The organism is Mycoplasma sp. 1199 (genome assembly GCF_034863365.1).
Classification (GTDB): domain Bacteria; phylum Bacillota_I; class Bacilli_A; order Mycoplasmatales; family Metamycoplasmataceae; genus Mycoplasmopsis.
Genome location: NZ_JAYFFA010000001.1, coordinates 1 through 57671, shown reverse-complemented (window position 1 = coordinate 57671; position 57671 = coordinate 1). Strand labels below are relative to the sequence as shown.

The window sequence follows — 57671 nt, the reverse complement described above, 5'->3', positions numbered from 1 at the left end:
AATCTCAACTTTTTGTTGAGTTGCAACTGTTTCCTTACCAGTTAGTCTATTAAGATCAAAATGTAAGTCGAACATTTCTTGAATTGTTTTGATTTTTTCAATAGCCGGCTTAAAATCAATGATTCTAGTAAATTTATTTCTATCCTCAGCTCCTAAAACAATGTTTTCAAGGTTTGTATATACATCAACAAGTTTAAAGTGTTGGTGCACCATACCAATACCTAATCTATTAGCATCATTAGGACCTTTGATTAAAACTTCTTTTTCATTTACTTTGATAATTCCTTCATCAGGTTCATACAACCCGAATAATATAGACATTAAAGTACTTTTTCCGGCACCATTTTCACCAATTAAAGCGTGAACTGTGCCTTTTTCTACTTTAAAGCTAATATTCTGGTTAGCCTTAATAGAACCGAAAGATTTAGAAATATTATCAAACTCTATTGCATAAAAGTTTTGTTTCATATCTTTCCTTGTGTTTTTAATATATTAAAAAAAATAAATAATAGAATTTAAGGTCTATTATTTACATTTTAATTATATATTTTTTATTGTTCTTTTTTTTAAAATATTCCCGTTTTTAAAAATATTTCTTTCTCTCAAAGAAAATAAGAAAATACACACCAAAACTGGTGTGTATATGGTTATAAATGAACTTATTAAACTATTTGTTCATTTCAGCTGCAAGTGCTTGAACTAAAGCTTTAAGAGCCATATCATCAGAATCTGTTGAATTTAATTTGTATGAAGAGATAAAGTTAATATCTTCATTTGATAATGCTCTAAATTCAGTTTCAGATTTAGCTAATAATTCATTTAATTTAGCTCTTTTAGCTTCATCTTTTAATGTACTTTTTGCATAACCAACTCATCCTTGTTTGAAATCACCTTTAATATTAAATGATTTAGTTGGTTCTTTAGCTGTAAATAATCCTTTTGTATCAATTCCATATGTAATGTAAATGATTGTGTCATAAACAGCTTGTGAAATATTCTTTGTGATTGATGTATAGAATTTTCCTGCAAAGTTTTTAGAAATTTTTGATTGGTCTGTATCAACACCAATTACATCAATTCCCTCTAATTCAGAACTGCTCTTAATTTTACCTAACGTTAAAGTTGTGGCTGGACCAGCAACTGGTAAAATAACTGTTGGTTTTGTTGCTAATGATTTTTCGATTACGTTCTTCATGGCATCATTTGGTTCGAAACCTGTAGCAAGGTCAATCGCTGTTTGTGTTGCTCTAACTTTTTTATCTGCTTCTGAAACTGTTGAATTATATTTAACAATTCCTCTGTAGTAACCTTTAATAAAGTCAACAACACCATCAAATTCTCCACCACCAAATGAAGTTGTATTTCTTTTGTGCGCGAATGAGTCATCAGTTGAGATAAATTCTGCAACAGCTTTACCTACGATGTATGCTGATTCAGCAACTTTGAATTCTAATCCATAGAAGTCGGCAAATCCATCTAAATTATCAGGATTAATTGTAAAGTCAACTCCGATAACTTTAACTTTCTTTGCAATCATTTCAGCTTTGTGTGATTTAATGAATGCTTCAATTTTTTCTTTGTGTGTGAAACCTGATAAAATTCAAATATCATATTTACCTAATAGTGAACTATATGCACTTTCATATTTTCCTGTTTCTGGTTCCATTTTACTTCCAGCTGAAGCTGCACCAGTAAGTTCTCTAACTTGATATTCATATTTTAATAAACCTTCGTATGAAGATTGGTTAAATGATTTGTCAGTTACATGTCCAGCATCAGTAACAACGATAGCTCTTAAAGCTGGTTTTGCAGGATCTTCTACAACTTCTTTTGTAACTCTGTCATTTAATTTAACCTCTGTGATGAATGATCAATCTTTTTGTCCACAAGAGATAGCAGCAACTGGTGCTATAGCTGTTGTGATTCCTGCAACAGCTAATAATAATGATTTAATTTTTTTCATTTTTGTCCTTTTGTTTAAATAATTATTTAAAGAAAATGAGGATACTATAAAGATATCCTCATTAATATTATAAAACTTTTATTTATCAAAGTTATTTTTTAATTTTTAAAAAAGTGTTAGCTGATTTGTTTCATTTAGTTCATCAAGAACCTTGAATTCTTCATTCAATATCTTGTAAAGAGTTTGATTCACTCTTCCTCGTTTTCTAAAGTCTTCTTTTGAAACAAATTCACTTTCATTTCTAGCATTAACAATTTCAGTTGCTACAGCTTCACCAAGTCCACCTACAACTGTAAATGGAGGTATAAGAGCATTATGTTCATAATCTATAACTCATTCAGTTGCTAATGATTTAGTTAAGCTGATGTTTGAAATACTTAATCCACGTGCATACATTTCTCTTGCGAGTTCTAAGGTTTGTAATAACTGATCGTCTTTAACTTTTCTGTCATTCATTAAGGTTATTTCCTTAATTTTTTTATTAATTTTTTCAATCTTAAAGTCGTTCATCATTACATGTAAATCGAATTCAGTTGCTCTAGTTGTGAAAAATGTTGCGTAGTATTCTAAAGGCTTATAAAGTTTAAATCAAGCAATTCTTCAAGCCATAAGAACATAAGCAGTAGCGTGAGCTTTAGGGAACATATATTTAATTTTTTGCATTGAATCAATGTATCAAGATGGGACATTGTTTTTCTTTAATATTGCAACTTGTTCTTCCGTTACACCTTTACCTTTACGTACTTGTTCCATAACCTTGAAAGCTAATTTAGACTCAATATTTTTCTTCATTAAGTATTCCATCATATCATCACGACAGGAAATAACATCTTTTAATGATAATCCCATATCTTTAATAAGCGATTGAGCATTTCCTGTTCAAACATCAGTCCCATGAGAAAGACCTGAAATTGAAATTAAGTCAGCAAATGATTCAGGCTGTGCTTCAATCAACATCTTTCTAACAAACGATGTACCAAATTCAGGGATACCTAAAGCACCTGTTGGTTCACCGCCAATTTGTTCAGGTGTGATATTTAATTCTTTAGTAGTTGAGAAAAGCGACATAACTCTTTTATCTTTTTTAGGTATGTCTTTTTTAACATCTAAACCAGTTAATTTTTCTAGCATTCTAATTGCCATTGGGTCAATGTGTCCAAGTAAGTCTAACTTAAGAACATTGTCGTGGATAGCTCTATAATCGAAGTGAGTTGTTTTTCAATCGATTGAAGTATCATCAGCAGGATAGTTGACAGGTGTAAAATCTTCAACATCAAATTCTTTAGGAATAATTAAAATACCTCCAGGGTGTTGTCCTGTTGTACGCTTAATGTCTTCAAGTTTTGAAGATAAATAATCAACAAAAGCATTTGAATAACCCAAGTTATATTCTTCGTTGGCTTTTTTAACATAACCAAAGGCAGTTTTGCTTTGAATTGTAGAAATAGTTCCAGCTCTTAGAGTATGACTGTCACCAAAAAGTTTCTTAACTTCGTTATGAATAATTGGTTGGAAGTCACCAGCAAAGTTTAAGTCTATGTCCGGAACCTTATCAGCATCAAATCCTAAGAATGTTTCGAAAGGAATGGTGTGTCCATCTTTATTCATAAGTGTTCCACATTTATCACAATTTTTATCATCTAAGTCAAATCCTGAAGTTATATTAGAATCTTCATTTAAAACAAAGTTTTTACAATTTGAACAAATGTAGTGAGCTGGTAATGGATTAACTTCTGTGATACCTGCAAATGTAGCAACTAAAGATGAACCAACACTTCCACGACTACCTACAAGATATCCACTTTCCAATGATTTTTTAACCAAGATATGCGAAATTCAGTAAATAACATCAAATCCATATTTAAGAATAGGTGTGATTTCCTTTTGAAGTCTTTCTTCAATCATTTGAGGAAGTACTTCTCCATACCTTTCATGCGCTGTTTTATAAACTAATTCTTTTAATTTAACTGCTGAATCATCAAATTTAGGTGTATAAAGTTTGTCGTGAACAATTTTAATTTCTGGATCAATTAAATTAGAAATCTTGTTTGTATTCACTATAACTAAATCATTAATTAATTGCTCATCATTTAGGAATTTAAATGACTCAAGCATTTGATCAGTTGTATAAAACTCTAAATCAGGCAATAAGAAGTTTCTTCCTTCAAATTCAACTTTTCTATGGTCAAATAAGAAGTGTGAAGAGTTACCAATACCTTTTGAATAAACAAGGCATCTGAAGACTTCCTTATCTAATTTATTTTTATATCTAACATCCCCAATTGCAACAGGAATTCTGTTAAGCTTATTCGCTCAATTAATCATTCTTTTAATACCATCATAAATTTCTTCTTGAGTAAATTTTTCCTGTGGTTCTAAGTAATGTTTTAGTGCATTAGGATGTGGTATTTCAATGTAATCAGCAAATTCCGCTGACTTTTGAATTTCAATATCTGATGAATAAAAAATATTGTCTATAAATCTACTTTTAAGTCCACCTGACCCTATTAAAATGTTTTCAGTCTTCTTAATGTCCTCCATAAATAATTTAGGAGACTTAAAGAATCTTTCAGTTAATGATAGTGTGATTAATTTAGAAATTTCTTTAATTCCTTGTTGGTTTTTAGCAAGAACAGAAATTTGATTTGATCTAACATGTGAGTAAACATTTGGTTCATAAGTATTGTTTAAATCATCAAATGTTAAAATACCTTTCTCTTTTAACATTTGAATTGACTTAATTCAAGCACTAGCAAGAACACCAGCATCGTAGTCAGCACGGTGAGCTACTGCCGAATCATAACTAACTTGTAAATATGAACAGTAGTTCCCTAACGTATGTGAACGTTTTTCAGGGAATAGCAATCTTGAAATGTTAAGTGTATCGACAAAGAATGTGTTTGGAACTTTTTTCCCTTGCTCAATGAACTTTTGGATAATAAAGTTAAAGTCGAAGTTAGCATTATGAGCTACACAAACTTTATTATTTAATAAATCATAAATTTTGTCAAGAGCTTCATTTAACTCGATCCCCTCTTCATCTAACATTTTTTGTGTAATGTTAGTTAAGCTCATTGTTTTAGCACTAAGAGGTTTTTGTGCCTTAATAAAGAACTGTAAGTCTTTATGATTAAAAGCATTATGCTCTTTAACAATTTGAGCACCAAATTCAATTAATTCTCCTGTTTGCGCTGATAAGTGTGTTGTTTCAATATCAAGCACAACAAATTCAGCTTGCTCTAAAACTGCATTTTTATCGGGTGAATAATTTAACAAGAAATTATGGTTTTTTGAAATAACATCAAAACTAACTCCATAAATCGGTTTAATACCAGCTTTTTTAGCAGCTTTCTCGAAAGTTGGATAACTTTGCACACCATTTGAATCAACTATAGCAACAGCTGAATGCCCATATTGTTTAACTATGGAAACAATATCTTCAGCATTTAAAAGTCCATCCATAGTTGACATTTTTGTTCTTGTGCTAAGCTCAACTCTTTTTTCATAAGCCAAATCTTCTTGTTCTTCTGTAAGTGGATCAACTTTGCTAAAAGAGTTAACTGTGATTTGTTTATTGTACTTGTCTACACCATTGTAAGTTGAACCATATGGATTAGAAACTCTACCCATAGCTTCAACTGTATCTCCAATTTTTGGAACATAAACATCTTTATTATTTTCTCTCTCAAAGAAAACTGTACTAATAGCATCATTATAATCAGTAATTGAAATGTTATGAATTTTTAACCCTTTGTTAGTGTCTCTAACATCAGTTTTATAAACATAACCAGTTACAGAAACATTTGTAGTTTCATCTTCATAAGGAAGTTCGTGAACTTCCTGAATTGTGTATTTTGTATAACTAGATGGTGAACGCCTTCTTCCTCAACTTCCTTTATCATAGCTAATTGAACCTTTTTTAGATGAAGTTGAAGTTGTCTCATGATCGCTAAATTGATTTTTGATTTTGTCATAATTTTGAAGGATGTTATTGTTGATTTGTTCTTTTAAATCAAATGTATTGACTTTAACATTCAATTCAAATGCATCAAAACCAAAAAGTTCTTTCATATACTTATTAACTACCTTAAGTTCTTCTTGAAATTCAGGAGTATTTTGATAATCAAAAATATGTGCTAAATATTTTCCTGTTTGTTCATCATAATTAACATTTTGAAATCTTAATGCTCTTGCAATTCCACTATTATCTAGAAGAGTTTTCTTAACTACATATTCCAAATAATTAAGAACTAATGGACTTGATAAATATTCATTATTATCGTATTTAAATTTGAAATTAACTCTTTCTTTTATAGCTGCAACTGTTAAAGTTCTTAAATCTTCAAGCGATGGAATTGTTAAAAGAGTTAAAGTAACCTCTAATCTTTCTTCATTTGTATTTGAATTTTTAACAATTTTAATGCTGTTGCTATCTATTTTAGCATCCGAAAATGATGCGATATAAGGTAAATTTAATTTGTTAGCTAGTAAATTAAATTTTTGATTTTTGTATCCTTCCATTACTTCACCACCTTGTATAAGTCATAAAATATTATTATATTTGATATATAGTATTTTTTATTAACTATCTTTTAAAAATTTAAATATTGAAAGAAAAAATAATGACCTATAAAACTAATGAAAGACCTCATAAAATGCAGTTTTATTAGCATATTACTCTTTATATTTCAAATTATAGTTTTAATACAATTAGCAAATTGAATTATGGTAAAAAAGTCGTGAATTTCAAAATCTGATAAGAAAAGTAGACAGTTTTGACCACTATCTACTTTTCTTATCTTAGTTTTAAAAATTAGTAATTTAATAAACTCTTATAATTGCTAATATAACAATTTATTCTGTTAAGCGAAACTTCTACCCCCTATCTCCTAAAAGTATTAGTTGATTTCTTATATTCATATTCTTTAACTGTTTCTTTTAATTTCACAATTAAACCTGTATCATCAAATGGTTTTGTTTCTTGAGCATTCACTCAAAGAATTGTTAAGTAATAAACTAATATTTTTTGTTGAATTAAATATTCTTCTCAATATGTATCATAAACATTTAAGAAAAACTCTTCTTGCTCCTTATTTAAGTATGAACCACAAATAAAGTAAGCTAAATCAAAATGCTTATCACCCATTGAAGCATACTCTCAATCGATAAAGTAAACTTTGTCGTTTAAATCTAGGAGAATATTGTTTAAGTATAAATCATTATGTAATGGTCTATTTGATTCAGAGTTTTTTAATATTAAATTAATTCTCTTATAGTAATCATTAAGAACGTCAATTTTAATTCCTCTTTCATTGAGAATTCTTCTATACTCTTTGACTCTTGAAGCTACGTTTGTTTTAGGAAATTGTAACTTTGAATCATGTAATGTCTTAAAATTATTCGCAATTTGAGTCAAAACGTCTTCTGTAAACACCAATTGTTTTGTTTGAATATACTCTCATTCAACAGAATTTTCTGTTTCATTAATTAAACGAGGTACAAAATCAAATTTCTCAAGTAATGCGTAATCTAACTTATGATTGAATTTATTAAAAACTTTTTCTTGATAGATTGAATTTTCAGTCATATATGTCTTATTTGTGTGTCCAATATTTATCGGTTTTTTCATATGTACCTCCATAATTTTATTTTTTAAAAGTATATAATTAAGAATTATAAAATGAAATTAATAACTATGAAAAAATTATCAAAATATATTGTTATGGATTTGGGTAACACATTCATCAAAATAGTTAATTACAAAGTCGACTTAAGGACAAATGAAATTAAACAAGGTAAGGCAAAAATTATTGACTACTTGGCTTTTACCGAAGAGCTTGCTAAGATACTTAAAGATCTTGAGGACACGAGAATCCTTGTAGCTGCAACTAATACAGATGAGGATTTATGTAAAACCATTATCTTCGTCATGGCAAGTAAGTTGAATTTTATGTCTAATGATTTAGTTTACTTAAACGATGATAAAAAAGTAATTATTAAAAGGATGTCTCACTTAATTGATAAAAATATAAAACACAAAGGTTCTATTGGTTTTGATATCTTATCAGCATTACTTATAAACTCAATTAAATATAAAAAAGATTCAATTAACTTATTAGGAACATATTGAGTTAATTTAAAAATGGAAAACTTAATTCTTAAAAGTGTTTCAATAGCTAGAATAGTGAACTTTTTTGATATGCCATTTGTAGCTCCTGAAATAATTGAAAGTGAATTAAGAGTACCTAAAACTAAAGTAGGAACAACTACAAAAACAGCTATCTTAAATGGTTTAAGCTCTTTATTATCAGGTTATGTATATTCATTTGATAAACCAGAAAACTCAATAATTTCTGGTGGTTGATCTAGATATTTTGATAAAAGTTTATTTAATATTGAAAAATTCATTGTACCTGAAGGGTACTTGCATATGTATCTTCAATTTCTTCAAGAAGTTGAAGATTAAGAAAGGAAATAATGAAAAAAGAAGAACAAAAATCTTTTTGAATAAATAGAGTTATTCCTGCTCTAATTATCGGACTTGTTCTAGTTATATTTTTAACAGTATCAAAATACTCATTTGATTTTAATTTATATAAAAACTTTAATGATGGAGTATTTTGGTTTTTAAGAACATTGTCTATTTTGATTTTTGCAGGATTTGCTTTTTGGATTTATTATGAACTATCAAAAGCATATCTACAAAATCATAAAATATTTAGATGAGTTTTACCTGCTATAGCAGTTGGGTTGCTCTTTGCTTATCCAAACTTCCTTAAATTCTTAACAACTCGGATAACACCTTTAGAAAGTAGTTTGGTTAATAAAAATATATTAGAAATTGGTTTAGTCTTTACTGATGCTACTTATGGTGCTTTTAGTTTCTTTGATGCAATATGACCTTTAACAATTACATTAATTTTTGTATTAATTAGATTTTTAACTGTTAAAAATATTAATCTCAAATATTTAGCAATTAAAGCTTTATCATTCTTTTTCATCTTTTCATTCTTAACATACTTCTTAAAATCATTTATGGTATTGCTTGCGCAAACTTACGCAATTGAAGTTATTTTATTAATTGTATTCATTGCAATGTCTTGCGACATTGGAGGATACTTCGGTGGAAGATTTTTAGGACACAAGTTTTTCAAACAAAAACTTGCTCCAGCTATTAGTCCTAAAAAGACAATTGAAGGCGCTATTGTCGGAATTATTGTTGCAATCGCAGTTACATTAGCATATATGGGAATAGCTTATGGAATAGCATCAGACAAAAATCAAACATTAATGCACATAATGATGACACCATGAAATAATGCTGCTAACAGCTTAAATATGATGTTTGTGTATTTATTGTTATTTATCTTCCTTGCTCCTATGTTTGCAATTTGTGGAGACTTAGCATTTTCACTCATAAAAAGAAGAAATGAAATTAAAGATTTCTCAAACTTATTAAGAGAGCACGGTGGTATTTTAGATAGATTAGATTCAATCTCTTTTGTATTTATTTTATTTATCACACTATCAATGTTTGCGATAATATAACAAATGCAACTACAGCTACCGCATGGATGTTAAAACTAGATGAGTTTCTCGACTCATCTTTTTTTCTATTTAAGTTCATTACGCTTTCGAATAATTTATTAAAATATTATTTATAAGCAGTATTTTAATTATCTTGAATCACTTTTATGCTTATATTTTAGGAGAAAATATGACAAATAATTCAGTGGCGGTTGTTAATATGATGGAAATAATTAAGCAAAAATCTTCCACTCCTCACACTCAATATGTAATTCCAATTTTTCAAAGAAAATATACCTGAACTAAGAAACCAGCAGTAGAAGCATATATTAAGGATATTATCGACATCTTTAATAGTAACGATCCTGATTATCAACATTTCATTGGTTTCTTTTTCTATTATTTAGACAAGAATGCTGATTTTAATCCTCTTAGTGATAACAACGGTGCATTTAAAATGTACGTTGTCGATGGACAACAGAGATTAGTTACAACATTTCTAATAATTCTCGCTTTAAGAGATATTTTAAGTAGTGTTTCCTATTCTGAAAAATTTACCGAAGTTATTGAAGCACTTAATAATAATTTTCTATACTTTGAAGATAACAAAAAAGAGAAGCAATGCAGATTATATCCATTAGTTGATGATAATGACGCATTTAAGAAAATTCTTGAAGGTGAAATTAATTCAAAAGAAGATATCAATTTATTGAATACATCAAATGTCTATTCTTCATATAAATACATTAAAGAAGAATTGGAACATCTATTAAAAAATGAAGGAAAAATTCAACTTGAAACAGTTGATAAATTTTTAAACTCACTAAGTAAATTAATTATTATCTCAGTCAAAATCGAAGATAATGACAACCCACAAAAAATATTCCAAAGCATCAACTCAACCGGAGTTAAATTAACTCAAGCTGATCTTATTAGAAATTACATATTAATGTCTGCGAAAACTGATAGAGAGCAAAAAGATTTATACGATAAGTATTGAGTAAAAATTGAGAAAAACTTAAATAATGATTCTAAAATAATGGAACATTTCTTTTTCATTTATTTACAAATCAAAAAATTGGAAATTGTTAACTTTACAAAGATTTATGATAATTTCAAACATTACTGCGAGAAGAATTATCAAAATGAATATGGTACGCTCAAACTAAGTGAAATTCTTAGTGATGTTCTTGAATACTCAGAACAATATAAATACATAAAGTTAATTGATAATAAAGAAATATCGTCTAAAACAATATTTAAGAATAAAAACTAATAAGAGAAATGGTTTTAAGTAAAAACTTAAATACAGACGCTGCATTACCTTTAATTGTCAAAATGAGTAAACTTCTTCACGAGAAAATTATTAAAGAAGATTTATTCCTTGAAATACTGAAAGGTATAAATATTTATTTTGTACGTCGTGCAATATTAAATCCTGAGTTTCTAAGTTAAAAAGGGTTAAAAAACGAAAACACCTATAAATAAGGCGTTTTCGTTTTTTCGTATTTTTAATTACAATGATAGATTTTCTATAACAAATGAAAAATCTTTATATATTTTGTTTAATTCGTAATGATTTGGATCTAAATTATTAATGATTTCAACAACAACTTTACCATTTACAGTTTTAGTTGTTATTGTTATAAGTTTTAAGGCATCTATAAACATATTCATAGTTACTTTTTGAATTTCACCATTATCTTCATAGAACTTTTTAAGTTTGTAAATCGAGTATTTTAAGACAATCAACGCTAAGAAACACAAGAAAACATGTGCTTGAATGTGAGAATCTTTATGAACAAACATCGGCCTAACTTCAAGCGAAGATTTCAATGTTCTAAAACCTTCTTCAATTTTTCATTGTTGTTTGTAAAATTCATTAGCTCTTTGCGCTGTTAAATCTGGTATGTTGGTTTCAATCATATAGAAACCATCTTGATCAGCTATTTTTTTAATTTTAGAGTAATTTAATTTGGCAATTGTTTTGCCTTCAACATCCATATATTTTTTCTTATATTCTGGAACAAGATCGCTTAAGCAAATTACATTATTTATTGATTTTTTCTCATATTTTGATATCGAAAAAGCTCTTTTTATTCTGTCAAGCTTTTCTTTTGCTGGGCTAAAGTAAACTATTTGTTTTCTAAGAGTTTGATTAAATCTTTTCTTTTTTCTATTGTTTGCTCAAACAGATTCCACAAATCTGCTTTTTGAAAACATTTCATGTTCCAACATATAATCTTTATCTTCAATGATGAATTTTTTGTCTGCTTCGCTAAGGTTATCAATACGTTTTTGAACGATGTATTTATATCCTTTCTGTTCTAAAAATCTTAAGTTAGCATTTTGACTAATTCCTCTGTCGGCAATAATTGACACGTCTTTAATTTTGTAAATTCTTTCCATTTCAATTAAAAACTTAATTAAAGTTTGTGAATCGGCAGTATTTCCTTCAAAAATTTTGTAATGAAAAGGTATTCCATTATTATCCGTTGCCATCGCAATTACAATTTGATCTTCATCATGCTTACCATCTTTTGAAAAACCTTTTTGTCTCACGCCTTTTCTTGAAAAACTTTCAAAATAAACAGTTGTATTGTCAAAGTGCAATTGTTTACTGTTTCTATTAGTTAATTCTTGTAATTTATTGTAAAGATTGAACAAAATAGTTTCTTTATTTGTTAAAAAAGTATCAAAATAGTTATAAATTGATGATTTTTTAATTTCAACATTGTGTGAAAAATCATTTTTGTTTTTATATTGACAAATGTAACTTCTCGGGAAAATAATTCTGGTTCCAATGATAAATTCAAGAACTTCTTCTAATGATTTGTGTTTGCTTTTTGGCAATGAACTGAATAAGTCGAGTTCTTTGATAATTTTGTAAATTAAATCAATTCCAACATTTTTAACATTGGTTTCAACAGATGTTGGCTCTAACAATTCAAAAAATTTGCTCTTTGCTTCAACTTTGTTGTTTGTAAATGGAACTAATTTTGCGATTACCTTTAAATCATCAATGTTTTGCAAAGAATATTTATCTTTGATTTCGTCTCAATAGCCTAGACCAACTAAATCACCAATTCCTTTACCATAACCCTTTGAAATTCCAATTGCTAAATAGATACCTTTTGGATTGTTTCTTTTATATAAAATGTAATTACTCATACCTTAATTATACACCATTATCATTGTAATCATTGTAAAAAATAAAAATTTTCTGATTTTTTACTTATATACTAAGTATATAAGTAGAGTTTAAAAATTATAAAAAATGAGCTTCCAACTTGGAAACTCAGGAAGATTTATTCCTTGAAATACTGAAAGGTATAAATATTTATTTTGTACGTCGTGCAATATTAAATCTTGGTAGTCAGAGTATTAATAAAGTATTTATTAATCTACTAGTACTGTTAGAATCTAAGAATTGAAAGGATGAAAGTAGCGTTATAAATACCTTCAGAAGTTCACTTGTTAATGATAATAACGGGAAAACCACACGTATGCCTACTGACAAGGAACTTGAAGATTATATGTTAGAAGCAAATATGTATCAACGTGCACGTTTACTAAAAAATATATACATACATATCCAATTCAATGACACATTCACATATAAAGACGTTGAACCAAAAGAGTGAAGCATAGAACATTTAATGCCTCAAGATGGTGCAAAATGAATTGGTGAAAACGGCATTACAAAAGATAATCACCAAACACATAAGCATAGAATAGGTAATTTAGCTTTATTCAAGAAAGAGGAAAACTCATATCTAAGTAATTTACCTTTCGAAGAGAAGAAAGCTAAAATTAATAAATTCATCCATTGGGCTATGAAAACCGATATTCTAAAATATGAATATTGAAATACACAGACTATTGAAGAACGTTCTAAAAAAATAACTAATGAAATACTTAAGAAAACTTTCAAATATTTCGAAGCTGATGACACAAAATATAAAGTTTTCAAAATTCATATCGCAAACTCTAAAGGTGAGAAAATTGCTCAAGCAGAACTTTATGAAAAAGATGGTTCTGTAAAAATCTTTGCAGGTTCAAGAATTATTAAAAATCCTAAAAAAGAAAAATATTATGAGAAATCAATTAAGGGAACTTTGGATATTTTATTAGCTCAAAATGTTCTTCAAGAGACTGATGAAGGATATATTTTTATTGAGGACTATTCAGTAACCCCGAGAACAGGTGGAAAAGTTACAAGTTTAAGTGCGACAGCTAATGTTATAACCTGAGATAACTATAATGGTAAAGAAATTTGATTAGATGAAAATGGTGAAAAAATTAAGAATAATGTAGATTTTAAAGCAACAAAATTTGGTAGTTCTAAAATCAACTAATCTAAATATAAGAAAAACATTGCATTCACATGTAAATAAGACAAGTTTTATAGGTAATTTATAGAAAAAGCTCAAAGCATCTCAACATTGTTGAGGTGTTTTTCAATTTAACATAGTTCGAAAACTTTTTACCCTGATATCATCAAATGTAATCTTGGATAGCGTTTTAATTACCCAGTTACTCGCAAAATTCTTTCTTTTATCGTAAACAAAAAGTAGACATTTTTTATTTTCTATCTACTTTTCTTATCCTATTTTATTAAATGCGATAATCTCTTTTCGATGTTTAAAATGCTTAAAGATTAATTGCATCATTTTACTTTGAATTTCATATGAAAAATTAATCTTCCTAAATTAGAAAACTCATAAATTATCAAGTTTTTTAATAGTAGGGAGCTTATACAACTTATTAATTCTGGTATATGAAACTATAGCAATTACTCCACAAACTATAACTATTACTGAATATGTAATGTAAGTTCATAAGTATCCAGCTAAATTGTTAATTGCTGTAAGTGCAATTATTAACAATGAAGACATAATAATTCTAAACACTATTGATAACCCATTTTGTAAATGGAACTTCTCTTTTTCAAATAATTGATATGACTTACTATAAAATCCTGGTAAGAACATACTAAATACCAATTGTTGAAGTGCGTTAATCGAAAAATAACTAATTAAAATAAACTGTTTATTTGAAATGAATGAAAGTGACATTCAAATGATGCTCAAAGCAAACATCCCGAAAATTATTCATCTAAGATCAATTTTTACTTTGTATTTATTTAATAAGAAAACAACAATTACACCAGCTAGACTTAATAGAGCTAAAACAATTGTGAAATAGAAACTTCAATCCTCATATTTATAATCACCAACTCATTTGAAAAATTGAATAACTCCTGATTGTTTAGGAAATAAGAATATTCCAATTGCTAAGGATGAAGATAATATGAATATTCATGAAAATAACTTAAATTTAGAACTTAAAATCTTATGTGATTTATCATTTGCTTTTGCTTTATCCACAAAAACAGTCATTTCTGATTTAGATTTTAAACTTCAATAAAGTAAACCTGATAATATGTAAGTTAGCATATTAAAAATAACTAAAGAATAAAAAGGTAAATACTTATAAAGCAGAAGTGACAATATTGGAGATAAAACTAATCCAATTGATATGGCAAATGAGTTACCAATGTTGAATTTATTTAACTCATTTTTATCTTTTGCTAAAAAGTAAAGAACATTCTTAAGGTGTATAAATCTATAGGAATGGACAGTTCCTAAAAGTGTACTTGTCACAATTAAAATAATTGAAAACGTATGTGTAGATAAATTATTAATAAATGCAAAATAAGTTCCTAAAGGTATTATCAACAATATTGAACTAGCAATATCACAAATAAGAAGAGCGACTCTATCAGGTAGTAACTTAACAAGTTTTGATGAGATTGCATAAATAATTAATGATGGTAATTGTACTAATAAGTACAACAATGTAACTAATCAGAAATCACCAGTTATTTTGTAAATATATAAACTAGAAGCTAATTTAAATGCTTCTGACCCGATTGATGATAATGAAATACTACTTATATATTTTCATAAGTTAGCATTTAAGCTTCTGAATAGCGACATAATACCCCTCATTAATGTATGGTATTTAATTATACATTCATTTATGCATTAGAGATGAAAAAAGGAATCTTATATCTGATATACAAAGAAATTTAAGCTCAAAAAAAGCTAAATGAAAACTAAAACCATTTTAGTTGCATTTCTATAGTAAGCATCAAAAATTAAGTTGAATATTTTTCCATAATTTATTTTATTTTACTTAAAAAGAATATAATAAAAGTAAGGAGATATATTATGAAAAATACAAAATTAATTTTAAGCATCTTCACTATAGGAAGTTTAAAACCAAAAAACGCAAGAAAACAACCAAGACTGTTTAAATATAAAGGTAAATTATATACTGGTGAAGAAATTAATAATTTAATCTTAAAGAAAGAAGGTTTACAATAATGTTAAGAAAAAACTGGTTAAAATTTTCAACTTTAAGTGCATATTTAATTTTCTTATTTTCTATTGTGGTTGCTTTACCTATTTATGCTGTAGATTTATATAAAACTAGTTTACCACATTTACCAGAAGGAATACATAAAACTTATTCTGATGGAGCTTATCTGGATTTCGCAGGTGACTATCTCTTCACATATTTTATATGTATATTTATAATAATACATAATGTTATTTACTTAAGAAAAGTTAACAAAAATAATTGATTCACAAGTTTCTTCCCTTTCTTATGTGAAAATATAAAGATTCAATATTCATTTGCATATAAAATGAAACTTATTACATTTATATGCACATATATAATTGTTGTTCCAATTATTATAACTGGTTTAGTTTTTCAATTTATATTCAATTCCTTTGGACTTAACGCATATATTTCTATGCCTCTCATTGCTTTAGTTGCTTACATAATATTATCAATAATAATTTTCTTCTTCATTTGCATTTTACTCTTTCAAGATGGAAAAAAATTATATTTAACAAAAAACAAAGAAGCAACTACTAAATAAGTATGGCTTCTGTTAATTAATAATCGAACTCTAAAGAAAGAAGGTTTAATAAAATCATGTTAAGAAAAAACTGATTAAAATTTTCAACTTTAAGTGTATATTTAATTTTCTTATTTTCTCTTGTGGTTGTTTTACCTATTTATGCTGTAGACATATATTCAATAGAATGATCAGATGTACCGGGTCTCGCGATAGATGTACCTCCTTATATCCCTGAATCCATTGGAGATGGAGCTTATCTGATGTTTCTCCAAGACTATTTAATCACATATTTTATCTGTATATTTATAATAATACATAATGTTATTTACCTAAGAAGAGCAAACAAGAATAGTTGATTCACAAGTTTCTTCCCTTTCTTATGTGAAAATATTAAGATTCAATATTCATTTGCATATAAAATGAAACTTATTACATTTATATGCACATATATAATTGTTGTTCCTATTTTTATAACAGGTATAGTTTTTCAATTTATATCAAATTCTCTTGGATATTTTTTACTTCGTCGTATTTCCACACCTATTATTTCTTGAACTACTTCTACAATATTATCGCTAGCAATTTTATTCTTCATTTGCATTTTAGTCTTTCAAGATGGTAAAAAGTTATATTTAACAAATAAAAAGGCTTTTACTAAATAAAGCTGTTTAACAAACACGTATAATCAATTAATAATTTAATCCTAAAGAAAGGAACTTTAAAATAATGTTAAGAAAAAACTGGTTAAAATTTTCAACTTTAAGTGCATATTTAATTTTCTTATTTTCTCTTGTTATAGCCTTACCGATTTATGCTGTAGATTTATCTTCTGTAAGATTGTCAAATGTACCAGGTCTTGCAATAGAAGTACCTGATTATATTCCTAAATGCATTGGAGACGGTGCTTACCTAATTTTTGCAGCACACTATATCATCACATATTTTATCTGTATATTTTTAATAATGCATAATGTTACTTACTTAAGAAGAGTTAATAAAAATAGTTGATTTACGAGTTTATTTCCATTCTTATGTGAAAATATAAAGATTGAATATTCATTTGCATATAAAATGAAACTTATTACATTTATATGCACATATATCATTCTTGTTCCAATTTTTATAACAGGTATAGTTTTTCAATTTATATTCATTTCTGTCGGATATCCAAAGAGAATTTATATTTCTATACCTCTAATTAGTTTTACTGCTTGCACAATATTATCACTAATAATTTTCTTCTTCATTTCCATTTTAGTCTTTCAAGATGGTAAAAAGTTATATTTAGCAAGCAAACAAAATAAGAGTGCTGATAAATCTTTTACTTATTGAATTAAGTAAAATAATATATTCTTCAATCTTAAAAATTAGTACAAAAAAATACAAATATCCTAGTTAGCAAGTGATATTTGTATTTTTATATAAATTTTTTTGAGGTTTTATTATTTAGATGAATCAAGAGCTAATTGTGTCAATGTTTTTACCATTACACCTGTAGGTCTTGAAGCAATATCAGCTGTTCCTGCGACATCTAAGTGAATGTATTCAACATCTTCTGTAAATTCTTTTAAGAACATAGCAGCTGATGATGAACCTCCACCAATACCGCTTAAGTCAGTATTTTTAAGGTCGGCAACTACTGAGTTTCTAATTTCTTTAGCAAAAGCTTCATCAAGAGGCATTCTTCATACTAATTCGTTTTGTTCTTTAGCAGCTTTTAATAATTCTTCTCAAGCAACATCTGTAGTAGCTCATGCACCTGTGTATGTTTGTCCTAATGCTACTAAAATAGCACCTGTTAATGTAGCAACATCAACTAATCTTGTAGCTTTTAAGTTTCTTACAGCATATGTCAATCCATCTGCCATAACTAATCTACCCTCAGCATCTGTGTTGTTAATTTCAACTGTTTTACCATTCATTGATGTTCAAACTGAATCAGGTAATGAAGCATCTCCATTAACTCTGTTGTCTGTAATACACATAATTGCAGCAACATTTGTTTTTGGTTTTAATTGAGCAATTGCTTTAAGAGCTGAAGCAACAAACACAGAACCTGACATGTCAAATTTCATACCTAACATGTTTCTACCTGTTTTAATATTGTATCCACCTGAGTCAAATGTAATTCCTTTACCTACATAAACTGTTTTTTCGTTTGATTCAGGGTTTCCGTTGTATTCAATAACAACAACTCTTGGTTCAAACATACTTCCACGGTTAACTGAAAGTAAAAGTCCCATTTTTTGCTCTTCAATTTGTTTTTTGTTAAGAACTGTAACTTTTAAGTTTGAGTATTGTTCTAAGTCTTTTCTAACAACTTCTGCTAATCATTCTGAGTTACAAATGTTTGGTGGTGTCACTTGTAAGTTTCTTGCGAAGTTAACAGCTTCTGATAATACAACTGCTTGTTTTAATGCATCTGCATATTCATTTTCATCTTTAACTGATAATAATGAAATTGCAAATTTCTCATCTTTTTTAGCTGTTTTAGCTGAATATAAATCAGCATTTACATAGTTGTAAGCTTCAACAAAAGCTTTAACAACTTGTGATAATGTAACTTTTTCTGTTACAAATGAATCTAAATCAACTTGGACATCTCTACCTTGATTTGTAAAAAAACCTTTTGCAAATTTAGCTACTGACTCAAAAGATAATTTATTTTTTTCTCCCATAAATACAAGGGCTTCATTTTTATCAAAGTATTCTGTTACAACATTATTTTTTTGAATTAATGTTGATGGTAAGTTTTCATCATTTTTATAAACTGCTTTTAAAAGCATTGAGTTCTTTCTAACTTTATCAACTGTTTTAATCATAATTTCCTTTCATACAAATATAAGTGAGTTATTTAATATTTTATAAATATTAAAGTTTCTAAATAAGTAAGTAAATTATATTACTTATTTTCATTTAATAACGCATATTCAACTAATGTTGCAACTAATGCACCTTGTGGTTCACCTTGAACATCTGCAGTACCAGCAACATCACAGTGAATGAAATCAATATCTTTAGTGAATTCTTTTAAGAACATTGCTGCTTGTGATGAATCTGGTCTAACTTTTGAACTTCAGTTAGCTAAGTCAGCAACTTTTGAACCCTTGTTACCTTTATTATAATCTTCGTGTAAAGGCATTCTTCAAACTTTTTCGTTTGCTTCTTTAGAAGCTGCTAAAAAGTCATCTCATTTTGAATCATTTGTTGATCAGATTCCTGTGAAAGTATTTCCTAATGCAGTTAACATTGAACCTGTTAATGTTGCAACATCAATGATTGTTGTTGGTTTTAATTTGTCAGCTGCATAGAAAATTCCATCAGCTAAAACTAATCTTCCTTCAGCATCTGTGTCAACTACTTCAACTCATTTACCTGACATAGATTGGTAAACATTTTCCGGTAATGAAGCATCATTGTTAATTCTGTTATCTGTAATACACATAACAGCAGAAACATTAACATTGGTTTTTAATTGAGCTAAAGCTTTAACTGCATAAGCTGCAATTACTGAACCTGACATATCATATTTCATACCTTCCATATGATATCCTTTTGTATTAACTCCACCTGTGTCAAATGTGATACCTTTCCCAACTATAGAAATGTGTTCTTTTGATTTTTTGTTACCTTTATAAGATACAACTACAACTCTTGGTTCATGAACACTTCCTTTATTAACAGACAATAAAAGACCCATATTTAATTGTTCAATTTCTTTTTTAGTTAAAACTGTTAATTCAAGACCTTCAATACCTGAAAAATCATTTGTAATCTCACTAGCTAACATTTCTGAGTTTAAGAAGTTTTCTGGTTTAATTTGAAGATTTCTAACATCATTAATTGCTTTTGCAACTACTTCAATTTTCTTAACTAATTTTGTTGAAACATTTTCGTTTCTCGCATACACATAGATGTTTTTGAATTTTTCTTTATCTTCTTCAATAGATTTTTTGAATAATTTAACCTGTCCAAATAATAATTTTGAATAAATAATTCTAAATGTTTTTAGCATATCATTATTTAAAACAAATGATTCGACATCAACTTGATAATCTCTATTAACTGATGTTGCTAAATTCTCAAATAAAGCTGCTAATTCATCAAATGATTGATGTTTTTTATCAATGTAAATGTATGAAACATTTTCGCTTAAGTTATCTGTAATTTTTCCGTTTTTAGTAGCTACATAAGAAGGAAAATCTTTATTTTCATAAGCTGCTTTTAAAACTAAAACATCTTTTTTAAGTTCTTTAATTACTTTAATCATTTTTTTATTTCTCCTTACTTTGATTATCTTTTAAATATAAGTTAATTACTGTTGAAGCTGATTGCCTGTAAGCTTTTTTAAGTGGTCCAGCTCCTAATTTTGTTCCACCAAAATATCTAACAACTGCAACTAAAACATTTTGCGCTTTTGTTAGTCTGATTAATTCAAACATAGGCTTACCAGCTGTTCCACTAGGTTCTTTATCATCTGAAAATCCACCTGTTTCAGCACCATTTGAATTTAATAAATAAGCATAACAAATATGTCTTGCATCTTTATATTGTTCTTTAAGATCCTTTAGAATTTGGTTAACTTCTTCTTTTGAAGAAACTGGATATAAATAACCAATAAATTCTGATTTTTTGATAATTAACTCGTTCTTATACATAAATTAAATTAATTATAATTTAATTTAATAAACTAACTAAAATTAATTGCTAAATTAAAACCTAACTACTAGAGTTAGGTAAAAAAATTATTTGTTAGCTTTTTCAACTGCTTGAACAAAATCTTGATTTGATGAATCACTTACATTTTGTAATGCAGCTAAAACTTCTTTTTTATTTTTTCTATCTAAATCAGGAATAATAACTTCTAAATGTAATCTTAAATCACCTTCCATACCTCTGAAGTGAACTCCTTTTTTAGGAACCTTAATCACTTTTGAGTTTGTATAGCTTTTCTTCATTTTAATTTTTACATTTCCTCAAGGAGTTGGGACGTCAACTGTGTTTTCTAAGATAATATCAATGAATGAAACTGGAAAGTCCATTTCAATATCCATGCCATCTCTTTCATAATATTTATGAGGTAGCACGTTAACTGTAATGTATAAGTCTCCTGGTGTTCCACCGTTTTTACCTAAACCACCATATCCAGCAACTTTTAATCTTGTTCCTGAAACTGTCCCTTCCTCTATTTTAATAGAAACAGTTTTTTGGATAGCTGAGTAACCTTCGACACGACACTTCTTACATTTTGAAACAACAACCTTACCTTTTCCATGACATGTTTCACAAACAACCTGCTGAACTTGTTGACCAAAGAAACTATTAACAACTCTTCTTTTGTGTCCTACTCCATTACATGAACTACATGTTTGTAAATCATTTGGATTTTCTGCTCCAGTCCCTGTACAGAACATACACATTTCTCATTTATCTAATTTTTCTTTAATTGTTTTTCCTTTAAGAGCATCCATAAATGAAATGTTTATATTAGTTCTATAATCATCCCCTCTTTGTTGGTATGAACCTTGAGAACTTCTTTGTCTTCTTCCTCCAAATCCACCGAAAATGTTCTCAAAAATATCTTGGAAATCTTCAGAAAAGCCTTGTGCACCACCGAATCCACCACCATAGTAGTTTCCACCCCCTGGGTTTGCTCCTGCTCTTCCATTAGCGGCATCGTGTCCGTATTGGTCATAAACTTTTCTTTTCTCAGAGTCTGAAAGAATTGAATAAGCTTCATTTAATTCTTTCATTTTTTCATCAGAAGTTCCATCTTTCAATTTATCTGGATGATATTTTTTAGCTAAACTTCTGTAAGCTGTTTTAATTTCTTGTTCAGTAGCTGTTTTTGAAACACCTAAAATTTCATAATAATCTCTTTTACTCATAGTTTTATTATTTTAGCATAAAACTCAGTTATTTGCTAATATTTAAATGATTAATTATTTGCTTCTTATATTCAATAAAAATAAACTTGTTGATTTCACTGTTTACATCATTGACATAGGCGTAAAAGTCGTGAAATGAATATCATATAGCTTGTAAAACTGAAACATCAAGTCTTTGGGTAATATCGTGATTTTGACAAATAAAACCTAAATTAAAATCAAAAGAAATAAAGTCCTTAATTCTTCCACATCTTTTGCAAGAATTAAATGATAAATCAATACCAAAGTATAGTAATGAGTGTGCATAAAAGTATGTTGAAACTTTAGCTCAAGGTGCATTATTGAAACTATCAAAATGTCTATTGTATTCAGCAAATAAATGATTTCTAGTTCTTATATTTTGGAATAAAAAGTTCAAACTATTAAATAGCTTAATATTATTTAAATTAGTAACATCAAGTAATTTTATTGTGCTTGATTTTTTTAATCTTCCATACTTATTTTGTGTTCTTGAAGCAAAATATTCAATTTCAACAATTGAACCAACTATTAAGTTACTTCTATTTTTTGAATGTGCATTATTTAGACCTCTAGCAACTAAATCTAATCTCCCAAAAGCAGTAAAAAAACTGACAATATGCTCATTGTCTGATATTTCGTGTAAGTTTAAAACTATTGCGTTTTTGATTGTTTCAGCCATAATTTCACCACTTATTAGAGTGTATAAATATTATATATTTATAAAAATAAATTAGGGTAAAATATATATACTTTATCAAAACACGGAGGTTTTGGATGGATACATTGCAAATTAAACAAATGTTCATTGATTCAATTTCTAAAGTTCCAGGCGTAAGATTCTTACACGAACCAACTTTGGATATCAATTGTGAACCTGACACAATTGTCAGATTAAATCCTGAAGAATATTTTGAAAACATTGAGGTTTTATTAACTGAAAATTCACGTGTTGAAATTAAAGCAGCAATTACTGTTTTTGATGGGACACCAATTAAATTCATCATTTCACAAATTTACAAAATTATGGAAATGAAATTAAAATCTAAAAAATTTAAATTCAATAAACTAATTATCATTGTCAAGGGAGTAACCAATGAGTAAAAGTAAGAAAGTAGATAAAAGAAATATCCTGAATGGTTCCGAGTTAGCTAAAGCTTTTTTATCAGGAGCTAAAGCATTAGTTAATGCAAAAAACAAAATCGATGCGTTAAATGTGTTTCCTGTTCCTGATGGAGATACTGGAACAAATATGTCTTCAACAATAGCGGCTGCTATACCTGATTTAGAAAAAGCTCAAAATGAACCAGTATATGCTATTACTAAAAAAGTTTCAACAAATATGATTTATGAAGCTAGAGGAAACTCTGGTGTTATCCTTTCACAAATTTTCAAAGGATTTGCTTTAGGTACAGATGGTAAAGTTGAATTAAATACTCAAGATTTAATCCAAGCTTTTGAGAAAGCAACTGAAATTGCTTACAAATCAGTTTTTAAACCTGTTGAGGGAACAATTCTTACAGTTATTAGAGAAACAACTGAAAATCTTAAAAAAGAATTCGAGGGTAAAGACATTCACTATTCAGTATTCTTCGAAGAAGTTGTTTCATTTGCACGGAAAAGTTGTGATGAAACACCTAACAAACTTAAGAACTTAAGAGAAGTTGGAGTTACTGATAGTGGTGGTGAAGGTCTTTACACAATTTTCTGAGGAATGAATGAAGCTCTTCACGATAGACCAGTTGAACTTAAAGATAATTCAGATGAAGTTACAAACTTTATTGGTGATAGCGAAGTTTATGAAGGAGAATTTGGTTACTGTACAGAAGTTCTTATCGATTTAACTGAACCTGCTAAATTCAAGAAAGCAAACTTTGTTGCAAAACTTGAAAAATTGGCTAACTCACTTGTTGTTGTTTCTGACGACAATATCCTTAAAGTTCACGGACACACAGTTAAACCTGGTGATATGTTAAACTTTGCTCAACAATATGGTGAATTTATCAAAATAAAATCAGAAAATATGACGCTTCAAGCTAACTATTCAAAAGCTAATGCCGAAAAACTTAAAGAGTCACAATTACAACATAGTGAAGAAAGTAGAACACCTTGTGGAATTATCTCATGCAATTTAGGTTCAGGTATAGTCGCAAGAATGAAAGATTTAGGTTGTGACTTTGTTGTCGAAAGTGGACAAACACAAAACCCATCAGCTCAAGACTTGATAAATGCAGTTAATAATGTAAATTCAGATTCAGTATTTATTCTTACAAACAATTCAAACATCATACTTGTTGCACAACAAGTAGCGCAAGTTACCCAAGACAAAAACGTTATTATTATTCCTACAAAAACACAAATCCAAGGAATAACAGCTATGCTTAATTTCAACCACGAATCTTCAGTTGAAGAGAATGTTGAAATGATGAATGACGCAATTGCTAATGTAACTACTGGTGAAATTACAAAAGCAATTAGAAACACAAAATTAAATGGTGTTCAAATTAAAGATGGTGATTATTTATCTATCATCAATGGAAAAATCACTGCAAGTTCATCAAAACTTTTAGATGCTGCTAAAAAAATAGTTAAAAAAGCAATTACAGAAGACAAAGAATTAGTCACAATTTACTATGGCGATGAAAGCTCACTTGATGAAGCTGAAGAAATTCTTAACTTCATTGAATCAAACTATGATATTGAAGTTGAAATTATTGAAGGTAATCAACCTACATATCAATTCATCATTGGAGTTGAATAATGAAAGACTATAAATTCAAAATTGCTTTTGACATAAATGGAAATGATAATGGTCCAAGTGCAGCAGTTGAAGCTGCTAGCAAATTTGCTCTTCAATTCCCTGATACACAAATTCAATTAATTGGTGACATTTCAAATATTGATAAAACAAAACTTCCTGAAAATATCTTACTTATTAAAAACAAAAATGTTCCTAGCGAACCTAAGAACATTAGAAAATCAATGAACGAAGATACATCAATGAATCTTGCAATTAGTAAAGTTATAAACAATGAAGCTAATGCAGTTTTATCAAGTGGAGATAGTGGAGTTTATATATCAACATTAACACTTAAATTAAAAAGATTACAAAACATTTCTAGGCCGGCATTTATGCCAGTTGCTACATCTATTTTAGGTAACAAATTGCTATTTTTAGATGTAGGTGCTAATTTAGAAACAAAAGCACAATATTTAGTTGAATGAGCTATGCTTGCTTCATTATTCTATAAAACAATGTTTAAAGTAGCAAAACCTAGAGTTTCACTTATTAACATTGGAACTGAAGATTACAAAGGTCCTACATCAACTAAACAAGCTCACGAATATTTGAAAACATTAAATGATATTAACTATGTTGGATTTGTTGAATCAAGAGAATTATTTAATGGAAACATTGATGTAGCTGTTGTAGATGGTTATGCAGGTAACACAATGCTTAAAAGTTATGAAGGAGCAATTGGTGCATTTTCAAAAGCACTTAAAGGTCAAATATTAACTAAATTAAAATACAAAATTGGTTATTTACTTTTAAAAGGTGCATTTAAAAATGTTGGTAAATCACTTGACTACCGTTCAGTTGGTTCTGCTTGAGTACTTGGTGTTAATGGACTAGCAATTAAAGCTCACGGTTCATCTGATGCAAAAGCTTACTACAATGCATTATTATCAATTCAAGAAGCTCTTGAAAATAACTTATTAGAAAAATTGCAAACATTATCAGATTCAATTAAAGTTGATAATTTAGAAAGTGAAGAATAATATGGTTAATTCACTTAAAAGCTTTTTTGAAATAAATAATATTCAACCAATTAGAACAGACTATTATCTATTAGCAATTACACATTCATCTTTTAATAGAGATAAAGATGACAATTATGAAAGACTTGAATTTTTAGGAGACTCACTTCTACAATTTGTTAGTTCAAACTACATATTCAGAAAGTATCCTGAATTATCACAAGGTCATGCAACCAGATTAAGATCAACTGCAGTTAGAACGGAGGCGCTTGCTAAAATATCTAACGAATTAGGTCTTTTAAAAATCTTAAGAACTGGACCTGGAAAAATGCGTGAATCAGTGATTAATTCACCAAAAGTTCAAGCAGACGTATTCGAAGCAATGATAGCGGCTATATTTTTAGATCAAGGATTTGAAAAAGCTTCACAATTCATAATCAAACATATATCCCCTATCATTGACTCGGTACACAATGACGAAAATAAAGATCCTAAAGGACAACTACAAGAATACTTTCAAAGTATGACAAAGGAAAGTATCACATATCAAACTGATCAACTCAGTGATAAACGTTTTTTAGCGAAAGCTAAACACGATGGTGTTATTTATGGTGAAGGTGTTGGTTTAAGCAAAAAAGAGGCTGAAACTAATGCTGCTATTGATGCACTACAAAAGCTTAAAGATAAAATTGAGGTGCAATAATGAAATTAGTAAAAATCGAAGCACATGGTTTTAAATCATTTGCTGAACCTGTAATCTTACGTTTTGATGGAGGTGTTGCTGGTATTATCGGGCCAAACGGTTCTGGTAAAAGTAACATCAACGATGCTATTAAATGAGTTTTAGGAGAACAAAGTTCTAAAGAACTTCGTGGAGACTCAATGCAAGACGTTATCTTTGCCGGTTCTAAAACAGCTAAACCAATGGACTTTGCAAGAGTTACATTAACTTTTGATAACAAAAACTCAAATAACTCAATTCCTGATGAAGTTGTAACAATCACACGTGAATTACAACGTGGCAAAGGTGTAAACAACTACTATATGAATGGGCAACCTTGCAGATACAAAGATATTAAAAGTATTGCAATGGAAACAGGTATTGGAAAAAGCTCATTAGCTATTATTTCTCAAGGGACTGTTTCAGACATCGCTGAAGCATCTGACGAAGATAGACGTGGAATTTTCGAAGAAGCTGCTGGAGTTTCTAAATTCAAATTCAAGAAAACTGAATCAGAAAGAATGCTTAAAAGTGCTGAAGATTCAATGAATCAACTTGAGCCTAGAATTTCAGAGCTTGAAAAACAACTTGGACCATTAAGAAAACAAGCTGAAAAAGCTTTAATCTACAGAGATAAAGCAGAAGCTCTTAAAAAAGTTGAAATCCCATTCTTAGCTAAAGGAATAAAAGAAAATAAAAGAATTTACGAAGAATTAGACGAAGAACTTCGTGGTGTAGACGAAACAATGCAAAAATACAAAGAAGAAATTGCTAGTTTACAAATCGAAATTAAAAACGCAAAAGTTGAAAAAGAAAAAGCAAGACAACAAGTTGATGAACTTGAAGGAACATACAATGGTATGGCTTCAAGATTAAACTCATTAAACTCAACAATTGATCAACAATTTGCAAAAATTAACTTAATCACAAGTGGACAAGTAACAGTTGATAATGATGAAGCTATCAAATCATATGCAAGTGCAATTAAAAGACTTGAAGCTGAATTACTTTACAACACACATACTTATGGTGAACTTAAAGCTCAATTTGAAGAAACTAGAAAACAAATTGAAGAAGATACAAACTTAGTAAACAATTTAAGAATCGCTAACCAAAACCACAGAGACAACTTAATTTCTGCAAAAACGACTTTACAATCTTTATACAGAACTAAAGAATCTAAATTAAACCTTTTCAAAGGTCCTAAAACAATTATGGAAAACAAAATGTCTTTCAAAGGTGTTAAAGGACTTGTTAGAGATTTAATTAAAGTTAAACCAGAATACATCACAGCTATTGAAACTGTTTTAACTCACGCTGCACAACACATTGTTGTTGATATTCCAAACACAGCTGTTAAAGCAGTTGAATTCCTTAAACAAAACAATGGTGGTAGAGCAACATTTATTCCTCTTACATCTATCCAAGAAAAATTTGTTCGTGATGACTATTTATTAGCAGTTACAGGACACCCTGGATTTGTTGCTCTTGCTTCAGATTTAGTTGATGCAGATCCACAATATTCAGTTTTAGTTAAATTCTTATTAGGGAACGTTGTAGTAGTTGATGATATTAAATCAGCTAATGCAATTTCAAACCTTCTTGAGAAAAAATATATGATTGTAACTCTTGATGGTGACATCATCCGTGTTGGAGGGGTTATTGTTGGGGGAACTGCTCAAGAAAGTGATAACGTCTTAGGTATTGATGAAAAAATTGCTAACCTTGAAAACAAAATCGCTGGTATTGAACCAATGATCAAGAAAAATGAACAACAAATCGAACAATTATCATTTAGACGTAACCAATTAATTCAAAAGAGCAGAAGTACTGAATTAGAAATTCACAACTTAGAAAACTCAATCAAACAAAAACGTGAAGAAGTTACAAACTTAAAAGGAAAAGTTGACGCTTCTTCATTATCACTTGATGATTTTGAAAACTCTGAAACAGTTATTGAAAGAAACAAATTACAAGCAAAACTTATCGTTGTTAAAAATGAGCTTGCTGTTGCTAAAAACTTATATCAATCTTGAGATGAAGCATTATCACTTTACAACACTAAATTATCAGATGCTCAAGATTCTCAAAATGCCTTAAACAAAGGTTACAGCAGCAAAATGATTAACAAATCTGAATCATTCAAGATTTTCACTGAATATACAAACAGATTAGCTAACGTTTACCATATGACAGTTGAATACGCTGATCAAAACTTTGTTTTAGAAATTTCTTATGAAAAAGCAAAAGAATTTGTTGAAGAATTAAGACAACAAATTGCTGAACTTGGAAATGTTAACTTAGAATCTATCGAACAACTTGAAGAAGTTGAAAACAGATATGACACATTAGTAGCTAACAGAGATGAATTAGTTCAAACAAGAGACACTTTATACCAAGCTATTGCTGAACTTGACAAAATCATTGTTACAAGACTTACAAATGTTGTTCACGATGTTAATCAAGAATTCAACAACGTATTCAAATCTATGTTCGGTGGAGGAGCTGCTGAAGTTAGATTCGTTGAACCTAATAATATTTTAGAATCAGGAATCAGCATCTTTGCTCAACCTCCTGGAAAAAGTGTTAAAAACCTTAAATTATTCTCAGGGGGAGAAAAAGCGCTTATTGCTATCTCATTATTATTCGCCATCTTAAGAGCTAGACCTCTTCCATTATGTATTCTTGATGAGGTTGAAGCTGCGCTTGATGAAGCTAACGTTGTTAGATATGCAGAATACTTACAAGAACTTAAGAAACAAACTCAATTCATTGTTATCACACACAGAACAGGAACAATGCAAAGAGTTGACTCATTATTTGCTGCAACAATGCAAACACGTGGAATTACAAGTTTCTTCAGTATTCACTTAAAAGATGTTGAAAAATACATTACTGAAGAAGCTAACTAATTCAATTTGATAGTTGACTATCACAAGAAATTGTGGTAGTTTTTTGTTTATCTAAATTTGTAAAAAATAAGCAAAATAACGAAATTTTGCACTTTTATGAACCCTATTTTTTTTTTTTTTTTTGCTTTTAGGACTTGCTGACTATGGTTTCCGTGAAACGCGAAACTTGACATATTACTTTAAAAGTTGTATTATTTAATTATGAAACAAAAAAGATTAATAAAAAGTTTAAAAAATTTATTTATATTATCAAGCGCACCTTTAACTGCTCTTGTTGCAACCAGCGCAGGTTGTGCAGCAGCACCAAGCTATACAAAAAATCCATTAGCAAAGGTTAATGTTACATATAATGTTGTTAATAGTTATGTAAAACCATCTGTTATAAACACAGAAAATCTCAGTCAATATGTAACTATTAATCCATCAACAGATGAGCTTGTAATTTATAAAACTATTTCAGTTTCACAAACTGACGATGATAAAGGAACATTAAAAATCACTGTTTTACTTGAATCAAAAGAAGATAGTAAACTTACATATTCAAAAGAAATTTTAATTAAAGGTTTTCTTAAAAATATTAAAGCTCAGCCACTTAATCCAAGATATCAACAATTCTTTAACGAGATTGTTGATTCAGCTGAAAACTCAGTTCCAACTGTGTTTATGTCTAGAAATGCAGCTCAATATTTCAACTCTGCATTTATGTTAATGTTAGGTGAATTAAACTACAAAAATAGAAATCAAGATTCACTTAATGATGTGCTATTTTTAATAGACAATTCAGTTTATGATAAAGGAAACACAGGAACTCAAAGATTTAATTTTGACTATTTATTCCAAAAATATGGAGACGTTTTACAAACACCAGGTCAATACAACATTGGTAATGGTAAATTAATGGTTGCATCACAATTAAAAGATATGAATCCATCATTAAACGATGATGCTAACGAAAAATACAATGTATTTCCGAAAACATTAAAAGAATTATTAGCTTACCTAAAACCATATACAGATGCAGGTGTAAATAAATTTGACTTCTACATTCCGGACATTTCATTCCCATCGTTACCAGCAGAAGTTAGAAATTATGTTCTAGAACACGCTAATAAAATAGTGCTTTTATCAGATGGAAATGCACAACCTTATAAATTTGTTGAGGCTTCATATCAAAGTTGAGCTAACAGAACTTCAAGAAATCTTTCAAAAGATGAAATCGCAGCTTCATTTGAAGAAATGCAAAGAACTCAAAAACAAAAAATTGACTATAGATACTACTTCCAATTAACAGACAAAGTTAAACTGTACAACTTTGATGGTTCATACATTGAATATTTCAACAAGCAACTTAGAGCTTTAGACAAGGCTAATTTATCATTATCAATTAAAGATTATCCAACTGATTATTCACAAATTTTCAAAAATAATAAATTAGAAATGGAAAAAGCAATTACTGAATATGAAAAACTAAATAGATTAGAGGTTCGTAATGCTCTTGACTTTGTAATTCATGGAAAAGAACATTATGATTCATCTAAGAAGAACTTAGTATTTATGGGTTCATCATTATTTAGAAAATACGAAACAAAAGTTGAAACTGATCCATTATATGGAAAATGAAGAATTAAAGAACTTACTGAAAATAGAGAAGAAATTATAAGTTTCATTAATGCTATAAAAATTAAATATCCTGAATCTGAATACAACTATATGTATAAAATGCACCCAGTTTATTCAAAAGATGAATCAATCGAGTACATTAGAACATTATTTGGAGATAACAATAAAGCAATTATTCTTGACTCTTCAGTTTCTTGAGAAAACATTATCGCAGTTGATCACTCTAAAGCTGATTCAGGTAAGTCAGTATTCTTCAACGAGACATTTAACAACGATTCTAAAACACATATCTTCGGAATTCAAGCTTCATCAACCGTTCTATTATCAACACTTGCATTTGTTAGATCAGCTTACAACTTATCATTAGAGCAAGCTAAAGCATTTGTCGATCCTGAAGATTTTGCAATTCCTACTACATTCCACATTATTAGAAGAGATCAAGTTAAACCAAAAAATGGTTTCTATGACACAAACATTAAAGAACTTGATCAAGTTTACAAATACTTCATTCCATCTAAAACATTCTTCGAATTATCAGAATTCAAATCAATACCTGATTTTGTAGCTAAATGAACTAAAATCAAAGAAGGTAAATAATACTTATTTCACTTGCACATAGACACTTTAGTAATTACTAAGGTGTTTTTTTATATAAAAAAGAACAGCTATTTAAGCTATTCTGATTTGTGTTAATCAAGTTCAATTTTACCTGTGTAAAGTTGATGATAGATACCTTGTAATTTGATAAGCTCATCATGAGAACCAACTTCTTTAATTTGTCCTTGATCCATTACAACGATTTTATCTACATCTCTAATTGTACTTAAACGGTGTGCTATAACAAATGAAGTTTTATTTTTCATAAGTTCATACATACCCTCTTGGATTTCTCTTTCAGTTTCTGTATCAATTGTTGAAGTAGCTTCATCAAGCACTAATATCATCGGATCTAACATACTTGTTCTGGCAATTGAAAGAAGTTGTTTTTGACCTTGTGAAAGTGATTCTCCTGCATTTTCTAAGACAGTATTAAACCCATCTTCAGTTTGTTTAATGAATCTAGTTGCATTAGCAATTTTTGCAGCTTCTTTAATATCTTTAAGTGCTGCATCAGGAGCACCATAAGCAATGTTGTCAGCTATTGATTTAGTAAATAATGAAGTTTCTTGAAGAACATATCCAAGTGATTTACGTAATGAAGATTTTTTAATTAGTCTAATATCAATTCCATCAAGTTTAATCGAACCTTCAAATACATCATAAAATCTATTAATTAAGTTTGTAATTGTAGTTTTTCCAGCACCAGTCGCTCCCACAAATGCAACTCTTTCACCCGGTTTAATATGTAAATCAAAATCTTTGATAATAGGTTTTCCTTCAACATAACCTGCATAAACGTGATTGAAATCAAACTTACCATCAATTCTTTTAATTAAGCATCCCATTGAACCCATTGGTATTTTGAAGTAGTATCTTGATGGTTCGTTTAAGAATTTTTCTTTATCATAAGAATTAAATCAAATAATGCTTGATTTAGATAAATCTGAATGATTAATAATTTCGATTGAACCTTTATCAACTTCTGATAAATTATCCATTGCATCAAACACACGTCTTGCACCTGCTGCAGCCATTGCAAGTGTATTGAACTCTTGAACAATTTGAGAAATTGGTAATGAGAAGTTTCTTGCATATTGTAAGAACGCAACAATAACTCCTGCACTGATTGTGACATCTAATGAACCAACTTTACCACCGTTAAGGTAAATGAGTCCAGAAATAATAGCAATAATTGCATAGTTGATATTTCCAATATTCATAAATACAGGGAATAAAACAGTTACATAAGCTTTTGATTTGTAGTCAGCTTCATAGAACTCTTTATTTCTCTTTTGCATATCTTCAAATGAAGCTTCTTGATGATTAAAGACTTTAATAACCTTAACACCATTAATCATCTCATTTATAAATCCGTTGATAATGCCTAGACGTTTTTGTCTTAATGCAAAGAATTTGCTTGATTTCCTTGCATAAACAGATGATAAGAACATAGTTGTTCCTACAAGTGCAAATACTATTAATGATAAAAATCAGTTGTAGTAAAGCATAAACACTGTTGTCACAATAAGTGTTGCTAAGCTTGAAAATATTGTTGGTACAGTTTGCATTATGAATTGCTTAAGCACATCAACATCATTAACAAACAATGACATTAAGTCACCTTTAAGTTTCTTGTCAAAGTAGCTTATTGGTAATGTTTGCATTTTTTCATATAAGCTATCACGTAAGTTTTTAATAGTTGTATGTGTTAAGAATACTGCTAATCTCGTTGCTATAAATTCAAAAAGCACACCTGATAAAAATAAACTAACTAAGATAATGATTGAAAGGTTGAATCCATTTCAATCAAATTCAGTGAAACCTGATTGAAAAAATGGAACTAAGAATTTATTGAATAGCACTAACCCCAAGTAAGATTGACCCAAAACATTTACTACTGATGAAATAACGAAACCGAAAATAATGAGCATAAAATATCATTTATTTGTAGCTCAGATAAGTGCAATAACTCTTTTAAGAGCACCTTTAGTAGCTTCTGAGCTTTTTATAGTTTTTCTTTTATTCATCACTACCTCTATTTTGTGTTTCGTATAAATGTCTGTAGTATTCGTTTGATTTTAAAAGTTCTTCGTGCTTACCAATTCCTGAAATTTCACCATCATTAATAATTACAATCTTATTTGCGTGCTGAATTGATGAAATTCTTTGTGCAATAATGATTTTAGTTACATCTCCTAATTCATATTTAAGTGAGTGTTGGATTTTCTTATCGGTATTATTATCAACTGCACTAGTTGAGTCATCCAGGATAAGAATTTTTGATTTTTTAAGTATAGATCTTGCTATTGAAAGACGTTGTTTTTGCCCACCTGAAAAGTTGTTTCCCGATTCTTCTACTCAAGTGCTCAAGCCATCTTTAGCAAAAACAAAGTCATAAGCCGATGCTTTTTTAAGTGCTTCAATTATTTCTTCGTCAGTTGCTTCTTCATTTCCTCAACGCATATTTTCAGCAACTGTCCCTGTGAATAAAACATTCTTTTGAAGCACTATAGAAACTTGATTTCTAAGTGCTTCAAGATTGTAATCTTTAACATTAACTCCACCAACTAAGACTTCTCCATTAGTTACATCATATAACCTTGGTATAAGTGAAATAAGTGAAGATTTACCAGCTCCTGTTTTTCCTAAAATACCAACAGTTTCACCTGGTTCGATTGTTAAATTAATATTATTTAAGTTATTTAATTCAGCGTGTTCTTTATATTTTAAAAACACATTTCTAAATTCAATTTTTCCACTAGCAACTTCTGTCAACCCATCTTCTTTTTGAACTAAAATTGGTTTTTCTTCAATAAGTTCTCTAATTCTTTTAGCTGATGCTTTAGCAGAAGTTACATTAATAACACCTACAGAGAATAAAATGAAGTTAACTAAAACTTGGAACATGTAACCAATGAAAGAAGTTAATGTACCAAAATCCATTGTTGCATTTTGCTTATTCACAACAATATCTTTTGTAGCAACTGCAATAAATGAAACTAAACAAACATAAATAAGTAAACCAAATAAAGCTCTGTTTGAGTTAATTCATTTTTCAGTCATTATAGAAATTTTTCTAACTAATGCTGATGAGTTCTTAATATCAAGCAATTCATCTTGTTCTTTAACGAATGATTTAATTGTTCTAATTGCGTTTAAGTTCTCACCAATTTTTGTGTTTAAGCCATCATAAGCTTTAAGCATTAAATGATATCTTCTATAAACCATAAACATTACAAAACCAATAAATATAGCTAACACAACCATAATAGCAAGCAAAATTGACGCTAATATAGGTGCTATTGTAAATGCAATAGAAATAGCAACCAAAATCATAATTGGTGCCCTAAGCATCATTCTAATGATGTTTAAATAAGCATTTTGAATAGAAACAATATCAGTTGTTAGTCTTGTTATAAGTGTACCATTTGAGTAGTTATCTAAGTTCTTAAATGATAATCTCATTAAATTTTTATAAGCATATGCTCTAGCATTATAACCTAGTCCTGCAGCTGCTTTGGATGCGAAAATTCCACTAAGTGCACCAAAAGCAAGCGATGCCAAAGCAAGCGCAATAATAACAAGTGAATATTTTAAAATACCATTTCACGCTTCGTTTTGTAATGCTGCAAATGCTAACTTTTGAATTCCATTATCCATTAATTTCTTAACAGCTAATGGAATAAGCACTTGTGCAACAACTTCTAAAATAGCAAATAATATAGAAAGCAATGAAGCAGTTCTATAGTTTTTTGTCAATTCAAAGAAACTAAAATGTGTAGGAACATAATTTTTAGTTTGTGCCCTTTGCATTATTACTCCTTTCTTTTAAATTGCAAATTAACTTAAATAATCAATTATGCTTCTAGCAGCTACTGCACCATCTGATGCTGCTGTAACTATTTGACGAACTTTTGTTTGTCTGATATCACCTGCTGCATAAATTCCTGGAACATTTGTTTCCATTTTATCGTTAGTAACAATAAAACCTTTTTCATCTAGTATTCTTAAATCCTGAGCAAATCACGCAGACGATTCAAATCCTATGTAAGGGAAAAATGATGAAACTTTAAGTTCTGTTTGCTCACCATTTTTATTTTCAATAACAACTCCTTCAAGTTGTCTATCACCCAGTAACTGAACTATTTGTGAATTTTTAAACACTTTAATATTTGGTAGCTTCAATAATTCTTCAACTAAAACTTTATCAGCTTTGAAGGTTTCATCTCTGATAACTAAATTAACTTCACTAGCAATTCTAGATAAGTAAATTGATTCTTCAACGGCTGAATTTCCATCACCTAGGACTACCGATGGATTTTTACCAAATAATGGAGCATCACAAACAACACAGTAACTAATTCCAAAGTGTTCAAATCTATCATATTCAGGTATGAAGGTTGGTCTTCTATTTATCATTCCAGTTGCAATTAAAACTGATTTAGCTTTCACAACTGAACTATCTGATAAAACAATTTCTTTATCATATTTACCTAAGTTATTAATTTTTGTAACTGTACCATAAAGATATTTAGCTCCATATTCTTTAGCATGGTCAAAGAATTCTTGAGCTAATTTTCAACCTTCAATTTCAGATGTACCTAATCAGTTTTCAACTTTTGCAGTTGATGATAATTTACCACCAGGAGCACCCTTTTCGATAAATGCAACATTCAAGTTTGCTCTTGACGCATATAAAGCTGCATTTAAGCCAGCAGGTCCTCCACCAATAATCACAAGATCATAAATTTCGTTCATAGCTTCTCTCCTTAAAAACTAATTATTTAGTTTTAAATTTTATAACTTTTTAAATCAGTGTTAAATATTAGTACATTTTATCAAAAAATACAAATTTGCTAGTTATATAGGTTAAAAAGTAAGTTTTTGCTAATTAAGCAAAATAAATTTTAGTTTGATTAACCATCAAAATTTGCAAAATAAAAATATATCCAATTGCTTGGATATATCTAAATTAAGCTACAGGTCTTTTAGTTCATAATTTACTAAATAAGTAGCTAAAACTTGTGATGTTTACGTGATTTAAGTAAGCTTCTTTATTTTTGTGTTCAAATACAAATTTGTATTTTTCTAATTTTCTTACATATAAATTTCCTCTTAAGAATTCAAAGTAGATAAGTGCTAATCCACCACCGATGATGAATAAGATCGCAACTACTGAATAAAGGTTATATGATTCTTCACGTAAAGGTTCCATCGCAGCACGAGTTATACCATATCAAATTAAGTATAAAGCTCCACCTGACCCTGGTCTTAATAATCCAAAGTAGTTAACAACTCAACAAATTAAAATATAACCAATTAAGTTTGCTAATCCTTCGTATAAGAATAATGGATATCTGTAGGCACCTTCAAGACCCATACTTGCAGTTAATGAGTCAGAAATGTACATATTTGAAGCAAATGATTTTCCGAACACTAATACTGATGCACCAGTTCAGTCTATTTTTCCATAAACCTCGTGGTTAGCATAGTTTCCAAAACGTCCAACAAATTGTCCTACTAAAACTGCTGGAAGAATGTATCCAAATGCTTTTTTCAGATCAACATCTTTTCTCTTTGTGTATAAGTAAACTATATCAAGGAAAGCGGCTAGAATAACTCCTCCTTGAATACTTAATCCCCCTTGTCAAATTGCGTATCAATGCGAGTTAGGGAATGGATTATCAGGTTGATAAATAAGTCTTTCAATAATGAACCCTAAACGAGCTCCAAAGATACCAGCAGGAACTGTGATTAAAATTATCACAAATAAGATATCTATATTTCAGCCTTCTTTATATCAGAAGAAGAAAACAGTAAGAATTGATAGGATAAAACCTAACATAATCATAAATGAGTAAAGGTGCATTTGAAAGGAACCAATACTAAATAAGATTGTTGAAGTACCCTCTGCTATTGGAGAATCAGGTACTCAAGCAGGATATGCTGAATTATTCATTTTCTAATAGTGTCCTTTCATAAATTTCATCTAATACATTCATACCATCATTTCTAGCTAAGTAAGTATTAACAGCAGCTCTAATTAATGAAGCAGCTGAACCTCCTTCTTTGATTGGTATTTGCATTTTCTTAATTGAACGTCCAAAAATTGGATATTCTAAATAATCAACACCTAATCTATCGAATTCACTGTTACCATCTTGTTTAACAAGTTCTATAACAAGATCGATGATTGATGACTTGGCCACAGTTGATACTCCATAAAGTTTTTTAATATCAACTAAACCAATACCTCTGATTTCAAGAAAATTACGTGTAATTTCTGGTGATGATCCGATAAAAATGTTTCCGTTATCTTTAATCAACACAGCATCATCGCTAATTAAAACTGCACCTTGCTGAATTAGTTGTAAAGCAGCTTCAGATTTACCAACTCCACTAGCTCCAGTAATAAGCACACCTGTTCCTCCAATAAGAACTAATGTTCCGTGAACTTGTGTAACTTCTCCAAAGTAGTTATTTAAATATGAACCGATGTTTGTTGATATGTATGATGTACTCATATTAACAAGTGCAACTGGAACTTTATATTTGTTCGCTATATCTACAACTCAGTTAATCGCAGGTTTATTAAACCCTTTAGACAAAATAACAAGTGGAGGTTGCTGTGAAATAACACACTCTATAGCTTGGTAAGCTTTAGTTTTACCTATTTCAAAAAATCAAGATGATTCAGCAGTTCCTCAAGCAATAACGTTTTTGTTAATTCTGTCATTTAAATAATTAGCTGCTAATTCTAGCCCTACACGTTTGATTGCAGGTTGATAAATGTCATTATAAACCAATTCTTGATTTTCACCATTTATGATTTTTAAATCATAGAAATCAATGATTTTCTTGACATTAATTTTTTTACGTTCTTTATTCATTAAGTATTTTCCTTGAAATTTAAATTTTGTAATTTAATTTTATTAAATTAATTAAGTTTTTGATTACAAAATTTTCTTAAGAAATTGACCTGTGTAACTTCTTGGATTTACAGCGACTTGTTCAGGTGTCCCTTGAGTAACAATTTGTCCTCCGTGAACTCCTCCATCAGGTCCTAAATCGATAATGTGATCGGAAGATTTGATTACATCTAAGTTGTGTTCGATGACAATAACTGAGTCACCGTTTTCAACAATTCTATTAAGAATATGAATTAATTTCTTAACATCGTGAGTATGTAATCCTGTTGTTGGTTCATCAAGGACATAAACTGTTTTACCTGTTGGTTTCTTTTGCAAGTAAGTTGCTAACTTAACACGTTGTGCTTCTCCACCACTTAAAGTTGTTGACATTTGTCCAAGCTTAATATAACCTAAACCTACGTCCTGTAGGATTTGAAGTTTGTCAATAATCTTATTTCTGTGCTCAAAAAATACAATAGCTTCATCAACACTCATATCTAAAACTTGAGAAATATTTTTGTTGTGGTACTTTATTTCAAGTGTTTCTTTATTGTATCTTTGACCATCACATTGATCACAAGGCACATAAACATCAGGCAAAAAGTGCATTTCAATTTTTATGAAACCATCTCCTGAACATTTTTCACATCTACCACCAGGTACATTGAAACTGAATCTACTTTTTGTATATCCTCTAATTCTTGATTCTTCAATGTTTTCGTAAATTTCTCTAATATCATCAAACACACCTGTGTAAGTAGCAGGGTTTGATCTTGGGGTTTTTCCAATTGGTGACTGAGAAACTGCGATAACTTTATCAATGTTGTTTAAGCCTGAAATAGTTTTAAATTTAGCTTTCTTGTGGTTTAAACCTTCGCTAAGTCCAAGTGAATGTTGAATTCCTCTAACTAAAATTTCATTAACTAATGTACTTTTTCCTGATCCTGAAACTCCAGTCACTGCAACTAATTTACCTAGAGGAATAGTTACATCAATATTTTTAAGGTTATTTTCTCTGGCTCCATAAATAGTAACTTGTTTACCATTGCCACCTCTACGTGTTGCTGGAACTTCGATTTTTCATTCACCAGATAAATATTTAGCTGTAATTGAATTTTTTGATTTTACTATTTCATCTAAAGTACCTTGAGCAACTACTGTTCCACCATTTAATCCAGCTTCTGGTCCTATATCAACAATATAGTCAGATGCAAACATTGTGTCTTCGTCGTGTTCAACAACAATTAATGTGTTTCCAATATCAACCATTTTTCTAAGTGCATCAATAAGTTTTAAGTTGTCCTTTTGATGTAAACCAATTGATGGTTCATCTAAAACATATAAAACACCTGTTAAATTTGAACCAATTTGAGTAGCTAATCTAATACGTTGAGCTTCTCCACCACTTAAACTTTCAGCACTACGGTTAAGGGTTAAATAGTCAAGACCTACATTTTTAAGGAAGCTTAATCTGTCGATTAATTCCTTTGTAATTAATGATGAAATTTGTTTGTCATTATCATTTAATGTATCAATTAATTTATTAACCGCTTCAAGTGAATCTTCGATTGATAAAGCAATAAAATCATAAATATTTTTATTATCTAATTTAACTGCTAATGCATATTCATTTAATCTTGAACCCTTACATACTGAGCAAGTGAATGAACCCATATATTTTTTAAGGTAATCTCTTCTTCTATCTGAAGTAGTTTCATAATACATTTTTTCAATCTTAGTTAAGATACCATCAATTTCTTTTTCTCTTCTGATGATGTTATTTGATGAAGTAACTAATGTGTAAGCGATAGGTTCGTGTGAACCATATTTAATTATTTCAAGCTCCTTTTCTCATAAATCTTCAATAGGTGTGTTTTTATTTATATTGTAGTAATTTAAAAGTTGATCAAATTCTTGTCATTCAAGGTTTTGAGTATTGACTGTATTTTGGAAATATTCAATACCACCTTCGTTAATTGATCTTCAAGGTTCAGGAACAATTGAATCAAAGTCAGCTTTAAACTCAAGACCTAAACCTTTACAGTTATCACACATTCCATATGGAGCATTGAATGAGAATAATCTTGTTTCAATTTTTGGCATATTGAAATCTTTGTAGATGCAAGAGTATGTTTTTGAGAAGATAAATGTTTTATCTAAGTCAACATTTTCAACCTTAATTAATCCATCTGCATATTCAGTCGCAATTTCTAAAGCTTGTGAAATTCTATTGTAATTTTCTTCAGTTAATCTAACACGATCAATTACTAATTCTATAGTGTGTTTGTTGTTTTTGTTCAAATCAATAGGTTCATCAAGCATCATATACATACCGTTAACTTTAACTCTCAAGAAACCTTCTTTTTTAAGCTTTTCAAAAAGATTTTGGTGTGTTCCTTTTTCTCCATCAACTAATGGGGCTAAAATAACAAGTCTTGAATTGGGTTCTTGTTCATAAATTGAATTTAAAATGTCTTTAGTTGTCTGAGTTGAAATTTCAATATTATGTGTAGGACAATATGGTTTACCAATTCTTGCGAAAAGTAATCTGAAATAATCATAAATTTCAGTTACTGTCCCAACAGTAGATCTAGGGTTATTATGAACAGTTTTTTGTTCAATCGAAATTGATGGACTTAGTCCTTCAATTTTGTCAACATCTGGTTTTTTGGTTCCTCCTAAAAACATTCTTGCATAAGATGAAAGAGAATCGACATATCTTCTCCTTCCTTCTTCATAGATTGTGTTAAACGCAAGTGAACTTTTACCACTACCACTAAGACCTGTAAATACAATTAACTTATTTTTAGGTAAAGTTAAATCAATATTCTTAAGGTTATTTTCTCTAGCTCCTTGAATAATTAATAAATTTTCTTTACTCATTTAATACTCCTTTCTATTGTTTTTCTTGTAATTCTAATAATATATTTCTAAGCTCAATAGCTCTTTCATAATCAAGCTCTTTTGCAGCTTGATTCATTTGATTTCTAATATCGTCAATAATTTCTTGCTTAGCTTTCTTATCGATTTTGTCCCCTGATTTAGTTTTGTTTTGTTTAGCTAAAATAGCTTCAACAGCATTTATAATATCGTGACCGTGAATTGGCTCACTTATAGGTTTTATAATTGTTCTAGGTACAATTCCGTGTTTTTCATTGTAAGCAAGCTGAATACGTCTTTTTTCTTCATTATCATCCATACAAATTTTCATAGCTTCGGTTATTCTATCAGCATAGAAAACTGCTTTACCATTTGCGTTACGAGCTGCACGACCTGTAATCTGAATTAAACTTCTTGCATTACGCATAAAACCAGCTACATCAGCATCTAAAACAAGTACCCTAGAAACTTCAGGTATATCGATACCTTCACGTAAAAGGTTAATTCCTACAATAACTTCATAAATGCCTTTTCTAAGCTTTCTAATAATTTCATTTCTTACAAAAGTGTTATGTTCTGAGTGAATGTAAGCAGCTTTAATTCCGTGCTCAATTAAGTAAGTTGATAACTCTTCAGCACTTCTTTTTGTGACTGTTAAAATGATTGTTTTTTCACCAGTTTCTCTTTGTTTTATTATAGTGTCATAGATGTCTTCAATTTGATTTTCCTTTGGTTTAATAATAATTTCAGGATCAACTAACCCTGTTGGACGAACATAAAGTTTTGAAATATTACTTGGTTCAGTTTTTTCAAGTTCATAATCACCCGGTGTTGCTGAAATGTAAATTCTAGGAAACTTAAATTCAGTTTCTCATTCATTAAACATTAAAGGTCTGTTATCAAAGGCAGATGGTAATCTAAAACCAAAATCAACAAGCTTTTCTTTTCTTGATCTATCCCCTTTATACATTGCTCCTAATTGTGGAATAAACATATGTGACTCATCAATTAACATTAATGAGTCTTCAGGGAAGTAATCTAAAATTGTGTATGGTCTTTGACCAAAAGTTCTACCATCAAGGTACATTGAGTAATTTTCTATACCTTTGCAAGTACCAAATTCTTTCATATCGTCAATATCATTTTTAACTCTTTGAGATAATCTAGCAGATTCAAGTATTTTCTGTTCTTTAACAAACTTTGCAATTGATTGCGCTAATTCTTCTTCAATTTTTGGAATTATCTTATCAAAAACAGTTTTATCTGTAGCATACTCATCTCCAGGTGAAAGTACATAGATATTATGTTTTTTAGAGACTTCTTTTGTAAGTGGATCTATTGTTGCAATATCTTCAATTTCATCTCCAAAGAATGAAATCCTAATTGCATGATTTTCTGAATCAGCAGGTCTAACAATTACCGTGTCACCTTTAACTGTGAAATCTCCAGGAGATTGGTCTATATCATTTCTATCATATTTAATTTTGATAAGTTGTGTGATAAAGTTATTCAACCCAATTTCTTGACCTTTGTAAAATCTAAAGAATGAATCTTTATAAACTTCAGGAGAAAGTGCTCCATAAATAGCTGAAACACTGGCCACAACAATTACATCTTTACGTGTAATTAATGAATTAATTGCACTCATTCTTAAGATTTCAATTTGCTCATTAGTTTTAGAATCCTTTTCAATATAAACATCAGTACTTGGCTCATAAGCTTCAGGTCTGAAATAGTCAAAGTAACTAATGTAATATTCAACTGCATTATTAGGAAAAAATGACTTTAGCTCACTATATAACTGACTTGCTAAAGTCTTATTATGAGACAAAATAATAGTAGGTCTGTTAACCTCTTTAATAACATTAGCAATAGTAAAAGTTTTTCCTGAACCTGTTACTCCTAAAAGAACTTGGTCAGTAATTCCTTTTTTAACACCCTCTGCTAATTCTTTAATTGCTTTAGGTTGATCACCTTGTGGTTTATAGTCTGCTTTTAAATCGAATATACTCATGATTAATATATTATATATGTTAATTTTTAGCATAATATTCTTTTAAAAATGACTAAAAAGTCTATTTTTTAGACTTAAAATATCATAAATCTTTATAATTAAATTTATTAACTAACAGGAGCGATATGAAAAAGAAAATTAATAAGAAAACCTTAATATGAATAATTTGAGCATCATTTTTAATGATCTGTGGGTTAGGTGTGACTATAGCAAGAATCGTTATTACTGTGCAAAATTCAAATAGACACTACGAAATACCTAAAAGAGAAGTCAAAATTAATTTTTTATACAAAAATGAAATTGTTTACTCCTATATGCATTCAATAGATGCTAATGAATATATTCAATTTTTTGAAGTAGATGATGAGAATTTACCTGAAGAATATAAGACAGGTGAATATGAATATAACAAAAGCACTTATGCTCTAGATGATACAGAAACTATAAATATAACTATCACCAAAAAACGCGCTCCTGTTACTATGATCCCATACACATTTGAATTTGTAAGCGATAATGATGAAGTGATTTCAACAAATACAACTAACTTGCCTGATTACTATTACTACTATGACGTAGCTAAATTAGTTCCGGAAGGTTACAAAATGACTACTGAATCAACAAGAATTGATATCAACAAATCACAAACAACCTACAAAATAACTGTTATTCCATCAAATTAGTTAAACGCACTCAAATAATATATAATTAATATGATATATTGTTAAAATATAACGAGGATAAAAAGGAAACATCAGTTATTATGAACAAACAACAAAGCAATTTATCTAAACCTATTTTAGCTTTATCAATTGTAAACCTTTTATTATGCATAGTTTTTGCAGTTGTTATTTTCTTATTCTCTGTAGCAGTTGCTGGTGTATCTGCAACAATAACTGTTTCAGGTGATGGAACTTATGAAAAAGACTATTCTGATGTTGCAGCATTCATGGTATCATACATTATAGTTTTTGGTATTCTTGGATTTATATCTTTTGCAACAGGACTTACAGGATTTATTCTCGTAATCATAGGAGCGATAAGAGTTTCATCACAAAATACAACTGTAATGGTGCTTTACATAATTTCTATTTTCTTAGGACCATTATTCTCAATGATTGGCGCAATAATTGCTTTAAAGAATAAAATAGTTTAGATGAATTAATAATTGAATAGCTAAAAAATAGCTATTCTTTTTTTAATCAAATTTTGCAAATAAAAAAATATCCCATTGCTGAGATATTATTTCTTTGTACTCTTAGTTAATTCATCAATACGTCTTAAAATGTCATCTAAACTTTTTGAAACATTAGAAACTACAGTATCTGTCTTCTCTAATAGATCTTTTTCTTTCTTCACTTGCTCTTGGGTGAACAAGTTTTGCGCGATTGCATAATCCTTATCAAAATATTTAACATTAAATGACATTTTGTAAATACTTGGAACATCTATATTGTAAACTCTTGCACTATCGTTTGAAACACCATATGATTTAACAGATTCAATAATTGTGTGCTCAAAATCATCTTTAATGTAGATAACTGATTCATCATTGATTGGTTCACAAACGTATGGAATAAATTTTTTATTATCTTTTAATAAAGGTTTACCTTTAATATTTTTAGGTACAGATGGTAATTTAGATGAATTAATTTTAATAATTTGTCCATTTGTTGATAAGATACCAACCATTTGATCTGATTTAACACAAGTAAATGTAGCAATCTTATCATCAAGTGATAAGTAAACCCCTTTATTACCTTTAGCCTTAGTTCCAAATTGTGGTAATTCAGTTTCAGAATACTTAGTTACATTACCTTTTTCAGTAATTATGATTGCATTAGTTGTTCCATCTGTCATAACAGCATTAACAACTGCATCTGTTTTTTCAATGTTAATAGCCTTGTAAATTTTATTAACCCTTGAAACTTCGAAATCTTTAAGCACTGTTTTCTTAACATATCCATCTTTTGTCGCTAGAGCAATGTAAGATAAAATATTTCAATCCGAAACTTCAAACACTCCCACAATTTCATCCATCACACGGATATCTACATAAGCAGATAAGTGAGTTCCATTGTCTTTTCATTTATCTTCTGGAATTTTGTAAGCAGGGAACACGATGTAGTTACCTTGAGCTGTAATGAAAATTAAGTTATGTAACGAATTTACTTTTCCGAAGAAAACTAAATAGTCATCATCTTTAAGTCCATAATTTTCAATCTTATTACTATCAAGAACTTTTTGTGAGAATCTCTTAATGTATCCAGCTCTTGAAACTCCAATGTTAAGAATTTCTTCTTTGACTAAATCGGTTTGATCATAGCTAAAGTCATATTCTTGATCTTCGATTTGAGTTTTTCTTGGAGTTCCAAATTTAACTTTAATTTCCATTAATTGTTCAATAATGTACTGATCAAACGCTTTTGGATCAAGAAGCAATTTAGAAATTTTCATAATGTCTTTTTCTAATTGTAATTTTTCATTTAAGTAGGCTTGCTTATCTGTTTTAGATAAACGGTAAAGTCTCATTTCAGCAATAGCTGTTGCTTGATTTTGTGTAAACCCAAACTCTTTAATTAAGTTTTGAATAACACCAACTTTAGAACCTTCTGATCTTCTAATAACTGCAATAACTTCATCAGAAATTTCTGAAACCTTAATAAATCCTTCTACAAGCTCTAAACGCAATTTAAGTTTTTCTAAATCGTATGTTAAAGTCTTAACTTTAATATCTTTAACGTGAGCTACGTAAGCATCTAGGAGCCCAATTACACCAAGTGTAACAGGCTCATTTTTAAGGATGCAAGTATTGTTGTATGTGTAAATAACTTGCATATTTGTTTTTTGAAGTAAGTAATTTAAAAAACTACGTTCATTAGCATTTTTATTTAAAGTAATTAAAATGCTAATTCCATCTCTATCTGATTGATCCTTAATTTCTGTAATTCCATCAATTAACTTATCTTTAATAATTTTATCAATCTCATAAACTAATTTCGACTTCACTACTCCATAAGGGATCTCTGTGATTTCAATATATTTATGTTTTTCATCTTCAGAAGTTGTGTATTTAGAAAACAATCTGATTTTGTTTTTTGTATTGTTTCCGAATTCAAGCGCTTCTAAGATACCTTTGTTTCCTTTGATTACACCACCTGTTGGGAAATCAGGACCTTTAACAATTTTTGAAATTTCGTCAAAATGTGAAAATGGATTTGTAATTCTGTAAATAGCTCCATCAATAATTTCATTTAAGTTATGTGGAGGCATTTCAGTTGCCATACCTACAGCAATACCTGAAGCACCATTAACAAGTAAGTTAGGGAATAACGATGGTAAAACTATTGGTTCAATTTCTGAATCATCAAAGTTAGGAGCAAACTTAACTGGATTTTTCTTAATTTCACCTAAAACATATTCAGCAATAGGTGACATTCTAACCTCTGTATAACGCATAGCAGCAGCAGGGTCGTTATCAATAGAACCAACATTACCGTGCATATCAAGTAATGGGTGATTGATTTTTCATCATTGAGACATATTAACCATAGCTTCATAAACTGAAGAATCACCGTGTGGGTGATATTTACCGATTACATCTCCTACAACACGAGCTGACTTTTTATATGGTTTATCGTGAGTTAAACCAAGTCCCAACATAGAATATAAAATTCTACGTTGAACTGGTTTCAGACCATCACGTGCTTCTGGAATAGCTCTGTTTTGAATAACGTATTTTGAATATCTACCAAAACGATCATCCATAATCTTATCTAATGACTGTTTGATAATTTTGTCTGCAATTTTTTGTTCTAAGTTTTTTTTCATACTTACTCCTACTTAAATGCTTGTTAATTAAAATTATAATTTATTATATAGATGCTAATTACAATTTTTAAAGTATATTGATAGGTATCGAAATAAAAATTTGTAAGATTAAAAAATATGAATGATTTAAGACTTTTTATAGTAAAATAACATAAGAAAAATAGCATGTATTTTTGCAAAAATATATATGCACAATTCATAAAAATTATCATTATAAAAATATTTTAAATAAAGGATAAAAATGCGTAAAGTAGTTAGATTAAAAAACAAATTACGTGCTGAAGCTCGTGCTAAAAAACTTGCAAAAGAACGTGCAAGAGACGCTAGAAGAGCTGCTAGAAGCGCTGAATAATCAAGGCCTTTCGGTCTTTTTTTATGCTTATTTACTAAATTAAGCTTTTTTGACTTTTATTCCTAGCACATAGGTATAAAAGTTTTTTATTCTCTCTTTGTGTAATCCGAGAAGTTTTTTAAAACTTTTAAAAAACTATATGTTTTTTATTAGTATAATAATTAAAATAAAGATTTTATCTTTTATGTCAATATCAAATTTTAAGAAGGGTAATTAATCATGGAATATAAAGCATTGTATAGAAAATATCGTCCAAAAACATTTGATGATGTTATAGGTCAAGAGCACATAATTTTATCTTTAAAAAACATTTTAAAGACTAACAAAATATCACATGCTTATTTATTTTCAGGGCCAAAAGGAACTGGTAAAACATCGATTGCAAAAATATTTGCAATGATGTTAAATTGTGTTCATAAAGATCCTGCTGATGTTCTTAATCCATGTGAAATTTGCTTAAACAATTTAAACAACAATATTGACATAATCGAAATGGATGCTGCATCAAATAATGGTGTTGATGAAATTAGAGATCTTAAGGAAAAAATCGAGCAAACGCCTATGAATGGTAAATACAAAATTTACATCATAGATGAGGTTCATATGCTTACAAAAAGTGCTTTTAATGCATTATTAAAAACACTTGAAGAACCACCTAAACACGCTATTTTCATTTTAGCGACAACAGACTTACATAAAATTCCTTTAACAATTAGATCAAGGGTTCAAAACTTTGTGTTCCATAGAATGAATGATGAGAATATCATTAAACAACTTTCAAAAGTTTTCAACCAAGAACATATAAAATATGATACTCAAGCTCTTAAACTCATCGCAAGATTATCTAGTGGTGGTATGAGGGATGCACTTACAATTGCTGACCAAGTTAGTATGTTGCATTCAGGTATCATAAGTGCTGAATCAATTTATCAAAACTTCGGTGTTTTATCATCAGAGCAAATTGTTAAAATCTTCAAATTAATTTCTATTAACAATGGAACTAAATTAATTTCATTATTAAATGAATTCCAAAACAATGGAGTTGAACCTCAGCAATTCGTTTTAAGTTTAGTTAACTTCTTAAAAGAAAAGATAATATTATCTAAAACAAATAATGGAAGTTTATTAAGTTGATTTGAACCTGAAGAGTTATCATCAGTTCACTTAGATAATAAAACTTGTTTTGAATTAACTGACATATTCTATGATATGTTAATTAAAGTTAACAAAAGCGAATATCCATTTGAAATTATTCAATTAGGTATTTTAAAAGCTTTAAATGCTATCAATCCTAGTTCGCAAGAAGATTCAGATGAAACTTATGTTGCACCTGTATTTATCAAACCTGTGTTTAACAAAGAAAATCACAAAATTTCAACAAATAATGTTTTCACAGAAACTAAAGAAATTATTGAAGAAGAATTAACTTCTAATGAACCTCAAACTAATATTTCAATGGAAGTCGATAAAAATGAAAACACTATTCTCCAAGACATAAAAGTTGAAGAAATTGAAGATGATGGTTTCATAGATAACTCATTTTTAAGTGAAAAAATAGAAGAAGAAAAAGTCGAGGAAGATAAATTTGTTTTAACAACTGAAAACATTTTTTCAGTTATATCCGGTAACTTTGATATTGAAATAAATCAGGTAAATCAGGAGTCCTCACAAATACAAACAGAGGAAATTAAGAAAGAAACTGAAGAAGAAGTTAAACAAGAAACAAAACAATCAGATAATCATTTTGCTGATGCATTAATAATTCCTGAAATTGAACCTGTTGGGAATGGATTAGCTGATGAATTTACACCTTATCAACAAGAAAACGTATCTACTGAAGTGCAAGAAGAAAAAAACATCTTACTTGAATCTTTAGAAATTAATAAAGCGCTTACGAAAGAAATTTCTGATCAAGTTAATAAAACAAATGAATTTATTATCCAAAAACACGAATTATCAAGTGATTTTGATGATGTTAATGATGATATTATCCAATTACAATCAGATACATCAACAAATAAAATATTAATTAACACTCGTGAAGTAGAAGTTCCTAAGTTTGATGAAACAATGGAATTTGTAGAGGAAGTTCAAAAAGAAATTCAGGAAGAAATAAAAGAAGAAGAAAATCTCTCAGAACCTGAAGAAATTTCAACAAATGATGAACCCATACAAATTAGTGAACCACAAGAAGTTAATGTTTTCGAATATATCTATAACACTCTTTGATCTAAAGAAGATCCGTCGCGTGATAAAACAGCTCAATTCAAAAGATCAATTAATCAAGATTTAGCAATAATCACTCAAAACAAACCTGAGTTTTCTGAGATTGCTGAGTTGTTTGAAGATTCATCAATTATGGCTGCTTCAGAATATTTCATTAACATTTACAATAAAGATACTGCTAAAGTTAATAAGCTAAAAGAGCTTGCTAACACACCTAAAATGCAAGAATTTGTTAAATATGTTTTTGATAACAAAAACAAATATATTTATCCAGTTGATTCAGCAGCTCTTGCTAAAATTAGAGAAACAATTGGACAAAATAAAGACATCCAAATTGCAGATTATAAACCTAAAAAATGAGAAGATGAGTTTGCACAAAACACTTTAACTGACTTAACTCAAATTGGTAAATTATTATTAGGTGATGATGAAGAATTAGAAATCGAATATGAATAGAGGTTATTATGAATAATGATTTTTTAAGAAGAATTAAAAATATGCAAAAAGAATTAGAAACAAAACAAAAAGAATTAGATGAAAAAACATTCACAGTTTCTAAACAAGGTATTGAAGTAGTTCTTAAAGGAGATATGTCAATCGTTTCAATTGAAATTGATGAATTATTAATTGACCCTGAAGATAAAGACATTCTTCAAGACTTAATTACAATAGCAATCAATGAAGGTATTGATTTAATCAAAGAAGAGCAAGATAAATTAGCTCCATCAATGCCTGGAATGCCATTTTAATAAGAATGTTTAATACAGAACAAATTAACAAATTTTTAGAAGTTATCAGGCAAATTCCTGGTATTTCTAAAAAACAAGCTGAAAAAATTGTTTATTGAATATTAGAAGCTGAAAAAGAGCAAGTGCAACAAGTTGCACAAGCTTTTATCGATGTAAAAGAAAAAACAACATTTTGTCCTATTTGTTCACAAGTTATTGAAAACAATTATTGCAGTATTTGTGACAATAGCTCAAGAGATAACACGTTGTTAATTGTGGAAAACAGACAAGTTATGCAAAAAATTGAAGATGCTAATATTTACAACGGTAAGTATTATGTGTTTTCACATCTAATTATCAATGAATATGAGGAGCAAAAGTATCAAAAAGAAATTCAAAAACTTTTAGATTATGCTCAAAAATTTGATGAAATTATTTTAGGGATTTCTCCAAGCATAAAAGGTGAGGTAACTAATGAATTTCTTAAGGAGAAACTTACTAAACAGAATTTAAAAGTGACAAGATTAGCCATCGGTTTACCAGTAGGTTCATCAGTTGACTACATTGATGCTATCACTTTAAAATTCTCACTTATAAATAGACAAAATTAAATTAAATACAATCATCTGGAGGAAACTATGTTTATATCATTTGAAGGTTTAGACGGTAGTGGTAAAACTACTTTAACACAGAAACTTTATGTAAAATTACAGGAACTTTACCCACACATTCCTGCTCTTTGAACAAGAGAACCTGGTGGAAGAGGTATTAAAGAAGCTGAAAAAATTAGAGAAATTATTTTAAGCAAAGAATCCGATCTTTCACCTGTTGCTGAAGCTCTTTTATACACAACAAGTAGAAGAATTCACTTAGAAAAAGTAATTTGACCAGCACTTAAAGAAAATAAAATTCTTATTTGTGATAGATATGTAGACAGCTTTTATGCGTATCAAGGATATGCAAGAAATTTAGGTATTGAATTTACAAAAGCTATTACTAACATAGTTATTAATGGAACAATGCCAGATATTACAATTTTCTTAAATTTAACTCCAGAGCAAGCTAAAAAGCGTCGTGAAGAAACAAGATTAGTTGAAGACAGAATGGAACAAGAAAAACTACAATTCCACCACGATGTTTACAAAGGGTACTTAGAAATGATTAAATCAGACCCTCAACGTTTCATTATTATTGACGCTACTCAAACAGAAGATGAAGTTTTAGAAGATATTATCAAGCAGTTACAACAAAGTCCAAAATTTTTATCTTACCTTAAATCATTCGAGTAATGATTAATCAATCTATATTAAAGTCAATAAATGATTCAGCAAAATTGAATAAGCTAAATCATTTATTTTTATTAACTGCTAATAGTAACTATAATTTTGACAACGATTTGTTAGATTTTATCAACAACATTAATCCCACTCCAATTGCTGAATTAGTCAAATTAAACCTACCGTCTAACATTTACTATTTAGACGGTTCAGAAGAACCTATTAAAAAAGAAGAATTTGAAAATGTTTTTAATGAAGTTTCTTATTCAAGTAACTTTGATAAGTACAAAATAGTTATCATTAAAAACATTGAAAACTCTTCATTAATTGCACTTAATTCACTTTTAAAATCAATTGAAGAGCCATCAGATAAAGTCGTTATTATAATGACAACAAACAATGTGAACAATGTTCTTCCAACCATATTATCCCGTGCACAAGTCTTAAAAGTTGATATTCTCTCTCCTGAGATAATAGAAGAAAAATTTGCTTCATTGAAAAATGATCCAACTTTTTCAGTTGTCAAAATGCTTTCTAACGATTTAACTTTTTTAACTGAAGCTTCTGAACACTTAGATAAATATCAACATCTTATTGCAGGTTTCATAATTGCTACAAGACAATCTTTATTAAATAAAATTTATATGTTTGAATATTTAGATAGAACAATAGTAAATAAGGATAACGATAAAGATGCACACTTTGTTTTATCGCTATTAAAAGCATTCATATTAGGTAAGTTTTTAGAATTTCAAACATTACCATTGCACAAAGAATTAAATAAACTAAGACAAGAATTATTAGAAAAGCGCCCTAACTTATTAACATTTATAGTTGACCTAGATGATTTTAATAACTCAAAAAACTTTCAAGGTAATTTCGAATTACATAAACAACTTTTATTAAACAAATTAATGGAGTACTATGGCTAAATTGTATATTGTAGGAACACCAATCGGTAATCTTGAAGATATAACTTTAAGGGCATTAAGAACTTTACAAGAGGTAAACATAATTGCTTGCGAAGACACAAGAGTCACTTCTAAGCTTCTTCAAAGATATGAAATACCAAACAAAAAATTATTAACATACAATAATTTCACCGAAAAACATAGTGCTCAAGGAATTATTAACTTAATATCTAATGGAGAAGACGTCGCTTTAGTATCTGACGCAGGTATGCCTGTTGTATCAGATCCTGGATTTGAAGTTATTGCCGAAGCAAGAAAAAACAACATAAATATCGAAATTATCCCGGGTGTAAATGCAGCTATAACAGCATTTATTGCTTCTAACTTTACTAATGACTTTACATTTCACGGTTTTATTAAAGACAAAAGTCAACAAAGAATTAATCAACTTAAAGAATTGAATATCGGTACACACATTTATTATGTGTCGCCTCATAAATTAATCTCAACTTTAGAAGACATTAATTCTGTATTTAATGGACAAGAAAAAATTTGTTTAGCTAAAGAACTTACAAAACTACATGAAAATCTTTTTTATGGGTCTGCTAGCGAAATTCTTCAGCACTTTGCAAATTTAGACTCTATTAGAGGCGAGTTTACAATGGTTCTGAATTTACCTAAAATCAAAAGAGAAAAAGTAAATAAATATAAAAAGGATTAGAAAAATCAGCAGTTAAACTAGGACAAGAAAAGTAGACAGAAAATAAAAAACTAAACTGGGACACAAAATATGGACAAAACCATATTTTGTGTTTTTTTATATTAAGGAGTTATTATGAAACAACTAAAACAAGAACAATGACTAGAACTTTTTTCAGATTATGATGATTATAAGAAGGGTTTAATGTCAAAAAATGATTTTGAAATTAAATACCGAGCGATAAGAAGTGTTAGCTTTTTTGACAAAAAATCTACATATTCAAAGAGAAATTTTTTAGAGAAATATAAAAGATATAATTTAGGAATGACAAATCTAATATCACAAACAGGCAAATCTCCTAAAAAGGGCAAAGGAACAGGGAGACCTAAAAAATCCAAAGTTACACCAATGGATATTGTTAAAAAAGAATGAGAAAAAATGCCAAAAGAACAATTGATTGAAATTTTGGAAATTTTTAAAGATTCATTCGATAGGAATAACTTTGATGTTGATATATCTAAAATTAAAAAAACTTCTGTTTCAACTAGGAAATTAGCAATCATATTTAACAAATCAAAATCAACAATTCATAATTGAAAAACTAAAGAAAAAAAATCTAGAACCAAAAAAAGTGATCATAGAAATGATGAATTAATATTAGAGGCATTTAAAAAGAATAAATGTCTATTTGGAAGAAAAAGATTAGAACATTACATCAAACAAAAATATCAAATTTTGCTTAATTATAGGACTATTGGTAGAATTATGAATAGATTGCAATTACATTGTTTAATTAGAAGAAAGAAAAAAGATAGAGAAAGAAAAAACACAAACGTTAAATTTGGAGACCTCGTAAAACGTGATTACAATGGCAAAACCAACCAAATAATCGCAACAGATGTTACATATATTACAGCACCAAAAGATTGTGAAAACAATTTTGTTTTTTTGTCAATTGCAATTGACCACAAAAGTAAATTTATTGTAAATTACAATTTGTCAAAAAGAAATGATTTAGATTTAGTTATGAAACACATGTCAAAAATAAAATTGAACAAACAATGAATAGCACATTCAGATCATGGTTTCCAATATTCATCTAAAGATTATTTGCAAACAATATCTAAAAATAATGGCGTTATTTCAATGGGGAGAGTTGGCAACTCGCTAGACAACAGAGAAGCAGAATATTTCTTTTCGATTTTAAAATCTGAATGTTTAAAATTAATTGATATAACCCAGATAACTTTTGATGATCTTAGCAAAATAATTAATGAGTTTATTTTTTGATACAATAATGAAAGAATTCAATCAACATTAGATTGAAAAACACCCCAACATCATTGAGGTGTTATTATGTCTAATTAAACCTTCTGTCCATTTTTAGTGTCCCAGTTTAAACTGTCTACTTTTTGTTTACAATAAGAGAAAGGATTTTACAAATGGCTAAACAATTGAAACATTATGAATGATTAGATCTATTCGAATGAATAGAAAATTGAGAATACACAAATGAATATGAATACAAATTTGCATCTTATATTTCAGAAAAATATAATAAGGATTACTTTAAAGAAAATGTTAGACGTAGAATTTGAAATAAATTTACAGAATATCAAAAAGACGAAAATGTAATATTTTCAAAAACAGGAACAGCCCCTAAAAAAAGGGAAGGGTTCTGGAAGACCTAAAAAGAAACCTATTGAAACAGATGATTCAATGATTAAAGAAATGACTGATGAGCAAAAGAATGAATTCATAAAAATAATGATTGAAATTTTCAGAGATAATAAAATGGAAATTGATTGAAGCAAAATTAAGAAATCATCTTCTGTTACAAATAAACAATTTATATATTTTTTAGGAATACCAAAATCTACTTTTTATAAGAAAATGTCGCAATTAGATAAAAAAGTCTCTCAAAAGTCTGAAAATGAAGAATTACATTCAATTGTCAAAAAGGCCTTTTATGAAAATAAAGGTCGTTTTGGTCGTTGAAGATTGATCATTTATATACTAAAAGTATATAAAATAGACATAAATTACAGAACATTAGGAAGAATAATGAACAAATTAAATCTAATTTGTGTAGTTAGACCAAAACGTAAAGTCAGAGAAATCAAGAATACAAATGTTAAGATTAAAGATCTTGTAAATAGAGATTACAATGGAATTACAAATAATATTATTGCAACAGACGTTTCATATATAAAAGCACCAAATGATATAGATGAAAATCATGTTTATCTTTCAGTTGCAATACATCATAAAACAAAGAAAATTTTAAATTGAAGCTTATCAAGAAGAAATGATACAGATTTAGTTATTTCACACATCAAGGATATCAAGTTTAAAAAACCTTGAATTCTTCATTCAGATCACGGATTTCAATATTCATCATCTAAATACCTCGATGTAGTTGCAAAAAACAATGGAAATGTATCTATGGGTAGAGTCGGAAATTCATTAGATAACAGGGAAGTTGAATATTTCTTTTCAAACATCAAATCTGAGTGTTTAAACTTTATAAATTACAAAACAATTTGCTTTGATAAACTCAAAAACATTATCAAAGATTACATTGAATGATATAACAATGAAAGATTTCAATCTGTGTTAAATTGAAAAACACCTCAACAATGTTGAGATGCTTTGAGTTTTTTATAAATTGTCTATAAGACTTGTCCTAGTTTAAGTTTATTTGCTGATTTTCTTTTTCTATTCTTCTTCTACTTCAACTATGTGAGCTTCTTGTGACCCCTCGATTAAATGTGGAGTTTTAGCTTCAACAGATTGTGGCGCACTATCTCAATTAACTTTGTTCATTTTCTTAGTTAATTTGAAGTTTTCAACTTCATTAACTAAGTATCTGAATTTTCTTTCAAGATCATTTGTAAGTAAGTTTTCAAGTGCATTAGCTGAATCTTGAATTTTTTCAACTTGTTTCTTCATATCAGTTGCAACTTTATTAAGTGCATCTAATCTTGTTTCTAAAAGTTTATTTTTGAATTGTTCAAATTCTTCAAGAATTTTCATTTTATCTCTAAGTTCGACAAAATTGAATTCAGAAGCCTTTAAAAACATATAACGTTGTAGTTGCAACATTTGAATCATAAATGGTAATCTTATTACTCAAACTTGGTTCTTGTTATCTTTATCTCTTTCAATTTTTACAAGAAAGTCATCATCTTTTTCCAATTCAGTAACTAGGAATGCAGCTTCTGCGTGACGAGCTTTTTGATCTTTGATTAATTTATTTATGAATTGTGAGTTCTTTTGTGAACCATTTTCTGTTTCTGATTTTGCTTCAATAACAACAGAACCAATTTTCACTCTATTATTATTGTCGTTCTTGTAGAAAGTAACTAAGAAGTCTGGTTTTGTACCATCAATATTAGTTGTTGTTTTTTCATAATCCACTAAATCATCCAAGTTCGTGTACTGATCTAATAAGTGAGCAATTTGTTCTTCAAAGTTTTCTCCAACCCTCTTTGAAGATAATAATGATTTACTTGTTTTAAGAGCATCAATTGTATCATTGGCAGCTTCTAATTTATTTTGAGCTTCATTTTTCTCTTTTTTAAGCTCTTCAATTTGCTCTTTAAAATTGTTTTTTAATTCTTCGATAATTTGATTATTCTTAACATGATTTTCTTTTTCTAATTCTTTTTTGTATTCTTCTTTAGCTTTCTCTATTGCCTTAATATTATTTACTTCAAACTTGTTTTTCTCAGCTTCAATTGTTGAATTCATTGAAGCCTTTAATTCACTTAACTGATTTTTTAAATCATTATAAGCATTGGCTTGCTTTTGTTTTTCTATTTCGTATTCTTCTTTAATCTTCTCTATTGCCTTAATATTATTTACTTCAAACTTGTTTTTCTCAGCTTCAATTG

Annotated in this window: 44 protein-coding genes (1 of these 44 running past the window's edge); 24 read left to right on the top strand and 20 right to left on the bottom strand. The window is 28.8% G+C overall.

The window, feature by feature from the left end; translation table 4 throughout:
* The 4 genes from VBM89_RS00220 to VBM89_RS00205 all read right to left on the bottom strand — a co-directional run.
* Nucleotides 1-468, bottom strand: the start of a protein-coding gene (locus VBM89_RS00220; protein WP_323188353.1) for an ATP-binding cassette domain-containing protein. It extends 1785 nt beyond the left edge of the window; only the first 468 of its 2253 coding nucleotides appear in the window; it begins with the start codon at nucleotides 466-468; the stop codon falls past the left edge of the window.
* A gap of 199 nt (nucleotides 469-667) precedes the next feature.
* Nucleotides 668-1963: a BMP family ABC transporter substrate-binding protein gene (locus VBM89_RS00215; RefSeq protein WP_323188352.1), complete on the bottom strand. Its 1296-nt coding sequence runs from the start codon at nucleotides 1961-1963 to the stop codon at nucleotides 668-670.
* A 105-nt stretch (nucleotides 1964-2068) separates the two neighbouring features.
* Nucleotides 2069-6484, bottom strand: a complete 4416-nt coding sequence (locus VBM89_RS00210; RefSeq protein WP_323188351.1) for a PolC-type DNA polymerase III — start codon at nucleotides 6482-6484, stop codon at nucleotides 2069-2071.
* A 361-nt stretch (nucleotides 6485-6845) separates the two neighbouring features.
* The gene (locus tag VBM89_RS00205) at nucleotides 6846-7592 is read right to left on the bottom strand and encodes a phosphotransferase (RefSeq protein ID WP_323188350.1); all 747 of its coding nucleotides are present in this window, start codon (nucleotides 7590-7592) and stop codon (nucleotides 6846-6848) included.
* A 51-nt stretch (nucleotides 7593-7643) separates the two neighbouring features.
* On the opposite strand from VBM89_RS00205, the gene VBM89_RS00200 reads away from it, so the two are divergent.
* The 4 genes from VBM89_RS00200 to VBM89_RS00185 all read left to right on the top strand — a co-directional run bounded on the left by VBM89_RS00200 (nucleotide 7644) and on the right by VBM89_RS00185 (nucleotide 10945).
* On the top strand, nucleotides 7644-8429 hold the full coding sequence (locus VBM89_RS00200) for a hypothetical protein (RefSeq protein WP_323188349.1): 786 nt from the start codon (nucleotides 7644-7646) through the stop codon (nucleotides 8427-8429).
* An 11-nt stretch (nucleotides 8430-8440) separates the two neighbouring features.
* Entirely contained in the window at nucleotides 8441-9511 is a 1071-nt protein-coding gene (locus VBM89_RS00195; protein WP_323188348.1) for a phosphatidate cytidylyltransferase, read from the top strand.
* 169 nt (nucleotides 9512-9680) lie between these two features.
* Entirely contained in the window at nucleotides 9681-10766 is a 1086-nt protein-coding gene (locus VBM89_RS00190; RefSeq protein ID WP_323188347.1) for a DUF262 domain-containing protein, read from the top strand.
* 8 nt (nucleotides 10767-10774) lie between these two features.
* The gene (locus tag VBM89_RS00185) at nucleotides 10775-10945 is read left to right on the top strand and encodes a hypothetical protein (protein WP_323188346.1); all 171 of its coding nucleotides are present in this window, start codon (nucleotides 10775-10777) and stop codon (nucleotides 10943-10945) included.
* Nucleotides 10946-11005: 60 nt separating this feature from the next.
* Here the strand turns inward: VBM89_RS00185 and VBM89_RS00180 are convergent, their stop codons facing one another.
* Nucleotides 11006-12661: an IS1634 family transposase gene (locus VBM89_RS00180; protein WP_323188345.1), complete on the bottom strand. Its 1656-nt coding sequence runs from the start codon at nucleotides 12659-12661 to the stop codon at nucleotides 11006-11008.
* A gap of 119 nt (nucleotides 12662-12780) precedes the next feature.
* Between VBM89_RS00180 and VBM89_RS00175 the strand changes: the two genes are divergently transcribed.
* Complete coding sequence (locus tag VBM89_RS00175; RefSeq protein ID WP_323188344.1) at nucleotides 12781-13848, top strand: GmrSD restriction endonuclease domain-containing protein; 1068 nt, start codon at nucleotides 12781-12783, stop codon at nucleotides 13846-13848.
* Nucleotides 13849-14202: 354 nt separating this feature from the next.
* Here the strand turns inward: VBM89_RS00175 and VBM89_RS00170 are convergent, their stop codons facing one another.
* Nucleotides 14203-15492: an MFS transporter gene (locus tag VBM89_RS00170; protein WP_323188343.1), complete on the bottom strand. Its 1290-nt coding sequence runs from the start codon at nucleotides 15490-15492 to the stop codon at nucleotides 14203-14205.
* 234 nt (nucleotides 15493-15726) lie between these two features.
* On the opposite strand from VBM89_RS00170, the gene VBM89_RS00165 reads away from it, so the two are divergent.
* Together VBM89_RS00165 and VBM89_RS00160 are read left to right on the top strand one after the other, a co-directional pair.
* Nucleotides 15727-15882 (top strand): hypothetical protein, encoded by a 156-nt coding sequence (locus tag VBM89_RS00165; RefSeq protein ID WP_323188342.1) that lies wholly within the window; start codon nucleotides 15727-15729, stop codon nucleotides 15880-15882.
* A gap of 1271 nt (nucleotides 15883-17153) precedes the next feature.
* Complete coding sequence (locus VBM89_RS00160) at nucleotides 17154-17768, top strand: hypothetical protein (RefSeq protein ID WP_323188341.1); 615 nt, start codon at nucleotides 17154-17156, stop codon at nucleotides 17766-17768.
* Nucleotides 17769-17869: 101 nt separating this feature from the next.
* Here the strand turns inward: VBM89_RS00160 and VBM89_RS00155 are convergent, their stop codons facing one another.
* The 5 genes from VBM89_RS00155 to recO form a co-directional block, all read right to left on the bottom strand.
* On the bottom strand, nucleotides 17870-19249 hold the full coding sequence (locus tag VBM89_RS00155) for a M17 family metallopeptidase (RefSeq protein ID WP_323188340.1): 1380 nt from the start codon (nucleotides 19247-19249) through the stop codon (nucleotides 17870-17872).
* Between the two features lie 80 nt (nucleotides 19250-19329).
* Nucleotides 19330-20697, bottom strand: coding sequence for a leucyl aminopeptidase family protein (locus VBM89_RS00150; RefSeq protein WP_323188339.1), 1368 nt, complete (start codon nucleotides 20695-20697; stop codon nucleotides 19330-19332).
* Between the two features lie 4 nt (nucleotides 20698-20701).
* The gene (locus VBM89_RS00145; RefSeq protein WP_323188338.1) at nucleotides 20702-21085 is read right to left on the bottom strand and encodes a YigZ family protein; all 384 of its coding nucleotides are present in this window, start codon (nucleotides 21083-21085) and stop codon (nucleotides 20702-20704) included.
* An 87-nt stretch (nucleotides 21086-21172) separates the two neighbouring features.
* Nucleotides 21173-22315, bottom strand: a complete 1143-nt coding sequence (locus tag VBM89_RS00140) for a DnaJ C-terminal domain-containing protein (protein WP_323188337.1) — start codon at nucleotides 22313-22315, stop codon at nucleotides 21173-21175.
* Between the two features lie 28 nt (nucleotides 22316-22343).
* Complete coding sequence (recO, locus tag VBM89_RS00135) at nucleotides 22344-23015, bottom strand: DNA repair protein RecO (RefSeq protein ID WP_323188336.1); 672 nt, start codon at nucleotides 23013-23015, stop codon at nucleotides 22344-22346.
* Between the two features lie 95 nt (nucleotides 23016-23110).
* On the opposite strand from recO, the gene VBM89_RS00130 reads away from it, so the two are divergent.
* From VBM89_RS00130 to VBM89_RS00105, 6 genes are all read left to right on the top strand, one after another.
* Nucleotides 23111-23437 (top strand): hypothetical protein, encoded by a 327-nt coding sequence (locus VBM89_RS00130; protein WP_323188335.1) that lies wholly within the window; start codon nucleotides 23111-23113, stop codon nucleotides 23435-23437.
* Complete coding sequence (locus VBM89_RS00125; protein WP_323188334.1) at nucleotides 23430-25094, top strand: DAK2 domain-containing protein; 1665 nt, start codon at nucleotides 23430-23432, stop codon at nucleotides 25092-25094. Before VBM89_RS00130 ends, VBM89_RS00125 begins: the two co-directional genes overlap by 8 nt.
* On the top strand, nucleotides 25094-26113 hold the full coding sequence (gene plsX, locus VBM89_RS00120) for a phosphate acyltransferase PlsX (protein ID WP_323188333.1): 1020 nt from the start codon (nucleotides 25094-25096) through the stop codon (nucleotides 26111-26113). The genes VBM89_RS00125 and plsX overlap by 1 nt, the downstream gene beginning before the upstream one ends.
* 1 nt (nucleotide 26114) lies before the next feature.
* The gene (gene rnc / locus VBM89_RS00115) at nucleotides 26115-26795 is read left to right on the top strand and encodes a ribonuclease III (protein ID WP_323177751.1); all 681 of its coding nucleotides are present in this window, start codon (nucleotides 26115-26117) and stop codon (nucleotides 26793-26795) included.
* On the top strand, nucleotides 26795-29725 hold the full coding sequence (locus tag VBM89_RS00110) for an AAA family ATPase (protein WP_323176707.1): 2931 nt from the start codon (nucleotides 26795-26797) through the stop codon (nucleotides 29723-29725). Before rnc ends, VBM89_RS00110 begins: the two co-directional genes overlap by 1 nt.
* Nucleotides 29726-29926: 201 nt before the next feature.
* Nucleotides 29927-31942, top strand: a complete 2016-nt coding sequence (locus tag VBM89_RS00105) for a lipoprotein 17-related variable surface protein (RefSeq protein ID WP_323188332.1) — start codon at nucleotides 29927-29929, stop codon at nucleotides 31940-31942.
* Nucleotides 31943-32034: 92 nt separating this feature from the next.
* On the opposite strand, the gene VBM89_RS00100 is transcribed toward VBM89_RS00105, so the two are convergent.
* The 7 genes from VBM89_RS00100 to uvrB form a co-directional block, all read right to left on the bottom strand.
* Entirely contained in the window at nucleotides 32035-33972 is a 1938-nt protein-coding gene (locus VBM89_RS00100; RefSeq protein WP_323188331.1) for an ABC transporter ATP-binding protein, read from the bottom strand.
* Entirely contained in the window at nucleotides 33965-35758 is a 1794-nt protein-coding gene (locus VBM89_RS00095; protein WP_323188330.1) for an ABC transporter ATP-binding protein, read from the bottom strand. Before VBM89_RS00095 ends, VBM89_RS00100 begins: the two co-directional genes overlap by 8 nt.
* Nucleotides 35759-35785: 27 nt before the next feature.
* Nucleotides 35786-36703, bottom strand: coding sequence for an NAD(P)/FAD-dependent oxidoreductase (locus VBM89_RS00090; RefSeq protein ID WP_323188329.1), 918 nt, complete (start codon nucleotides 36701-36703; stop codon nucleotides 35786-35788).
* Nucleotides 36704-36917: 214 nt separating this feature from the next.
* Nucleotides 36918-37904 carry a prolipoprotein diacylglyceryl transferase gene (gene lgt / locus VBM89_RS00085; protein ID WP_323188328.1) on the bottom strand — a complete coding sequence of 329 codons (987 nt, stop codon included), beginning with the start codon at nucleotides 37902-37904 and terminating at the stop codon, nucleotides 36918-36920.
* Entirely contained in the window at nucleotides 37897-38835 is a 939-nt protein-coding gene (hprK, locus tag VBM89_RS00080; RefSeq protein ID WP_323176713.1) for an HPr(Ser) kinase/phosphatase, read from the bottom strand. Before hprK ends, lgt begins: the two co-directional genes overlap by 8 nt.
* A gap of 63 nt (nucleotides 38836-38898) precedes the next feature.
* Nucleotides 38899-41739 carry an excinuclease ABC subunit UvrA gene (gene uvrA / locus VBM89_RS00075; protein ID WP_323188327.1) on the bottom strand — a complete coding sequence of 947 codons (2841 nt, stop codon included), beginning with the start codon at nucleotides 41737-41739 and terminating at the stop codon, nucleotides 38899-38901.
* Between the two features lie 13 nt (nucleotides 41740-41752).
* The gene (gene uvrB, locus VBM89_RS00070) at nucleotides 41753-43750 is read right to left on the bottom strand and encodes an excinuclease ABC subunit UvrB (RefSeq protein WP_323188326.1); all 1998 of its coding nucleotides are present in this window, start codon (nucleotides 43748-43750) and stop codon (nucleotides 41753-41755) included.
* Between the two features lie 125 nt (nucleotides 43751-43875).
* On the opposite strand from uvrB, the gene VBM89_RS00065 reads away from it, so the two are divergent.
* Complete coding sequence (locus VBM89_RS00065; RefSeq protein ID WP_323188325.1) at nucleotides 43876-44433, top strand: hypothetical protein; 558 nt, start codon at nucleotides 43876-43878, stop codon at nucleotides 44431-44433.
* Nucleotides 44434-44513: 80 nt separating this feature from the next.
* Nucleotides 44514-44906: a hypothetical protein gene (locus VBM89_RS00060; RefSeq protein WP_323188324.1), complete on the top strand. Its 393-nt coding sequence runs from the start codon at nucleotides 44514-44516 to the stop codon at nucleotides 44904-44906.
* An 86-nt stretch (nucleotides 44907-44992) separates the two neighbouring features.
* Here VBM89_RS00060 and VBM89_RS00055 read toward each other — a convergent pair whose 3' ends face one another.
* On the bottom strand, nucleotides 44993-47581 hold the full coding sequence (locus VBM89_RS00055) for a DNA topoisomerase (ATP-hydrolyzing) (RefSeq protein WP_323188323.1): 2589 nt from the start codon (nucleotides 47579-47581) through the stop codon (nucleotides 44993-44995).
* 571 nt (nucleotides 47582-48152) lie between these two features.
* Between VBM89_RS00055 and dnaX the strand changes: the two genes are divergently transcribed.
* The 9 genes from dnaX (at nucleotide 48153) to VBM89_RS00010 (ending at nucleotide 56442) form a co-directional block, all read left to right on the top strand.
* Complete coding sequence (dnaX, locus tag VBM89_RS00050; RefSeq protein ID WP_323188322.1) at nucleotides 48153-50615, top strand: DNA polymerase III subunit gamma/tau; 2463 nt, start codon at nucleotides 48153-48155, stop codon at nucleotides 50613-50615.
* A gap of 8 nt (nucleotides 50616-50623) precedes the next feature.
* Complete coding sequence (locus VBM89_RS00045; RefSeq protein WP_257089044.1) at nucleotides 50624-50908, top strand: YbaB/EbfC family nucleoid-associated protein; 285 nt, start codon at nucleotides 50624-50626, stop codon at nucleotides 50906-50908.
* Nucleotides 50909-50913: 5 nt separating this feature from the next.
* On the top strand, nucleotides 50914-51498 hold the full coding sequence (locus VBM89_RS00040; protein WP_323188321.1) for a toprim domain-containing protein: 585 nt from the start codon (nucleotides 50914-50916) through the stop codon (nucleotides 51496-51498).
* 27 nt (nucleotides 51499-51525) lie between these two features.
* On the top strand, nucleotides 51526-52176 hold the full coding sequence (tmk, locus tag VBM89_RS00035; protein WP_323188320.1) for a dTMP kinase: 651 nt from the start codon (nucleotides 51526-51528) through the stop codon (nucleotides 52174-52176).
* On the top strand, nucleotides 52176-53096 hold the full coding sequence (locus VBM89_RS00030) for a hypothetical protein (protein WP_323188319.1): 921 nt from the start codon (nucleotides 52176-52178) through the stop codon (nucleotides 53094-53096). Before tmk ends, VBM89_RS00030 begins: the two co-directional genes overlap by 1 nt.
* Nucleotides 53089-53796 carry a 16S rRNA (cytidine(1402)-2'-O)-methyltransferase gene (gene rsmI / locus VBM89_RS00025; protein WP_323188318.1) on the top strand — a complete coding sequence of 236 codons (708 nt, stop codon included), beginning with the start codon at nucleotides 53089-53091 and terminating at the stop codon, nucleotides 53794-53796. The genes VBM89_RS00030 and rsmI overlap by 8 nt, the downstream gene beginning before the upstream one ends.
* A 114-nt stretch (nucleotides 53797-53910) precedes the next feature.
* Nucleotides 53911-55143 (top strand): IS3 family transposase, encoded by a 1233-nt coding sequence (locus VBM89_RS00020; RefSeq protein ID WP_323188317.1) that lies wholly within the window; start codon nucleotides 53911-53913, stop codon nucleotides 55141-55143.
* Between the two features lie 74 nt (nucleotides 55144-55217).
* Nucleotides 55218-55466, top strand: a complete 249-nt coding sequence (locus VBM89_RS00015) for a hypothetical protein (RefSeq protein ID WP_323188316.1) — start codon at nucleotides 55218-55220, stop codon at nucleotides 55464-55466.
* Nucleotides 55467-55494: 28 nt separating this feature from the next.
* The gene (locus VBM89_RS00010) at nucleotides 55495-56442 is read left to right on the top strand and encodes an IS3 family transposase (protein ID WP_323188315.1); all 948 of its coding nucleotides are present in this window, start codon (nucleotides 55495-55497) and stop codon (nucleotides 56440-56442) included.
* 51 nt (nucleotides 56443-56493) lie between these two features.
* On the opposite strand, the gene VBM89_RS00005 is transcribed toward VBM89_RS00010, so the two are convergent.
* On the bottom strand, nucleotides 56494-57671 hold a 1178-nt coding region (locus VBM89_RS00005), incomplete at its 5' end, for a DUF2130 domain-containing protein (protein WP_323188314.1).